Here is a 57,671-nt window from a genome sequence, read left to right as displayed (position 1 = left end):
GGCCGCGCCGGCCACCCCGCCCCCGCTCGGCGAACACCTCCGCTCACCGCGGCTGAGGTCCGCCATGCTCGTCCAGCAGGAAGTCCTCAGAGCCGCCCGCGACTTCCTGTACGGCGAGGGCTTCACCGAACTCCTGCCGCCGCTCGTCGGCCCCGTCACCGACCCCGGCGGCCGGGGTGCCAAGGCGCTGGACGTCGACTACTACGGACACCCCTACAAGCTGATGACCAGCGCCATCCTCTACAAGCAGGCGTCCCTGCACGGCTTCCCGAAGCTCTTCTACATCGCCCCCAACGTCCGCGTGGAGCCCGAGGAGACCGCCACCACCGGCCGCCACCTCGTCGAGTTCCACCAGATCGACGTGGAGGTCGCCGGCGCGAGCCGCGAGGACGTCCAGGAGATCGCCGCCGGCCTGCTCACCCGCGTCACCGAGCACGTCTGGACGGCCGTCCCCGAACTCCTCACCGGCCTCGGCCGGCGGGAGGAGGACTTCGCCGACGTCCGCGCGGGCAAGTACGACGTCCGCACCCACGAGGAGGCCGTGTCCCGCCTCCTCGCCTCCGGCCACCCGCAGAACCCCGACGGCGAGATCGACTGGACCGGCGAACGGCTCCTCTCCCTGGAGAGCGACCGCCCCTTCTTCGTCGACGACTACCCCAAGGGCTCCCGGGGCTTCTACGACCGCGAGGACCCCGAACGCCCCGGCGTCCTGCGCAACTTCGACCTGATCGCCCCGCACGGCTACGGCGAGCTGGTCTCCGGCAGCGAACGCGAGTCCGACTACGCCACCCTCGTCACCCGCATGCGGGAGAGCGGCGAGAATCCCGCCAAGTACGCCTGGTACCTCAAGGAGGCCCGCGAGGGCATCCCGGCCAGCGCCGGCTTCGGCATGGGGCTCCAGCGCCTGGTCCGCTTCCTCACCGGGCTCGACGCCCTCTGGCAGGTCAGCGCCTACCCGAAGCTCCCCGGGGCGGTGACCCCGTGACCGCCCTCGGCGCCCCCGGATTCCCCGAGGCGTCCGTACGCGCCCGGGCCCGGCGCGGCACCGCGGAGGTCTTCCCCGACCCCGCCGCGTACGGCACGCGGCTCTTCGGACCGGGCGGTACGGCAGACGGCACGGGCATCGGCCACGGGTCCGGCCACGGCCCCGGCGACGCCCTCGACCGGGCGCGCATCGTCCCGCCCGTCTTCATGCCCGAGCGCCTGGAGAAGCTCATCGACCTCGCCCGTGAACCGGAGTTCACCGACGTCGACCTCACCACGCGCACCGGGGGCTTCGCCGCCCGGCTGCCCCTCTACCTCTCCGCCTTCGGCTCCACCCGCGCCGGCAGCGGCGACCTCGCCGTCCACGCGAGCCGGCAGGCCGCCCGCCTCGGCATCCCCATGGTCATCGGGGAGAACATGGTCCCCGTCCACGGCTACCGCCGGGCCGGCGACGCCACCCGCTCCGCCCTGCTCACCCGCATCGAGGCGTACCTCGACGCCGCGCCCGACGGAACCGGCGGCATCGTCGTCCAGCAGTCCACCGAGGACGCCGACTCCGAGGTCTGGAACCTCCTCTACAGCGACCCCGCCCTCCGCCCCCTCCTGGACACCGGCCGCCTCGCCTTCGAACTGAAGACCGGCCAGGGCGCCAAACCCGGGCTCGGCGGCATGACCGTCGTCGGCCGCGCCGAGGCCGAACGGCTCGCCCACCGCTTCACCGTCCGCGAGGTCTTCGGCCCCGACGGGGAACACCGGCTCCGCTGCGCCACCCCCGGCACCTTCACCGACGAGATCCTCCGCCAGCAGCTCCGCTTCATGCGCAACAACTTCCCCAAGGCCCGTACCTGGGTGAAGTTCCACCCCGGCCGTGACATCGCCCACGCCGCCCGCACCGCCTGGGACGCCGGGGCGGACGCCGTCACCGTCGACGGGGCCGAGGGAGGCACCGGCTGGGCCCCGGGCGTCTTCCTCGACCAGGTCGGCCTGCCCCTCGGCGAATGCCTGCGCCGCGTCGGGCCCCCGGCCGGGTGCCTCCTCGCCGGCGGGGGGATGTGGGAGGGCGGGCGCGTCCTGCGCGCCCTCGCCCTCGGCGCCACCGCCGCCGGTCTCGGCCGGGCCGCCCTGCTCGCCGTCGACGAGGACCCCGAGCACGGCCTGGAACGCCTCGTCGAGAGCATCGCCCTCGAACTGCGCCTGCTGGTGAGCGCGCTGGGCAAGTACGCCGTCACCGCGCTCGGTCCGGAGGACCTGTGGTGGCCCGAGGGGCACCCGTACGGCTCCCGCCCCGGGCACACCACCGGCCCGTCCGAGCCAGCCGGCCCCGACCGCGCCGGGGCGACGCCGTGACCGTGCGGCGGCCGCGCGGCGGCGGCCGCACGGTCCACGCCCGCTTCTCCGTACGGGAACTCCCCGGCATCGCCGTGACCGTCCCCGGCGAGGGGCCCGGCGGCCCGGACGGTCTCGCCGCCGCGGCCCGGCGGACCGCGCAGCGCGCCCTCGCGGAGGCGGGCCGGGGCCACCTCGGCGGCCGGGTCGAACTCCGCGCCCCGCGCTCCGCCGCCCGGGGCCCGCGCCGGCGGCGCGCGGTCCGCCGGGCCGCCGACCGCGCCGTGGCCCTCGCCGTCGCCGCGGGCCTGCGCGGGGACACCGCGGGCGTCCACGTCGTCGTCCGGCCGCCCGCCGCTCCCCGTACCGCCCCGCCCCGAACGGCTTGCGGACCGCCCTGACCCGGGTCCGTCCCGGCCGCCCGGGTTCCCGGGCCGCTCCGGACCCGGACCGTCACCGGTCCCGGGCGGTCCCGCCCCGTCCTCCGACCGCGCCCGTCCCCGAGCCCCTTTGGCCGCCCCGTACGCCCGCCCGCTTCCGCGACCCCGACGCGCCCCCAACGACAGAAAGCCGACCCCATGGGAACGACGACCCCCGCACCTCCCGGCCCCCAGCCCCCCGTCGACTGGCCGCGCGTCAGCAGCCTCGTCGTCGGACAGGCCGCCGTCCAGGCGGGCGGCTTCGCCCTCCTGATCGCCATGAGCTGGACCGCGGTCCAGCTCGGCGGCCGCGGTGCCGTCACGGCGGTCACCCTCGCCGCCACCCTCCCGCGCGCCCTGCTGCTCCTCTTCGGCGGCGCCCTCACGGACGTGCTCGGCCCCCGCGCGGTCCTGCTCCGCGCGACCGGGGTCCGCGTCGCCGTCCTCGCGGCCGGGGCGTTCGTCACCGCCACCACCGAAAGCCTGTGGCCGCTGGTCGCCCTCGCCCTCGCCGACGGCGTCCTGCTCGGCCTCACGGGCCCGGCCTCCGGGGTCCTGCTGCCCCGCCTCGCCTCCCCCGAGGAGCTCGGCCGCGCCAACTCCCTCTTCTCGATGGTGCTGCGCCTGGCGCCCATCGCGGGATCGCCGCTCGGCGCATGGCTCGTCGTCGCCGGGGGCATCCCCGGAGCCGTCGCGGCCTCCGCCGTCGGCTGTGCCGTCTGGCTGGGGTGCGCCGCCCACGTGACCCGCGGCATGACCCGCCCCGAACGTCTCCCGCAGGGGCCCTCCCTGCTCTCCCGGAGCGGCGACGGGTTCCGCCTCCTGGCCGCCCACCCGCGCCTGCGGTGGATGTTCGCCGCCTGCTTCTGCATGGACCTGGCGTTCCTGTGGCCCGCCGAGGTCGCGCTGCCCCTGCGCGCCACCGACCGGGGCTGGGGCGTCGGCGCCGTGGCCATGGTCCTGGTCGCCTTCGGGGCCGGCGCGCTCGCCTCCGCCGCTCTCGGCGCGCTCCTCGCCCACCGCATCCCGGCCCACGCCAAACTGGTGGTGACCGGAACCGGCCTCGCGGCCGGCATGGCGGCCATGGCGCTCGTCCCCACCGCCCCCGTGCTCGCCGCCACGGCCGGCGCCGTCGGCCTCCTGTCCGGACTCAACGCCCCCGCCCTCGTCACCGCCTACCAACAGGCCGTCCCCGAAGGCCGGATGGGCGCCGCGATGTCCACCTTCACGCTCTCCGGCATCGGCGCGGCACCCCTCTCCCTGGCCCTCTTCACCCCCGTCTCGCTGCACCTCGGGGTGACCGGGACCTGGCTGCTCTGCGCGGGCCTCGCCCTCCTGTCCCCGATCGCCGCGGCCGTCGCCCTGCGCGGCGGCGGTACGGACCCGGCCGCTCCGCGCGCCGGAGCCCGTGCCCGTACCACGCCGGAGATCACCGCCACTTCCGTGTGAGGCAGACATGACCCGACCGGTTCTTCCGTCCCCGCCCGCCCTTCCCCCGCCCGCCCCTCCTCCGGCGGGTCCGCTGACCCCGGCCGCGCTGCCGCCCCTCACCGGGGTGCTCCCCCAACCGTCCGGGCTCCGGCCGGCGCGTCCGGAGCTGTGGCTGGTGGCCACCGAGGTCCACCAGGAGGCCGTCGGCCGGTACGGCTCCCTCGTCCTGGACGGGACGGAGCTGGCCCGTGCCGAGGAGTTCCGCCGGCCCGCCGACCGGGCCACCTACCTGTGCGCGCACGCGGGGCTGCGCCGCCTGCTCGGCGCCCGCCTGGGGATCGCGCCCCGGGCCGTGTCGGTGGCCCGCGCGCCCTGCCCCTGCTGCGGCGAGCCGCACGGCCGTCCCGTACTGCCCGGCGGGCGCCTGCACTTCTCGCTCTCGCACTGCGAGGGGCTGAGCCTGATCGCCCTCGCCTCCACCCCGGTCGGGGTGGACATCGAGCGGGTGCCGCCGCCGCACACGGCCGAGGAGGCCGAGGAGGTGCTCCACCCGGCGGAGTCGGCGGAGCTCGCCGTCCTCGCCCCGGCCCGCCGTCCCGGCGCGTTCACCCGGGTGTGGACGAGGAAGGAGGCGTACCTCAAGGGGCTCGGGACCGGACTCGGCGCCGACCCGTCGGCCGACTACGTGGGTGCCGGACCGGTCCCCGCCGCCCCGGCGGGATGGTTCCTCGCCGACGTGCTCGTCCCGGACGGCCACCGGGCGGCGGTGGCCGTGCGCCTGTGACGGCCGGGACCGTCCCGCCGCCCGGCGGGCGGGACGCCTTCGCACGCGGCGGCGGGGCCGCGTGCCGCGTGCGAAGGCGCCGGAGGGCCGTCAGTTGGCGCGGTTGTAGATCGCGGTGCCGGGGCAGGCGGTGTAGCCGAGACGGGCGCCGCAGCCGGAGTACTGGCCGGAGCCGTTCGACCACGTCCAGCCGCCGATGGTGCGGCCGTTCAGCCAGGTGTACTGGCCGACGTAGTTGGCGTCGTACGTGCGCAGGCTCCAGTGCACGTGGGCCCCGGTCGCGGAACCGCCGGCGCAGGTGTCGGTGCCGATGCTGCCGAGCAGGGCGCTGCGGGAGATCGCCGTCCCGTTGTAGTAGGTCGTGTTCCGCATGTGGTAGTAGTCCGTGGAGAAGCCGCCGGGGTGGATCACCCGGGTCCAACCGCCGCCGGCGCCGCACATCGAGGTCGCCGTGCCCTCGCGGGACGAACGGACCAGACCGCTGGCGTTGCCGCCGGCGAAGTCGAGGGCGCTCCAGTAGCCGGTCGCCCCGTCGTGCGCGTGCGGACCGCCGGTCAGGGTCATGTAGTAGTCGGGCATCCAGGGCAGCAGCAGTCCGTTGGTGTTGGCCTGGGCCCCGGCCGGCGACACCCGCGGCGTCGCCCCGCGCTCGGCGTACGCCGTCATGGTCCGTCGTTCCGCCGCGCCGACCAGCGGGGACCGGGCCACGTGGTCGGCGAACTCGCGGTCGCCCTCGAGCCCCGCGACCCAGCGTCCGTCCTCGCGGTGGGCGAGGTAGAGCCAGCCCTCGGGCGCGCCGTGCCGCGTGCGCGACGCCTCGACGTAGGCGACGCCGCGGGCCCAGTCGCCCGCGACGGCGCGCACGTCGACGACCACCTCGCGGCCCTCGGCGGCGAGCTTGCCGACGGCGGCGGCAGGGGCGAGGCCCCTGGCGTCGTGGGACCGGGAGAGGACGTCCGCGGAGACGGCGTCCACCAGAGGCCCGCGCTCGGTGCCGAGGCGGCCGGCGACGGAGGCCGGCATCTTCACGGTGACACCGGCGGACGGTGAACCGGCGGCGACGGCCGGGCGCGTGGGCGAACCTCCGGGGGTCGCCGGCGCCGACGGCGCGACGGCGAGCAGCCCGGTGACGGCGAGTGCGGTGACGGTGATTCTCGCGGAGAGACCGGAGAACATGGGTGGTACCCCTTTTCTTCGGGTTTCCTTCGGGTCTCGTGCTTCGTGCTTCGTGCTTCGTACGGGTCGCGTGCGGGCTTGCGGCGGAGTGCCCGCGGGGCGGGCGGTGGGGGCGGGTGTCCGGCGCGGACGCGGTCACCGTGGGCGGGCATCCGGCCGCTCCGTCCCGTGGCCCGGGGCGTCGGTGTCGGGGATCTCCGGGAAGGCGTCGTGGCCGGGAACGGCGGCCACCGGTCCGGGCGATTCCGGGGAGAGGGCGTGAAGCACGTCCGCGCGTCGACCCGCTCCCCTCTCTTTTGACATGTACCTGCGAGAGTGTGGCGTCCCTGGTCAACGCGCGTCAACCACGTCGGAGCGCCGTCATTTGTCGGCCCAATGACGCCGGGACGAAGGCCGTTCCGGAGGCGGCGGGGGGCGGGGCGTCCGGGGCCGGTCAGGGGCTGTCGCCGGGATGATGGACGCTCAGGTCGCCATGCGCCGCCAGGGCGGCGGCCGGGTCACCGGGTTCGTGCCGCAGCGTCGAGTCCAGGAAGGCGAGGGTGATCGCGGCGACGGCGCGCGGACTTCCGGCGCGGCCCAGGGAGCCGACCACCGAGGGCACGGGCGGCAGGTACAGGGGGCCGTCCATGAAGGTGAGGTGCGTGGTGCCGGGGACGGTGAGCCGGTAGCTCGTCGCGGTGCCGGCCGCGAGGGCCCGGGTGAGGCGGGGCAGGTAACGCGGGTCGGTTTCGGGCGTGATGGCCTGGGTGAGCGCGAGCACCGGCCGGCGCAGGGCGGGGGAGAGGGGTCCGTGGGGGTAGCCGTCCAGGTCGACGACGGCATCGAACCGGCCGTCCTGCCGGGCCGCCTGCAGGGCGGCGGCCCCGCCCATGGAGTGGCCGGTGACCGCGACCCGGCCGGTGTCCAGGCGCCCGGCCGGCGGACCGGCGGCCCCGTCGCGGTCCAGCCGTTCCAGCCGGGTGAGGACGAAGGAGAGGTCGGCGGCCCGGACGGCCGTCCAGCCGGCCGCGGCCCTGCCGTCCTCCTCCCGGTCCCCGGTGGAGGCGGTCCTGGAGCGGATCGTCCGGCCGTCGGCGAGGACGACGGCCGAGGAGTCGTACGGGTGGTCGAGGGCGGCGACCACGTAGCCGTGGCTGGCCAACTCCTCCGCCCAGGCGGTGTTCTGGGTGCGCACCCCGCCCGCCCCGGGGGAGAACAGCACGACCGGGAACCGTTCGTTCCCCCCGGCCGCCGGGGCGTCGAAGACCGAACGGGTGCGGGCGCGCGGGACGCCGTCGACCAGGAAGCCGGGCAGGCCGACCCCACGGGCCAGAGCCTCGGAAACGATGCGCGCCTCGTGCTCCGTGCGGCCGAGGTACGGGGCCCGCGGCGCGTTCGCGGGGCTCTTCCGCGCGGGGTACCAGAGCTGGACCACGACCGTGCGCCGGTCGTGCGGATCGGCGGTGAAGGTCTCGGGGCGGCCCGGGTCGGTCCACTGCAGCACACGGGTGCCGACCGCGAAACGGCCCGACGGCTCGGGGAACACGGGCACGGGAAAGGCCCACGCGGCGACCGGCCCCGCGGCGATCAGGGCGACGCAGGCCACCGATCCCGGCAACGCCACCCACCACCGGGCCCGCCGCACCGGCCGGCCGGCACGACGCCGCAGCAGGGGGAAGAGGGCGAACGGCAGCGCGACGGCGGCGCCCGCCAGAACGGGCAGCATCTGCCAGCGGATTCCCACCGCGCCCAGCACGAGCGCGGACGGCACGAGCACCGCCACCGCCGCGACCGTGACGCGCGGGCGGGCGGCGGGAGGGAGCCGGCCTGCCACCACCAGCGCGACGGCGGCCGACAGGACGAGGAGTTCCGGAGGGGACACGTACAGTCCCGCGATGATCTCGGTCACCCGGCCATCCTCCGGGCGGGACGCACGGCGCCGCATCGCCCCCGGGTCGCCACCGCGTACGACCGGAGTCGCCCTCCGGAGCGCGCCGCCGTACGACCGGAGTCGCATCCGGACTCCCGCCGGTGCGGCCGGAGCCGCCGCCGGACGCGCCGGGCGAACGGCCGCTCCGGCGCTTCCCCGGAGGCGGACGTCCGGGCGCGGCCGCTTCGCCCTTCGCAACCGGTGAGAATCGCATTCAAAAAAGCGTTTTATACCTTGCTACGGTTGCCTCCGTTCCGCCCGGACGAAGGAGGAAAACGTGTTCGCCGTGGAAGAAATACCGGAATTCCGCGTCGCCTTTCTGAGGCGCACGGGCCCGTACGGGAAAGCCAACGAAAAGCAGATGGAAAGCCTCAAGTCCTGGGCCGCCGCGAACGGCCTGCTGCGCGCCGACTCCGCCGTCCTGGGCATCGCCCGCGACGATCCCGCCCGCACCCCGCCCCGCGACTGCCGCTACGACGCCTGCCTCGTGCTGCCCGAGGACGCCGAGGTCCGTCACCCCGAGATCCTGGAGGCCCGCCTCACCGGCGGTCGCCACGCGGTCCTCACCGTCGCGCACACCCCGGAGGGCCTCGCACGCGCCTGGTCCGGCCTGTTCGACCGCCTCGCGGCCCAGGGCCTTACCCCCGACGCCACCCGCCCCGTCCTCGAACGGTACCGGCCCCGGCTGCTCGCCCAGCACCTGTGCGAACTCTGCGTCCCCGTCCTGTGACGCGGACCGCCGGCCGCGTCCACCGCTTCCGGCCCTGAAGGCACGTGTGCGCCGAAAGCGGAAAGCTGGACGCCCGCCGGAAAGGAATTCCGCCTCCCGGACCGCCACACTTGCGCATGCGAGCGCGTTCCGCCGGTTTCCGGGAGGGACGCGCGGTGACGGCCCCGTCCGCGGAGGCGGCGTCCCGTACCGTCACCCTGAAGACCGGCGACAGGGCTCCCGGCGGTACCGCCACCCTCGAGGTCGAATGGTGGGGCCACGGCGACGGCCGGTGGAGCCGGCGCGTCACCGGAACGGCGAAGGACGCCGGGGCCGACGGCCGGTGCGCCCGGGTCCGGGTGAAGTCCGACGACTATGTCCACCGCGTGGACCCCGTCGCCCGCCCCGAGGGGACCCGGAAGAACATGAGGATCCAAGGGACGCCCCCCCCGCGCGCCGTCGCGCGGCTGACGTTCGCCGTTGGCCACGGCCCCCCCGCACCGAACGCGCGCCCCCGGGGCGTCGCGACCGTCCCGTACGGGACCGGAACCCCGCGTAGGCACAGCGCGACACCCCCCCGTGTGCCGGACCGCACGCCGCCCCCGGGCGCGGCGCGAAAGTCAACGGTCCGGCGCCGTTGCCCTCGGGCCGAACGGACGGATAGCCTGCCCGATGGCATGTGACATTGCACTAGGGGGCGGGTGTGAAGGTCGTCGTCGTGGGCGCGGGCATCGTGGGAGCCGCGTGCGCCTTCCACGCCGCCTCCGCGGGGCTGGACGTCACGGTCGTCGACCGGGGACCCGTCGGCGCGGGCACGACCGGCCGGGGAGAGGGCAACGTCCTCCTGTCCGACAAGGAACCCGGGCCCGAGCTGGACCTGGCCCGGCTCAGCCGCGTCCTGTGGGACGAGGCGGGCGAGGAACTCGGCCCCGACACCCTCGAACTGGAGGCCAAGGGCGGCCTGGTCGTCGCCGGCACGCCCCGCGCGCTCACCGCCCTGCGGGCCTTCGCGGCACGCCAGACGGCCGCCGGCGTCCGCGCCGAGGACGTCGACCGCGTCGTCGCCCTCGAACCGCACCTCGCCCCCGGTCTCCCCGGCGGTGTCCACTACCCGCAGGACGCCCAGGTGCAGCCCGTCCTCGCGGCCGTCGCACTGCTGCGCGCGGCGGTCCGGCACGGAGCCCGCACCCGCACCGGCGAGGTCCTCGCGGGGACCACCGGACGGGACGGGCGGATCACCGGGGTCCGCACCGCCGACGGCACCGTGCTGCCCGCCGACGCCGTGGTGAACGCCGCGGGAACCTGGGGCGGCGAGGTCGGCCGCCGGCTCGGCGCGCCCCTGGAGATCCTGCCGAGACGCGGCTTCGTCCTCGTCACCGAACCGCTGCCGCCGATGGTCCGTCACAAGGTCTACTCCGCCGACTACGTGGCGAACGTCGCCTCCGACGGCGCGGGCCTGGAGACCTCGTGCGTGGTCGAGGGCACCCGCGGGGGCACGATCCTGATCGGCGCCAGCCGGGAGCGCGTCGGCTTCGACACCACCATGAACCCGGCCGTCGTCACCGCGCTCGCCGCCGGGGCCTGCCGCCTCTTCCCCTTCCTGCGCGACGTCCATCTGATCCGCGCCTACCGGGGGTTCCGCCCGTACTGTCCGGACCACCTGCCGGTCGTCGGCCCCGACCCCCGGGTCCCGGGAGTGCTGCACGCCTGCGGTCACGAGGGCGCGGGCGTCGGCCTCGCCCCCGCGACCGGCGCGCTCGTCACCGCCCACCTCCTCGGCCGGCCCTGGCGCGGAGCCGACCCGGCCGCCCACTTCGGGCTCCTGCCCGACCGACTCCTGACCACCGGAGGTGCGCCCGCGTGACCGAACTGACCGTGGACGGCGAACGGCTGCCGTTCGTACCGGGCCAGACACTGGCGGCGGCGTTCGTCGCGTCGGGCCGGACGGCCTGGAGGACGACCCGTACCGGAGGACGCCCCCGGGGGATCTTCTGCGGGATCGGCGTCTGCTTCGACTGTCTGGTGACCGTCGACGGACGGGGCGGGCAGCGCGCCTGCCTGGTGGAGGCCCGCGCGGGCATGACCGTGACGACCGGGGAGGGCGGCGATGGACGGGACCGGTGACCTCGTGGTCGTGGGCGCGGGCCCGGCCGGCATGGCGGCCGCCGCGACCGCCCTCGACGGGGGACTGCGCGTCGTGCTCGTCGACTCCGGGGCCGCGCCCGGAGGCCAGTTCTGGCGCCACCCCCCGCGGCACGCCCGGAAGACCCTCCCGGCCGCCGGCCCGTACCACGGGCTCGGCACCTACCGCGCGCTGTGCGCCACGCTCTCCGCCCACGCGCGCACCGGCCGGCTCTCCCTGCTGCTGCACCACCACGTGTGGACCGCCGCCCGCGACGGGGACGGGTTCACCGTCCACGCCGTGGACCGCGGCGGAGCGGCCGGGGAACGGGCCGTGGTGCTGCGCGCCCCGGCCCTGCTGGTGGCGACCGGCGCGTACGACCGCCAACTCCCCTTCCCCGGCTGGGACCTGCCCGGCGTGCTCACCGTCGGAGGACTCCAGGCCCTGCTCAAGGGCGGAGGGGTCGTCGCCGGAGGCCGGGTCGTCCTCGGCGGGACCGGCCCCTTCCTGCTGCCCGTCGCCGCCGCCCTGGCCGCGCGGGGCGCCGAGGTCGCCGCCGTGTGCGAGGCCGCCGCACCCTCGGCCTGGCTGCGCCACCCCTCGCCCCTGCTGCGCAATCCCGCCAAGTGGGCCGAGGGCGCCCGGTACGCGGGCACCCTCGCCCGGTACCGCGTACCGTTCCTGACCCGCACCGCGATCGTCGCCGCCGAGGGGGAGGGCCGGGTCGCCGCGGTGCGCGTCGCCTCCGTGGACGCCGACGGCACACCGCTGCGGGGCACCGAACGCCGGATCGAGGCCGACACCGTGGGCGTCGGCTGGGGCTTCGTGCCCCAGCTCGACCTGCTCGTGCCCCTCGGCTGCGACCTCGCCGACGCGGGCGACGGGACCGTGGCCGCGGCCGTCGACGGGGGACAGCGCACCACCGTGTCCGGGCTCTACGCGGCGGGCGAGACCTGCGGCGTGGGCGGGGCCGCGCTCGCGGTGGGCGAGGGGCGCGTCGCCGCCGTGTCCGTGCTCGCCGACCTCCGCGCGCCGGGAGCGCCCCACCGCCGGCGCCTGGCCGCCGAGCGCGCCGCCGTGGCCCGGCACCGCGCCTTCGCCCGCGCGACGGCCGAGGTGCACCCCCTCCCGCCGGCGTGGCCCTCGTGGCTGACCGACGACACCCCGGTCTGCCGGTGCGAGGAGGTCGCCGCGGGCACGGTGCGGTCGGTGTGCGCCGACGGCTCGGCGGCCGACCACCGGCAGGTCAAACAGCTGACGAGGGCGGGCATGGGCTGGTGCCAGGGCCGGATCTGCGGCCCCGCCGTGCACGGCCTCACGCGCGCCGGCGGACCCTACGTCCCCACGGAACGGCTGATCGCGACCCCCGTCACGCTCGGCGCGCTCGCCGGGCTCCCCGCACCCGTCCCCGGCCGGGGCGAACCCGCTCCCGACACCCACCGAGGAGATTCCATGGACCACCCCCGCATGCCCTGGCACGGCGTCCTCGTCGCGACGAGCCTCCCCTTCGACCAGAACCTCGCCGTGGACCACGGCGCCTTCGGGGAGAACGTCGCCCGGCTCGCCGAACAGGGCCTGCACGGCGTCGCCCCGAACGGCTCGCTGGGCGAGTACCAGACCCTGACCGACGCCGAACGCGACCGCGTCGTGGAGACCGCCGTGGCGAACGCTCCCGAGGGCTTCACGGTCATGCCGGGCGTGGGGGCGTACGGCGCGATCGAGGCCGGACGGCACGCGCGGTTCGCCAGGGACGCGGGCTGCGGGGCCGTCATGTGCCTTCCCCCCAACGGCTATCGGGCCGACGACCGGTCCGTCCTCGAACACTTCGAGACGGTGGCGGCGGCTGGCCTTCCGGTCGTCGCGTACAACAACCCCGTCGACACCAAGGTCGACCTGCGCCCGGACCTGCTGGCCAAGCTGTACGCCGAGGGGTTCATCGTGGGCGTGAAGGAGTTCTCCGGCGACGTCCGGCGCTGCTACGCCATCAGCGAGCTGGCACCCGGCCTCGATCTCCTGATCGGCACCGACGACACCGTCCTCGAGGTCGCCGTCGCCGGCGCCAAGGGCTGGGTCGCGGGCTATCCGCAGGTCTTCCCGCGCGCCTGCCTCGCCCTCTACGAGGCATCCGTGCGCGGCGACCTCGACACCGCGCTCCCGCTCTACCGCAAGCTCCACCCCGTGCTGCGCTGGGACAGCAGGACCGAGTTCGTCCAGGCGGTCAAGCTCGGTCAGGACATGACCGGCCGTCGCGGCGGCGCGTGCCGCCCGCCGCGACGGGCCCTGGACCCGGAGACCGAGGCCGTCGTGCGCGCCGCGACGCAGGCCCTCATCGACGCCGGGGTGAACTGACGTGCGCTCCCTCGTCTGCTACCACGCCGTGGACTCGCACACCGAGGGGATGCCGACCCGGGTCGTCACCGGCGGGGTGGGGGTGCTGCCCGGCGCGACGATGGCCGAGAGGCGGCTGCGGTTCGTGGCGGAACGCGACCGGCTGCGCACCCTGCTCATGTGCGAACCCCGTGGGCACGCCTCCATGTCGGGGGCCGTCCTCCAGCCGCCGACCCGGCCGGACGCCGACTTCGGCGTGCTGTTCATCGAGGTCTCCGGGTGCCTGCCCATGTGCGGGCACGGCACCATCGGCGTGGCGACGGTCCTGGTGGAGACCGGCATGGTCGAGGCGGTCGAGCCGGAGACCCTGATCCGCCTCGACACCCCCGCCGGGCTGGTCACGGCACGGGTCGCGGTGCGGGACGGGCGGGCCGAGTCGGTCACCCTGGAGAACGTCCCCTCCTACAGCCACGCGCTGGACCAGGCCGTGGAGGTCGAGGGGTACGGCGAGGTCCGCTACGACATCGCCTACGGCGGCAACTTCTACGCCTTCGTGCGCACCGAGGACCTCGGCATCCCCTTCGGCCGCGAGCACAAGCAGCGGCTGCTCGACGCCGGACTGGCGATCATGGAGGCGATCAACACGCGGAACCCGGTGGCGCATCCGGAGGACCCGGCCATCGACGTCTGCCACCACGTCTACCTGGAGGCTCCCGGCTCGACCCCGCAGCACTCGCGGCACGCCATGGCCATCCACCCGGGGTGGTTCGACCGCTCGCCGTGCGGGACGGGGACCAGCGCGCGGATGGCGCAGCTCCACGCGCGGGGACTGCTCGGGACCGGCCGGGACTTCGTCAACGAGTCCTTCATCGGATCGCGCTTCACCGGCCGCATCCTCGGCGAGACCACGGTCGGCGGCCGGCCCGCCGTGCTGCCGTCGGTCACCGGACGCGCCTGGATCACCGGGACCGCGCAGTACCTGCTCGATCCCACGGACCCCTACCCGGCGGGGTTCACCCTCTGAACGGCGACGGCGACGGCGACGGCGACGGCGGTCGCGGACGTACGGGCCGGCCTCCGGGCGGGAGACCGGCCCCGCGTCAGCGGACGCCCGCCCCGCGAGGGGCGGCGGCGTCCTCGGCCCGTTTCCTCCGCGTCGCCCACAGGGTGCGCACGTGCGCGAGGTGGCGCCGCATGTACTCCTCGGCGCCCTCCGCGTCCCCGGAGATCATGATGTCGAGAAGCGCGGTGTGCTCCTCCGCCGAACCCACCAGCGACCCCGAGTGGGACAGGTCGGCGAGCCCGTACAGCCGGGAGCGCTTGCGCAGTTCGGCCACGGTCTCCACGAGGCGGGCGTTGCCCGCCAGGGCGAGCAGGTCGAGGTGGAAGCGGCGGTCCGACTCGAGGTAGCCGATCAGGTCGCCGCGCCGGGCTGCGGCCACGATCTCCTCCGCCACGGGGCGCAGCGCCTCCAGCTGCTCCCGCGTGGCGGACCGGGTCACCCGGCCGATGGTGGGGATCTCGACGAGCGAACGGATCTCGGTGTACTCGTCCAGGTCGCGTTCGGAGAGTTCGGTGACGCGGAAGCCCTTGTTGCGCACCGCCTCGACCATGCCCTCGCGGACGAGGTCCAGCATGGCCTCGCGCACCGGTGTGGCGGAGACGCCGTACTCCGCGGCCAGGGCGGGGGCCGAGTAGACCGTGCCGGGCTTCAGGTCTCCCGATATCAGCGCCGCGCGAAGGGCGTTGGCCACCTGGTCGCGCAGGTGCTCCTGGACCGGGAGGAGTGTGCGGGGCTTCGTTCCACTCATGTGCTCCCCTTCGGCTCTTGGTGAACGGAGCATACAATGTCACGTTGCGCGGGGATGCCGCCGAGGACGGCGCGGAGGCCGCCGGTCGGACGCCCGTCCCGCCCGTTCGGAGGCGCCCCCGGTGGGGGAGAGGGGCGCGGCGGGCGGTCCGCGAAGGGCCCGCCGACGGCGCGGCAGGGGGGCGAAGGGCGCACCGCGGCGGATTCCGCCCCCGTGTGCCGCCTCGTCAGGTCTCGTTCCCCCGGCCGTTGTAACGAATTCGGCCGAACGCCTTCCATGTGACGTGTGAACTGTGCAATTTTACATGGCACAGGTTGTGAGCATGTCAATCGCACCCCGGGCCGCACCGTGCCCGCCGCCGGGCACGGACTCCCGGCCCACGACCTGTTCACCCCGTCGGGCACGCGATCGCGTGCCCCGATCCCCCCACGGGAGGAACACGTGAGAACCCCACTCGTCCGCAGAGGCATGGGCGCCGTGCTGCCCCTGGCCCTCGCCGGAATCCTGGGCGCCGGGCTGCTCGCGCAGCCGGCCCAGGCCCTGCCGGCCGCCACGGCACCGAACGCCTCGCAGCCCTCCCGCCCCGGCATACCGGCCGATCCCGCCCCCAGAGCGGGGTCGGCGTCCGACCCGGACGCCGGTCATGTGCGCGAAGGCCGGCTGACGGCGCCCCAACTCCCCCCGCTGAGCGCCGACAGAGCACCGCTCACCCAGGAGTACGACCGCCACGACGCCGCACCGGAGCCCGCCGCGTCGGCGAAGGCGCCCGCGCGGACAACCACCGCCGCCGGAGCGGCGTGCGACCCGGCCGACTTCACCGGCCGTACCGGAAGCGAACTGGTCCGGCGGATCAAGGCGTCCACCACCGAGTGCGTCAACACCCTGTTCAACCTGACCGGTGACAACGCCCGGCTGGCCTTCCGCGAACCCCAGATGGTGTCCGTCGCCCAGGCGCTCCGCGACGACTCCGCGCACTACCCGGGCGACGCGAGCACCGGGACCCCGCAGCTCGTGCTCTACCTGCGCGCCGGGTACTACGTGCAGTGGTACCACCCGGACGCCGTCGGCGATTACGGCAGCACCCTGAAGACCGCGATCCGCTCCGGTCTCGACGCCTTCTTCGCGAGCCCCCGCTCCCGTGACGTCACCGACGCCAACGGCGAGACGCTGGCCGAGGCGGTCACCCTGATCGACAGCGCCCAGGAGAACGCCCGGTACATCCCCGTCGTCGAGCGGCTCCTCACGGACTACGACTCCACCTGGAACGCGTCCTGGTACATGCTCAACGCGGTCAACAACGTGTACACGGTGACCTTCCGCGGCCACCAGGTGCCCGAGTTCGTCAGCGCGGTCCAGTCGGACCCGGGCCTCGTCGACACCCTGTACCGCTTCGCCGCCGACCACCTGGCCCTGCTGGGCACCGACCGGTCGTACCTGACCTCCAACGCCGGCCGCGAACTGGCCCGGTTCACCCAGCACACCGACCTGCGGAGCAAGGTCCGGCCGCTGGCCGCCGGCCTGCTCGGACAGAGCTCCATGACGGGACCCACCGCGCCCCTGTGGGTCGGCGTCGCGGAGATGGTCGACTACTACGACAGGGCGAACTGCTCCGCCTACGGCACCTGCGACCTCCAGGAACGCCTCAAGAGCGCGGTCCTGCCGACCCGTCACACCTGCGGTCCCGGCCTGCGCATCCTCGCCCAGCAGATGACCCCCGCCGAACTGGGCGCGAGCTGCGCCAGCCTCCTCAAGCAGGACGAGTACTTCCACGCGGTCGCACGGGACGCCGGTCCGGTCGCCGACGACAACAACACCACCCTCGAAGTGATCGTCTACGACTCCAGCACCGACTACCAGACCTACGCCGGCGCGATGTACGGGATCGACACCAACAACGGCGGCATGTACCTGGAGGGCGACCCCGCCGCCGCCGGCAACCAGCCCCGGTTCATCGCCTACGAGGCCGAGTGGCTGCGCCCGGAGTTCCAGATCTGGAACCTCAACCACGAGTACACCCACTACCTCGACGGCCGCTTCACCATGTACGGCGACTTCACCGCCAACATGAGCACCCCCACCGTCTGGTGGGTGGAGGGCTTCGCCGAGTACGTCTCCTACTCCTACCGCGGCCTGCCCTACACGGCGGCGATGACCGAGGCGGGCCTCGGCACGTACTCCCTGAGCACCCTCTTCTCCACCGACTACGACCACGGCACCACGCGGGTCTACCGCTGGGGCTACCTCGCCGTGCGGTACATGCTGGAGAAGCACCCCGGGGACATGGACACGGTGCTCGGCCACTACCGCGCCGGCCGGTGGAGCGCCGCCCGGACCCACCTGACCTCCACCGTGGGCACCCGGTACGACGCCGACTTCCGGACCTGGCTCGCGGGCTGCGCGGCCGGTGACTGCGGCGGCGGCACGACGCCCGGCAACAAGGCTCCCACCGCCGACTTCACCGCGACCGTCCGGGACCTGACGGTCACCCTCACCGACCGCTCCTCCGACCCCGACGGCACCATCGCCTCCCGCGTCTGGGACTTCGGCGACGGCACCACGTCCACCCAGGCCGGCCCCACCAGGACGTACACCGCCGCCGGCACCTACACCGTCCGGCTGACCGTGACCGACGACAAGGGCGCCACCGCCACCACCACGCGGACGGTCACCGTCGCCCCCGCGGTCGCCGAGTGCACCGGCCCGGACCCCCGCGCCCTGGGCAAGAACTGCCGGCGCGGCAACCTCTCCGCCGCCACCGGCGACTACGCCTACCTCTACCTGAACGTCCCGGCCGGAACCACCCAGCTGAAGATCACCGTCAGCGGAGGCACCGGCGACGCCGACCTCTACTACAGCGCCTACGGCTGGGCCACCACCTCCTCGTACGTCAGCCGCGCCACCGGCCCCGGCAACAGCCACACCCTGACGATCGCCAACCCGCGCGCGGGCGACCACTTCATCAGCCTCCACGCCGTCGCGGGCTTCACCGGAGCCGCCGTCACGACCACCTACTGATCCCGACCGCCCCCGGCCGCCCGGGACGGCACCGCCGGTGCCGTCCCGGGCGGCCGTCGTCCCGGCTCCCGGGCGGCCCGGCGCGCGCCACCGGTCAGGCGGAGTGGTTCCTGAGCTTCGCGAGGAGCGTGACGATGCGCCGCTGCGCCTCGGCCTCGGCCGAGGGGGAGAGGCGGGGGGCCGGGGGCGGGGGAACGGGGCGCGGGCGCACCGGGAGATCACCCACCGCCCGGGCGTGACGGGCCCGGACCGCCGCGCCGATGATCCAGGAACCGGCGACCGGGGCCGGTGCGGGACGCGGGACGGGCACCGGTACGGCCGCGGGACGCGGGACGGGCGCCGGTACCGGCGCGGGGCGCGGGTCCCGGGAGCGCACGGCGACCGCCGCGGCCGGCAGGACGGCGGGCGCGGGCGCGTGGGGGAGTTCGACGACGTGGGCGAGGCCGGTTCCGCCGGGCAGGGGCCGCGCGGTGAGGCGCCCGCCGTGCGCCTCGACGATTCCGCGCGCGATCAGCGTGTGGACGGGATCGTCCGCCGCGTGGAGGCCCCGGACCTCGACGCGCAGGGCGTCACCGTGCCGCCCCGCCGTGACGGTGACCGTGGTGCCGGGACGGACGCCGGGCCGGACCGGTCCCGACGAGGGGAATCCGGAGGCGTCGGCGATCAGGTGGGCCAGGGCGGTCGTCGCGCGTCCGGGGTCGAGCGGGACGGCGACGGGGGGAGCCTGCACGGCGAACCGGGTGTCGTGCGGGCCGGTGAGCACGGCGGCCTTGTGGACGGCGGCGGTCACGAGGGCGTCCAACGCCGTGGGGCGGAGGGCGAGGACGGCCGTGCCCGCCTCAAGCCGCTGGTGGTCCAGGAGGCTCTCGGTCAGCCGGCCCAGCTCGCCGCGCAGCGCCTTGGCCAGAACGGCGGTCAGCCGCGCGCTCCGGGCGGCGAGCGCCGCGTACCTCTCGGCCTGGGCCTCGCGCTCGGCGGCGTGCTGCGCGACCCGGTCGGTGAGCGCGCCGAGTTCGGCGGTGTACCGCCGGGTCAGCCGTTCGTGGGGCCTGCGGTCGGTGAACGTCATGACGGCCCCGACGAGCCGGTCGCCGTCGCGGATCGGGGCGGTCGTCAGGTCGACGGGTACGCGCTCGCCGCTCCTGGACCGCAGGACCTGGTCGCGGACCCGGTGTTTGCGGCCGGAGCGCAGGGTGTCGGCGAGCGGGGACTCCTCGTACGGGAAGGGCGTGCCGTCCGGCCGCTCGGGCAGGATCAGCGGGTGCAGCCCGACGCCGTCCAGCTCACCGGCGGGATGTCCGAGGATCTGTGTGAAGGCCGGATTGACGAGGGTGATCCGGCCGTCGGCGTCCGTGCAGACGATGCCTTCGGTGACGGCCCGCAGGATCGCCTCGGTCCGGGGCCGCGAGCGGAGCGGATCGGCTTCGCCGGAGGGCGCGGACACGCCGTGGAGGAGGGCACCGGCGGTGACGACCGTGCCGTCGCCGGGGCGGACGGGCACGAAGCCGTCGGGGAGGGCGTCGAGTACGGCCGCGAGACGGGCGGTGCCTCGGGGGAGGGACAGGACCACGGCGACGTTTCCTTTCCGGGCCTTGGGACGGGGCGGCGGCGGACGGGGGAGCGCTCCGCGGACGCGGGGGAAGGGGTGCGCGGTCCGCCCGCGGTGGGACCTCTCCGGCCCGCCGTCCGCAACCCAACCACCCGCCGGCCGCCGAACGGAGCCCGTAAGGGGTGCGGGACCGTTTCTTAAGCCTTCCTTGAGACCGTGATCAGGCGGGGATGAGGAGACGCGCCGGCGGGCCCGCCCCGTGAGGTGCCCGTCCCGGCCCCGGCCGGCTCCGTCAGCGGGACCCGGAAGAGCGCACCGGCCACTCGGCACCTCCCCCTCGCCCGTTGAACGGCCGATTCGCCGCCCGTTCGAACTTCTCTCTGAAACGATCGGCGGCACCCGCCCCGTCCGGCGGCCCCACTGCCGGACGGGGCGGCCGCCCACGACCATTCACGGAGGTATCCATGCACGAGCAGAGCACGATCTGGTTTCCGGGCGGAGCGGTCGGCGTGGTGGTGCTGGTCGTAGCCGTCGTCGCCGTCCTGGCGGGGATCGCCGTGGGCCGGTTCAAGCGGCGCCGGTAGAGCGCCGCGTACCGGTCGGCCGGCGCCACCCCCTCCGGCGCCGGCCGCGCCCGCGGGCCGGGACCGAGCGGGGCGAAGGCCCGCTCCACCGGCGGGGCGGGGAGCGGGGATCACGAGGCGCGCCGGTGCCGGGCCCGGCCGCGCAGCCGTACCACCGCGCAGGCCGTGACGGCGACGGCGACGACGCCCAGCACGACCTTCGACAGGACGCCGACGTAGGTCTCCACGACGTCCCACCGGTCGCCCAGCCAGTAACCGGCCAGCACGAGGACGCTGTTCCAGACCAGACTGCCGAGCGTGGTGAGCAGGACGAACACCGGCAGCGGCATCCGCTCGACACCGGCGGGCACCGAGACCAGGCTGCGGAAGACCGGCACCATCCTGCCGAAGAAGACGGCCTTGGTGCCGTGCTCGGCGAACCACTTCTCGGTGCGGGCCAGGTCGGAGTCCTTCACCAGGGGCAGCTTCCCCCAGATCGCGTGCATCCGCTCCCGGCCGAAGAGCGCCCCGATCCAGTAGAGCGCCACCGCGCCGGCCACCGAGCCGAGCGTCGTCCAGAACAGCGCGGAGGGCAGGCTCAGCACGCCCCGGCCCGCGGCGAAGCCGGTCAGCGGCAGGACGACCTCGCTGGGCAGCGGCGGGAAGAGGTTCTCCAGGGCGACGACGAGACCGGCTCCCGGGCCGCCCAACGTGTCGACGAGACCGGCGGCCCAGCCGGCGATGCCGCCCGTGGGCTCCTTGGCGAGCACCGTGGTCGTGAGGTTCATGAGGGGACTCCAAGCCGTCGGGGACGGGGCGGGTGTCCGGCTCTTCTTCCCGCCGACCCGGAAAGTCCTCCTCGGCACCGGCAGGAGGATCGCCGTCCGGGCCGGTGGCGTTCCCCGTACTTCCGCCCTGCGGGAAACCGCGGGGCCCCGGACGCCGGAACCCGCCGGGGAGGCACCGGACACCGCGCCGGCCGTCCGCCGGGGGCGGACCGTGTGTGAACGTTGTATGTCACGCTCCGCAGATCACTGGTCCACGCGGCGTGGCCGTGCTTACGTGGGCGCGTGATCCTCTCCGCACCCCTCCCGCTCGTTTCCCCTGGGTGTTCCCCGGCGCGCTCCACCGCCGCGTGGTGTCCCGCCGCGCGCTGAACCGGCAGCCTCCCGCCGGTCCGCCGGCCCCCGATTCCCGTTCGCCGCCCCGCCCCGGGCACGGCGCGAAGCCGTGCGCACCCGTACAAGGAGCACCACCATGAGCCAGCCCCTCGACTCCGTCACCGCCGGCCACACCCCCGAGGACGCGCCCGCCGGGCCCGACACCTCGGCCTGGTCCTTCGAGACCAAGCAGATCCACGCGGGCGCGACGCCCGACCCGGCGACCGGAGCGCGGGCGACGCCGATCTACCAGACGACGTCCTTCGTCTTCCGGGACACGCGGCACGCCGCCGACCTCTTCTCGCTGGCCGAGCCCGGCAACATCTACACCCGCATCCACAACCCCACCCAGGACGTCTTCGAGCAGCGGGTCGCCGCCCTGGAGGGCGGTGTCGCGGCCGTCGCGCTGTCCTCCGGGCAGGCCGCGGAGACCCTGGCGATCCTCACCCTGGCCGGCGCCGGCGACCACCTGGTGGCCGGCACCTCGCTGTACGGAGGCACGTACAACCTGTTCCGGCACACCCTGTCCAGGTTCGGCGTCGAGGTCTCCTTCGTGGACGACCCCGACGACGCCGAGGCGTGGCGGGCGGCGATCCGGCCGAACACCAAGGCGCTGTTCGCCGAGACGCTGGGCAACCCGCGCGGCGACGTCCTCGACGTGCGCGCGGTCGCCGACGTGGCGCACGCGGCCGGGATCCCGCTGATCGTGGACAACACCGTCCCCACGCCCTACCTGCTCCGGCCGCTCGAACACGGCGCCGACGTCGTCGTCCACTCGGCGACGAAGTTCCTCGGCGGGCACGGCACGACCGTCGCGGGCGTCGTCGTGGACGGCGGCACCTTCGACTTCGGGGCGCACCCCGACCGCTTCCCCGACTTCACCGAGCCCGACCCCAGCTACCACGGCCTCCGGTACTGGCCGGCGCTCGGCCCCGGAGCCTTCGCGGTCAAGCTGCGCGTGCAGCTGCTGCGCGACCTCGGCCCGGCCCTCTCCCCGCACTCCGCCTTCCTGCTGCTCCAGGGCGTGGAGACGCTGAGCCTGCGCGTCGAGCGGCACTCCGCCAACGCGCAGGCCCTCGCCGAGTGGCTGGAACAGCGCGACGAGGTCGCCGCCGTGCACTACCCGGGCCTGCCGTCCAGCCGTTGGTACGAGGCGGGCCGCCGCTACCTGCCGCGCGGCGCGGGCGCGGTGCTCTCCTTCGAGCTGCGGGACGGCGTGGAGGCGGGCAAGCGGTTCGTGGACGCCGTCGAGCTGTTCAGCCACCTGGCCAACATCGGAGACGTACGCAGTCTGATCATCCACCCGGCGTCCACCACCCACAGCCAGCTGGACGAAGCACAACTCGCGGCGACCGGCGCCTCGCCCGGCCTGGTGCGCCTGTCGGTGGGCCTGGAGAACCTCGCCGACCTCAAGGCGGACCTGGAGGCGGGCTTCCGGGCGGCCAAGGGCGCGGCCGGAGGCGCGTCCTGAGCACCGTCCTGCCGCCGTCCGAGGTCTCCCTCCCGCCGGTCTCCGGGGCCTGGCGGGAGGGAGACCCGGCCGGGCGGCGCCGCTGGTACGCGCGCGAGACGCCCCTGGACCTCGAGGCGGGCGGCGAACTGCCCGGCGTGCGGCTGGCGTTCGAGACCTGGGGGACGCTCGCGCCGGACCGCGCCAACGCGGTGCTCGTGCTGCACGCCCTCACCGGCGACAGCCACGCCGCCGGTCCGGCCGGTCCCGGACACCCCACTCCCGGCTGGTGGGACGGGCTCATCGGGCCGGGACGCGCGCTGGACACGGACCGCCTGTTCGTCGTGGCCCCCAACGTGCTGGGCGGCTGCCAGGGCAGCACCGGACCGTCCTCGCGCCGGGCGGACGGCCGCCGCTGGGGCGGCGACTTCCCCTTCCTGACCCCCCGCGACCAGGTGGCGGCCGAGGCGGGCCTCGCCGACGCGCTCGGCGTGGACCGCTGGGCGCTGGTGATCGGCGGTTCCATGGGCGGGATGCGGGCGCTGGAGTGGGCCGTGACCCACCCGGAACGCACCGGCGCGCTGCTGCTGCTCGCCACGACGGCCGCCGCGAGCGCCGAACAGATCGCCTGGACGTCGGTCCAGCTGCACGCGATCCGCGCCGATCCCCACTGGCGGAGCGGCCACTACCACGACACCGGCCGGGGCCCGCACGCCGGACTGGGCCTCGCCCGCCGCCTGGCCCAGGTCACCTACCGGAGCGAGCCCGAACTCGCCGCCCGCTTCGGCCGCGCCGCCCAGGACGCGGAGGACCCCTGGCGCGGTGGCCGCTACCGCGTCGAGTCCTACCTCGACCACCACGCGGCCAAGCTGGCCCACCGCTTCGACGCGGGCAGCTACGTCGTGCTGGCCGAGGCCATGAACGGCCACGACGTCGGCCGGGGCCGGGGCGGCACCCGGGCCGCACTGCGCCGGGTGACCGCACCGACGCTCGTCGCCGGCATCGACTCCGACCGCCTCTACCCGCCGTCCCAGCAGGCGGAACTGGCGGCCGGCATTCCCGGCGCCGACCGTCCGCGCGTCCTCGGATCGCCCTACGGCCACGACGGGTTCCTCATCGAGGTGGAACAGGTGGGCGGGTTGGTCGCCGAACTGCTCCGCTGACCGGCCCCGGTGCCCGGCATCCCCGGACACCACGACGGCGCGGGGTCCGGAGCCACCCGGAACCCGGGCCCGGGGACGGACCCCCGGAGGAGGGCGGCGTCAGCGCGGGGCCGTCTGCCTGCGGATGCCCGGCCCGGCCAGCAGCGCGTACAGCGCGGCCGAGACGAGCATGCCGACGGGCACGGAGAGGTCGAGCTGACCGAGGGCGGCGCCGAGCGGTCCGGTCCAGACGGTGGTCGAGAGGAACAGGGCGGTGGCGACCGCGCCGGCGACGACGGAGACCAGGCCGGGACCGCCGAAGCCGCCGGTGTACCAGAACTTCCCGCCGGGACGCTCGTCGAACAGGTCGCGTCCGTCGTAGCGGTTGCGGCGCAGCACGATGTCGGCCACGTACACGGCCATCGTGGGGGCGGAGATCACGAGCAGGAACTGGAGCATCAGGTTGATCGCGTCGATCAGGCTCGACGACAGCACGAGGAGGATCGTGAAGGCCCCGCCGAGCACGCCGATGAGGACCGCCGACGGTATCCGCCGGATCGGCACGCCGATGGACTGCAGCGCCATGCTGGCGGTGTACGTGGTCATGCCGTTGAGCGCGATCGTGTTCACGATGACCCCGAGGACGAAGACCGGGGCGAGCCAGGACGGCAGCTTCTCCAGCAGCGAGTACTCGATGCCGCTCTCGAGGCTCTCGGCTCCCACGGTGCCGCCGAGCACGATCCCGAACCCGGAGATGAGCATGCCCGGGAACAGGTTGCCCAGCGTCGTGGCCCAGACGATCCGCGACGGCTTGGTGTCACGCGGCAGGTAGCGGGCCATGTCGGCGCTGTTGCTGAACGAGAGCGGGGAGGAGGAGAACAGCGCGAAGGCGATCGTGAGGCTGGACCACAGCGGCAGGCCGCTCAGCGGCTCGGGCTGCGCGAAGCCCCAGTCGATCGAGGGGGCGATGAACCCCAGGACCGCGGCGAAGATCAGGGACAGGGCGATTGCGATGCCCATGTAGGCGCGCAGGATCAGGGCGTGCCCGTAGATGGCGACGAGCACGGTGATCGCGGCGGTGACGACGGAGACGAGGACGAGCGCGCCCGTGCGGTCGGGAAACCCCCACCGAGTGAGGAGTTCGGCGCCCACGAAGGAGGCGGCGACCCAGTTGAGGGCGAGGAACACGCAGGAGATGAACCACCCGTAGAAGGCGACCACGACCTTGTTGCCGCGGACGCCGTAGATCGCGCGCTGGATCACCGAGCCGGAGGTGCCGGCTGCGGGCCCGGAGATCGCCACGATGCCGGGCAGGACCGCCAGGACCGAGGAGGCGAGCAGCACGAGCAGCCCTTGCCAGACCTCGAGGCCGAGGACGATCGTCAACGACGCTCCCACGGTGAGGTTCAGCACGCTGACGTTGGGGGCCGACCAGACGAAGAAGAGGTCGCGCGCCCTGCCGCGGCGCTCGTCGTCCCCGACGATCTCGATGCCGCGGGTTTCGGGGGCGGTCGCCGCGTCGGGGAACTCGTGCCGCGGAGGGCGGGACTCCCGCTGCGGGTGGTCGGAAGTGGCGGATGTTTCGGACATGGTGGGCCTTCCAGCAAGCGTCTCCGGCCTGCGCCGACGCGGGTGGGCGAGGATGCGGTGGATCGGGTGTCGCGGGATCCCGGGTGAGGGCGGGAGCCTCAGCGGTCGCTCGCCGCGGGCGCGCGGTGGGCGGCGTCGCCGTGGACGAGGGTGAGGAGGACGGAGGCGGACAGCAGGTCCTCGGCCGGCCGGGAGAGCGGGTCGAGGTCGAGCACCGCGGCGTTGGCGTAGAACCCGGGGGCGATGCGTCCGTACGCGTCGTCGATCCGCCCGGCGAACGCCGCTCCGCCGGTGACGGCGGCGAGCGCCTGCGCGGCGGTGAACGCGCGCTCGGGGTGGTACGGCGCCAGCTCGGGGACGAGCGTCGAGCGGCCGGACACGGCGATGAACAGGTTGTGCAGTGCCTCGTGCGGCGCCGTGGGGGCATCCGTGCCGAGCGCGAGCGGCACCTCCGCGTCGCGGAACCAGTTCCACGGGAATCCGTTCTCGGCGCGCCGGTCGCCGAGCACGGCCTTCCAGTTGTCGAGGATCGCCGGATCGCAGTGCACCGGCTGCATCGAGGCGACGACGCCGTGCGCGCGCATCCGGGCGACCGTCTCCGGGGACACCGACTCGAGGTGCTCGATGCGGGGACGGCGCGACGCGTCCGCTCCGTTCGCCTGTTCGCACGCGACGACGACGTCGACCGCGAGCGCGCTCGCCGCGTCGCCGATCGCGTGCATCGCGAGCTGCAGACCCGCCCGGTCCGCGGCGACGGCGACCGGCATCACCGCTTCGCGGTTCCAGATGGGGTCCGCGTTCGTCCCGTCGGCGTAAGGGCGCACCATGGCCGCGGTGCACGCGTCGATCACGCCGTCGAGGATGAGCTTGACGCCGGCGATCCGCAGCCACGGGGTGCCTCCGGCGGCGAGTTCGTCGCGCAGCCGCACGGCCCGTTCCACCTGCGCGAGATCGGCGGCGGCGTCGCCGGTCGGACCGACCAGCCAGTGCGCGGACACGGGGAACGGCAGACGGCCGTCCCGGTCCAGCCGGCGGCGCAGTGCCGTCAGGGAGCGTTCGCCCATCGCCATGTCCACGGCTCCCGTCACCCCGGCCGCGAGATAGGCGTCGAACGCGCGCGCCAGGAACGCGTCCTGCTCCTCGTCCGTGGCGACGCTTTCGAGGTAGGGCAGCACGAGGTCCAGCGCGGCCGTCTCGAGGAGGAAACCGGTCGGCTCGCCGTGCTCGTCGCGCACCACCTCGCCGCCGATCGGATCGGCGGTGTCGCGGTCGATGCCCATCGCCCGCAGCGCCGCCGAGTTCACCCACGCCGAGTGCAGGTCGTTCGCGTCGAGGAACACCGGGATGCCGTCGATCACCGCGTCGATCATCGCCGCGGTCGGCTGCGGGACGCCCTCGGGCAGCGCGTCGAACAGCCAGCCCACCCCTTCGATCCGCGCGGCGTCCGGATTCTCGCGGCGGGCCTCCAGGAGCCGCCGCAGGATCTGCTCGACGGTCGCGCAGTCGCGCAGCTGCACCTTCCCCTGCGCGTGGCCGAACATCGACAGGTGCGCGTGCGCCTCGATCACCCCGGGCATCACGAACGCCCCGCCCAGGTCCACCTCGGTGGCGTCCGCACCCGCCGCCGCCCGCACCTCGTCCGCGGAGCCGACGGCGAGGAACCGTTCGCCACGCACCGCGAAGGCCTCGTGGCGCGGACCGTCGGCGAGCCCGTCGAAGACGACGGCGTTGACGTACACAGTGCTCTCGGACATGTGCGGATCCTCTTTGATCGAATGCGGGCTGTTCCGGTACGAGTCGGTCGGGCAGCGGTTCCCGGCCGTCGGAAGGAGTGAGGAGCGAGGGGCAGGCGCTCACCACGGGGTGCGGGCGTGTGGCGCTCTCCGCGGGGCCACCGCCGAGGACGTGGGCGCGGCGTGCGCCCGGATCGAACACGGCCGTCGCCGAGCTCGCCCAGCGCTGTCCCTCCGGGAGCGTCGTGTCAGGGGCGCAGGTGGCGGCCGACTCTCCGCACCCGTGACGACCGTTATTGATTGGCTGATCAACAGTTCGGCCGAAAGTAGTAGGGTGGCCGAACCATGTCAACAGTCGATCGACCGCGTGCCCGCAGAAAAGCCCCGCAGGAGCGCGCCGCCGACATCGTCGCCGCGGCGTACTCCCTCGCCCGCGAGGCCGGAATCGGCGCCTTGACGCTGCGCGCGGTGGCCACCCGCGCGGGGGTCGCCCCCGCACTCGTCGCGCACTACATCGACGGCATGGACCGCCTCGTCGCCGACACCTTCCAGCGGATCGTCGCCGACGAACGGCGGGAAGTGGCCGCCCTCGTCGCGGCCTCCGACAGCGCCGCGGCGAGCATGGACGCCCTTCTGGACACGATGATCGATCCGGGCCGGGACGACGTCACCCTGGTCTGGGTCGAAGCCTGGGCCCACGGCCTGCGCAACGAGGTCCTCGCGAACGCCGTCCGCGCGGAGATGGACGCCTGGCAGGAGCTGATCCTCGCCGTGATCCAGCGCGGCGCGGAAACCGGCGAGTTCCGGCCCTCCGACCCTGTCGCCGCCGCCTGGCAGATCCTGGGAATGGTCGACGGGCTGAACGCGCAGAGCCTCGTCCGCTGGGGCGACTCCCAGAGCCGCGGCTCCATGCTCCACGCCGCCGTCGCCGGAGTCCTCGGCACGAAGTGAGCTCCGGCCCGCGCCGGCCCGGGGCCGACGGCCGCACGGCGCGGAACGCGCTCCGCACCCCCGCCGGCGGGAGACCTGTGCCGGAGCGTCCCCGGAGCGTCCCTTCTCTCCGGTGCCGTGCGTCTTCGCCCCGGCCCCGCGTCGTGCGGCTCCGGCAACGGGCGGGCCCACCGGAGGCCCCGGGCCGGACTGTCGGTGGCGGCTGGGAGGCTGTCCGGTATGAACGGTGACGAGCAGCTGCTGCGCGGCCGGGTCTACGGCCACGACCACGACGACCCCGACCCGGGCCCCAGGCCGGGCCGTACCTACGCCGAGCTCGTCGGCGGCCCGCTGGACGGCCTCCTGCTGGACATCCACGACCGGCGGGCCGAGGAGGCCGGCGACGGCGTCGCCCTGACCACCGAACTCTCCCGGTGGCCCGGCGGCCGGGCGCTGTACGACCCGCGCCCGGACGAGCCGCGCGGGACGGGCCCGGGCGTCGCCTGCCGCTTCTACTACAGCGGGGACACCCCCTGACCGCCCCGGTGACGCACGAGAGGGCGACACCCCCGCGGACGTCCTCGCCGCCTCCCTCCACCGGCACAACGCGGTGGCCTGCTCCTGTGCCTCGGTTGTCCCGCAGAGCGGTCCGGGCCGTGTCGCGCGCCCCCGCCGGGGTCAGGCCGCGGGGGTGGTGCGGGAGCGGGGGCGCTCGGTGGACAGCACCGCCCACACGCGACGGCCGTCCTCGGAGGCGTCGGTGCCGCAGCTGGCGGTGCCGGGAACGGCGGCGAGGTCGGTGAGGATCGTCTCGTCGGGTTCGGAGCCGGTGTGGCTGAGGACGGCGATGAGGAGCATGCCGTCCTGGTCGGCGAGGTGGACGCTGATGCGCCGGCCGCGGTCGGCGGTGGCGGCGCCGACGAGGAGACGGACGGCCGCCGCGAGGTTCTCGTCGTCGGGGTGGACGTAGCCCCAGGCGCGGACGGTGCCGGTGACCTTGCCGAGGGTCTGGGTGGCGGTCCACGGGTAGGCCGTGAGCGCCCAGTTCGCGGCACGCCGGGCCCTCACGGTCATCCGGGGCCGACGGGTCTGTACGCGGGCCTTGCCGGGGCCGGGCAGCGGCAGGGAGGTGGCGACGGGCTTCGTCGACGGCTGCGGCCGAGGGGGCTCGACGGGCTTCTTCTGCGGGGGCGGGGTACGGGGAGGGTAGGTCGGCGGCAGCTTCGGGCCCTTGTCGTCCATGGGCAGCGGTTCGTTCACGACAGCCTCCTCGCGTTCCCGGCCATCTTGACAGCCGACGCCCGTTTGGCGGGGTCGATTCGCCGGGTTGCCCACGAGGTAAGGGCAGTATCGGCAGCCTCGGTTCCAGCCGGGGAGACAGGAACCGGCAGGCGTCCCCGGGGCACGGCCCGGGGAGCACCCCGTTCAACGACGCCGCGCCCCCACCGTCACGCGATGACCGGCCGCGGTTCCTCCAGCACCCCGGCCGCCTTCTGTGCCGGCGCCGCGAGGTGCGGGGGCGTGCGGCGGCGTCCGGCGGCGGACTCCAGCAGCGCCGGCCCCTCCCGGAACCCGCTCCCCGCCACCCTCGCCCTCCACCGCGTCAAGAACGAGCCCCCATCCTGCCCCCCGACACCGGGGCGGGCGCTCGCGGAGGCACGGAAGCCGGGAGGCGATCCTGCGTACGGCCGCCCGGCCCGCCGTCCGCGAGAGACCCGAGTGCCTGCTCCGGGTCCCCAGCCCGAACCGCTGCGTCCCGCTGCCTTTTCGACGCTTCCGGGCCGGGCCGCCGGCCCGCCGGGGGGTGCCTTCGACTGAACCCCGGTGCCGCCCTCACCTCGCACACGAACCGCACGGTGGCACGACGAAGGCCCGGCACGCCGGTGCAGGCGGCGAGGCACTTCAGTAGGCGACGGTGAAGCGTTCGCCGGTGTGCTTGGGCTGTTCGATCTCGTCCACCAGTGCTACCGCGTAGTCTTCGGCGGAGATCCGGCTCTGGCCGTCCGGGCCGATCAGCAGGTCCTCCAGACCCTCGCGGTAGGTCCCGGTGCGCGGGCCCGGGGCGATGGTGCCCGCGGGGGAGAGGTTGGTCCACCGGATGTCGGTGGCGGTGCGCAGGAAGTCCAGTGCGTCGCCGTGCGCGTGCATGATCTGCAGCAGGAACTCCGGCAGGCCCTCGGCGTCCCACACCTGCTTGCCGTCCGGGGTGCGCAGCGAGCCCGCGCCGCCCACCGTGACCAGCCGCGGCGCGTCCGCGCCCAGCGTGCGCAGGCCCGCCACCAGCGACTCGAAGGACGGCTTGATCAGCGCCTGGTGGCCGGGGCCGTCGCCGCCGCCGACCGCGCTGACCAGCACGTCCGCACCTTCGGCGTGCTCGGCCACCGAATCCGGGTCGAGCACGTCGCCGACCGCCACGGTCAGCGCCGGGTGCCGGGTCGTCACCTTCGCCGGGTCGCGGACCACCGCGGTCACGGTGTGACCACGGCGCAGTGCCTCGTCCAGCACGCGTGAACCGATGGTGCCGGTGGCGCCGTACAGGGTGATGGTGCTCATCGTGAACTGTCTCCCTCTGCCATGAGCCGTTCCGCACCCGACGGTAGGGCGGTGGGGATCGGGCGGGTGGGACACCGGGCCGGGGCGGCAGAGTGAAAACGGCTGCCTGTGCGGTCGGACGGTTGCTCCTGCCGCACTCCGCCACCCCGTTCCGCTTGAACGGCGGGGGCTTCGAGCCGCTGGTGCACAAGGGTGACCGGGTCGGGCGCGGCCAGCCCCTCGTCAAGGGGAACCCGGCCGCCGTCGAAGCCGCCGGGAAGTCGCCCGTCTCCTCCGTCGTGGTCCCGGAAGCCTCGGCGGAACGGCTCGGCGCAGTGGCCGAGTCCGGAGAAGTCACCGCCGGTGGCGAACTCTTCGTCTGGAACTGATCCGAGCACCCCGTCCGGCTCGCGCCGGGCGACGAAGGCCGCCGGCGGGCGTGGTCCCGCCGACGCCTGGAACGCGGGTTGTCGCACCGCCCGGCCGACCGGCCGATTTTCCGAGACGGCGGGAGTGTGGACGGCGAAGTCGGGGGCAGGCGGGGAGCGAGCGCGTGGGACCGCTCTCTCAAGGCAGGGCCTGCCGGTCTCCCCCCTCCGGCAGGTCCCTGGACACCGAACGGTCCGCACCACTGGGTGATGGTGCGGGCCGTTCGGCACGTACCGAAGACCGATGCCCACCGTTTTTCCGCCCGACTCGCCCGACTCGCCCGACTCGCCCGACTCGCCGGCACCCCCGCTCCCGCTCGCGGTTGCCACCACTCCGCGCCGCACACCGGTACGCGCCGCACACCGGTACGCTCCGCCTCGTCGTCCGACGGCCTCGTCCCACCGGCCCCCACCTCGCCATCCACCGTGTCCCGATGGATCCCGGCGTCCTGACCCCGATCGACCGGACCGCCGTGCAGCCGCGCCCCCGCCGGGGAAGTGCCGATGGGCCGCCCGGTCCGCCTCACGGCGTGCCGGAGGGCGGCACCGAGCCGCCGGCCGGGCTTCGCGAACGCGACCGCGAGGCCGAGTGCCTCCACGTCCGCCTTCCGGCAGGTTGAAGACAGCCGCTTCACGGTCTGCTTGCCGTCAGTTCACCGGGCGAAGACGGTCCAGCTCGTCCCCGATCGCCTCGCGCAGCGGGTCGTGCCGCGGTCCGAGTGCGTACTTCCTGTCGGTCCACCTGTCGCGGGGGTAGAGCCACACCGGCATGCGCGCCAACTCGGCCGGCTCCCATGCGAACCGGGGCCATACGTGGGCGTGCAGGAACCCGTCGGTGTTGCCCAGGATCTCCAGGTTGACCCGCCGGAAGGCCGCATCCATGCGCCGGGACGCCCGCTCGACCGCCTCTCCGAGCCGGTCCATGTCGGACAGGAAGGCCAACCGCTTCTCTCCGGGCAGGTCCGACAGCCTTTCCACCGTCGGATCGTCCGCCAGGAGCACCGAGTACCCCGGAAGGAACTGCACGTCGCCGATCGCTGCGAACCCCGCGCCCAAGTGCCGTAGAACCGTGGGGTTCTCGCCCCGCAGGGCACTCCCGATCCGATCCGTCCGCCAGTCATCAACCATGGCCAGAACCTACCGAGCCGCGACCACCCGCCCCGACGGGAGGGACGTGACGCCGTGTTCCCCTGGACCGGATACGGCCAAGTTGGGTGCCCGCACGCCGGCCGGACCGCTCCCGGGCGCGGAAACGCCGTGGAACCCGTCCCGGAGCGCGCCCTCGAGCGGCCCGTCCGGACCGCCGTCGCCCAGGCATCGCAGCGGTGTCGTCGTCCGGTCACACACCCGTCGTCGTCCCATCGCACTGCGGGAGCCGACGGTGTCCTGAAACCAACGCTTCCGGCCCGTCGCGCCCCGAGCGGCGTTGATCACGCGTCGCCGACCTCCCCATACTGCGCTGACCGGCGGCGGGCGCCATGACGCGCCGCGGCCGGAACCGACCACTCCACCCCATTCCCAAGCTCCTGGGGGAGACTTGCGCGCACATGTGCGGAAAGCACGCGCCTTCACCGTCGCAGCGGCCACATCGGTGGCCCTAACCGCAGGCATGACCGGCCCCGCGACAGCGATCGTCACGCACACGGCGGCCTCGTCGGACACCACGCGCCTCTCGGGCGACCAGCGCGTCCCGCTCGTCACCGGCGACCGCGTGGTGGTGAACGCCGAGGGCCGCATGGTGGGCTTCGAACCCGCCCCCGGCCGTGACCACATACCCGTCCAGGTGCAGCGCGTCGGGAACCGCACCCTCGTGGTCCCCAGCGACGCGCAGCAACTGATCTCCTCGGGCCGGCTGGACCAGCGGCTCTTCGACCTCGGTGTCCTCACCGACCCCCGGCTGCGCGAGAGCCACGGCTCCGGGATGAAGCTGATCGTCCGGTACGCGGGGGGCGCCGCCGCCCGGGCCGAGGTCCGTGCCGCCGGCGACACCGAAGTGCGGCGCACCTTCCCGACCCTCGGCGCCGACGCCATCAGCGCCTCCCAGGACGACCTGACCCGCCTCTGGGACGCCCTGACCGACCGCCGCGAGAGCGGCGCCCGCGCCGCCACCACCGGCATCGCCGCCGGCATCGCCACCGTCTGGCTGGACGGGGTGCGCGCCGCGCACCTCGACCGCAGCGTCCCGCAGATCGGCGCCGACAAGGCGTGGGCGTCCGGCTACGACGGCACCGGCGTCAAGATCGCCGTCCTCGACACGGGCGTCGACAAGACCCACGACGACCTGAGGACCCAGGTCGTGGGCGAGAAGAACTTCTCCTCCTCTCCCGACGCGGTGGACCGGGTCGGCCACGGCACGCACGTCGCGTCGATCGCCGTGGGCACCGGCGCCAAGTCCGGCGGCCTGTACAAGGGCGTGGCGCCCGGCGCCAGGGTGATCAGCGGGAAGGTCCTCGACGACGAGGGCTTCGGCGACGACTCCGCCGTCATCGCGGGCATGGAGTGGGCCGCCGCCGAGGGCGCGGACGTGATCAACCTCAGCCTGGGCAGCCCCGACAGCCCCGGCATCGACCCGCTGGAGGCGGCGGTCGACCGGCTCTCCGCCGAGAAGGGCATCCTGTTCGCCGTCGCGGCGGGCAACAACGGCACGTACGGTGCCTCGACGGTGGGCTCCCCCGGCACCGCGGACGCCGCCCTGACCGTCGGCGCCGTGGACAAGGACGACAGGCTGGCACCTTTCTCCAGCACCGGACCGCGCGCCGGCGACGGCGCCGTCAAACCGGACCTGACCGCGCCGGGCGTCGCCGTCACGGCCGCCGCCGCCCCCGGCAGCGCCATCGACACGAGCCCCGGCACGCCGCACCCCGCCCCGGGCTACCTCCAGATCGACGGCACCTCCATGGCGACCCCGCACGTCGCGGGCGCCGCCGCGATCCTGAAGCAGCGGCACCCCGACTGGAAGTCCGCCGAGCTGAAGGGCGCTCTGACCGGTTCCACCAAGGGCGGCGCGTACACCGCCTTCCAGCAGGGCTCGGGCCGCGTCCAGGTCGACAAGGCGCTCGGCCAGAGCGTGATCGCCGAACCGGTCTCGCTGAACTACGGCACGGCGCTCTGGCCGCACCAGGACGACAAGCCCGTCACCAAGAAGGTCACCTACCGCAACCTCGGGAAGACCGACGTCACCCTCGACCTGTCGGTGACCACCCTGGACCCGGCGGGCAGGCCCGCCCCGGCCGGCTTCTTCTCGCTCGGCGCCCCGCGGGTGACCGTGCCCGCCGGCGGCACGGCCGACGTCGACCTCGTCGCCGACACCCGGGTGGGTGACGAGGACGGCACGTACTCGGGCTACGTCACCGCCACGGCGGCGGGCCAGACGGTCCGGACGGCCGCGGTGGCCGTCCGCGAGGCGGAGTCGTACGACCTCACGGTCCGGGTGCTCGGCCGCGACGGCGCCGACGCCGCCTTCTTCGGCAGCGCCCTGACCGGCGTCTCCGGTCCCGCCGCGGGCTTCCAGACCCGCGTCGACAACGAGCCCGGCGCGCACACCCTCCGCGTGCCCAAGGGGTCGTACACCTTCGACACGGCCGTCTACACGGACCCGTCGGACTACTCCAAGGGCACCGACTGGATCGCGCAGCCGAAGCTGGAGGTCACCGGCGACGCCACGCTCGTCGCGGACGCGCGTACCACGAAGCCCGTCGACCTGACCGTGCCGGGCATCGACCGGGCGGACTACGGCGGCACGTACTACGAGCGCGCGACCGAGCTGGGCGGCGTCGGCAACGGCTGGGTCCTGCGGGGCTTCACCGGCTTCCGCACCGCGCACCGGGGCCCGGCCGTCACCGACGGTTCGCTCCTGCAGACCTGGGACGCGCACTTCGTCAAGGACGCCACCAGCCAGTACTCGGTGGCCTTCGGCGGGAGGACCGGCACCGTCTCGACCGGCTACACCAAGCACGTGAAGGCGAACGAACTGGCGACGCTCAAGGTCGCCGTCGGCGCCTCCGCGCCCGGCAAGTCCGCTCTCACCTCGCCGTTCGCGCACCTGCCGGGCGCGCCCGAGGGCAACGGCTACGGCGCGCCGCAGCCCGCGCCGGGCGTCCGCACCTTCTACGTCTCCACCGCGGACGACGTCACCTGGCTCACCAAGACCGAGCAGCTGGGCAAGTCCGCCGAGGGGGACCACCTCGTCCGGGAGGGCGGCCACGAGATGGCCAGGCCGAAGCGCTACGAGGCCGGCCGGACGTACCGGGAGACCTTCAACACCGGTGTCCTCGGTCCCCTCCTGAGCGAGAAGGCCGGTGTCTTCCGCACCGCTCCCGACCCGGAGACCGGCGTCGAGCGGATCGTCGGCTCCCTGCCGCTGCTCGCCGACGGCCAGGACCACCCGGGGCTCTCCGCGTACGCCTCGGTCACGACGACGTTGTACCGCGACGGCGTCAAGATCGGGGAGAACGCCGATCCGCTGACCGGTTGGGAGCCGTTCACGGTCGGCGCGGACGACGCCGAGTACCGGCTGACGTCCTCGGCGGAGCGCGCCGCGGGCACCGCCCAGGTCTCCACCCGGGTCGAGACCGGCTTCACGTTCCGGTCGAAGCGGGTGGCGGCCGACACGGCGCTGCCGGTGTCGACGGTGCGGTTCGCCGCCCCCGTCGACCTCGGCTCGCGGATCACGGCGGACATCCCGGTCCTGGTGCCGGTGACGGTGCAGGGATCGGCGGCCGGTGAAAATCTCAAGTCGCTCTCGCTTTCGGTGAGTTACGACGAGGGGAAGACCTGGAAGCCGGTTCGGGCGCAGAGCGGCCTGATCGCCGTGCGCAGCCCGGCGAAGGACAGCGGCATCTCCTTCTCCGCCAGGGTCACCGACAAGCAGGGCAACGTGTCGACGCTGACGATCCACAACGCGTGGCTCGGCAAGTGACGCCGTACCGCGACCGCTGAACCTTCTCGGCGGGCCCGGCTTCACCACCCGGAGCGGTGGAGCCGGGCCTTCCCCGTGCCACGACGGGCGCCGCACCGCCGGCCACGGGCCGTCCACCGCGGCGTCGCGGTGACGGAGACGGCCGCCCGTCCGGCCCCGCGCAACGGGACCGTCGCGCGCGGTGCCCCGCTCTCCTGGGATGCTTCGGGCGTCTTCGCGTGCCACGCTGGTGGTGAGCCGCACATGCCGGGCTGCCCCGGACGTGGCCGTCCCGGCTGCGCCGGCCCGCGCGGCGCGAAGGAGGCCGCCGAGATGTCCAGCACCGTCGAGGACATGCTCGCCACCCACCCCGCCGACCTCGGCGGCATCGACCGGGCCGGGCTGGCCCGCTGTATCGAGGAGTGCATGGCCTGCGCGCAGGCGTGTACCGCGTGCGCGGACGCCTGCCTCTCCGAGGACATGGCCGGCGACCTGGCCAAGTGCATCCGCACCGACATGGACTGCGCGGACGTGTGCCACGCCACCGCCGCGGTCCTCTCCCGCCGCACCGGTTACGACGCCGCCGTCACGGCCGCGATCCTCACCGCCTGCGCCGCGGCCTGCGAAGCCTGCGCGGAGGAGTGCTCCCGCCACGCCGGCACGCACGAGCACTGTCGCGTCTGCGCGGACGTCTGCCGCTCCTGCCGGCAGGCGTGCGAGGACCTTCTCGGCGCACTCGGCTGACCCCGACCGCCCGGGCCCGCCGACGGGCCGACGCCGTCCGCCACGCCCGCGCACAACGCGACCCCCGCGCGGGCAACGCCGCCCTCCTGATCACCCGCGTCACGCAGCCGAACCGCTGAGGAGAACCGCCCACAGGCACCCGCCCCGGCGCCGGCGCCTCGACGCAGTCGTCGAACTCGTCCTGGCCGTCGGCGACGGCGAGTTCGAGGAGCCCCGTACGGGCCGCGACGCCGAAACCCGAGGGTCCGGGGAAACTGTCCGGTAACAGAAGGCGGTCCGCCCCCACGGCCGATTGCGAGGACGCGGTTGGCCTCCTTTTCGCCTCGAGTGAGCTTGTGGGTACGGGTAGCGATGTAGCCGGTGACGATCACGGGGTCGAGGATGTCGTTGTCCAGGCCGCGAAAGCCGAGGTCGGCCAGCGCTCCGAGGCCGGTGGTGCGCAGGTGGGCCAGGATGTGGTCGCGGCGGGCGGCGGTGTTGTCGTGGGTGCGGCCGGGTCGGGCGGCGGATATCCGGATCAGACGCCCGTTCTCGTCGGTCAGGGCGAGGAAGTGCAGGCCGTGGCTGCGGTGCTTGCCGGAGTGGTTCCGCCGGTCGGCCTTGCCGGTGCGGCGCTGGGTGCGGATGAGGGTGCCGTCGATCAGGACCGCCTCCCCGCCATTCTTGGCGACCTTCTTCAGGGCGCGGTCCAAGCGCGGCGCCTGGGCGGCGAGCAGCCCGATCAACTCGTCGCGCCAGCGGCGGACGGTGGACTCGGACACATCGTTTCCGCCGGTCATGTCGGCCGGGCGCTGGTCGTGACGCAGCACGGCCAGGACGATCACCGCAATCCTCCCAGGCGGCAGGATGCGCCACCTGGAGCGAATCGCCTTCAGGTGGCGCCGTAGCAGATCGGCGAGGTGGCTGACGGTGCTCGTGGACAGCGGCAGACGGCACTGGTGGACAAGCGGACAGGTGTCCTCGGCGTCCTCTTTGGTATTCGTCACACAATTCCAACGGCCGCCGGAGTCACCCTGGTTACGCCCGTGCAAGCCGCTCCGAGTGGCGGTGCTCCTGGTCACAGGCGGGTGGTGAACCGGCCGTCGGGCAGTTTGCGCAGCCGGCCGCGATCGACGAGGTTGATCAGCTTGCCGCGCAGGGGTTCCAGCTTGACCTTCACGCTGACGTCCACGCCCACCACCTCGCCGACTTTACGAGCCATGACCGGTTCGGCGGCCTGCCGCACGGCCGCGATGATGCGCTGGTGGTCCCACGGCAGGACATCTTCCTCCACGCCAGGCTCGCGGTGCGGGATCAGCATCACCGCCCGTCCGCCCACCTGCCCCGGCACCGGCCGGGCTGAGAAACGCTCCTCGGCGAGCTGCCCGGTCACCCGCTCAAGGACGCGTTCGGCGACGGCGAGCTCGTCATGCTCGGCCCGCACTTCTGCCAGCTGCTTGGCCAGCCGTTCTTCGAGTTCGTCCAGCTTCGTACGGCGCGTGGTGATCCGTTCCAGCAGTTCGGGATCCAGCATGAGCAGAATCGTAGGGGCCATCGGGCCTCCGCGGTCAGGAACTGGAACGAGCCCGCACTCCGTGCTGGAGACGGTTTCAAGCAGCTCGTCGTCACTGCGCCCACGGCAGACGAACCGCCTCGATTTCACTGTCGTTCAGCAATGCGTTGATGAGGGCTGGAGGCCCGGCGACTTTGGTGGCCCACAGGTCGTAGTCGGTGCACAGGAGCCACGAGCGGTCCTCGGCCCAGAGGTTGGACGGGCTGAAGTCGGCCTCGGACTGGTCGTACAGGATCTCGGCGTCACCGATCCGTCCCGCGCGTACGTGGAGGTTGTCGAAGTCGATGGCCCCGAGCGTCATCGGGTTGTAGTAGGCCAGGCAGCGGGTGTCCGGGCCCGCAGGGCTGAACTGGGTGAGGATGGCGATCAGCCGGTTCCAGGTCTCACGGTCCAGGCTCCCCTCGGTCGGCGGGACCATGCCCAGCGGCCAACTGCCCTCCTTCTTGGCCGAGGGAAAGCAACGGTAGGAGGGCATCAGCCCGTCAGGCACGACAGGGTCGCCGCTCCGCCCGGCCAGCTCCGCCCAGCGCAGCCGCCGCCAACCGGGGCCCGGGTGCTGGGCGCGGCCCAGCCCTCCCCCGGTGGCGATGCCCACGGCGTCGAGGTCCATGCTTCCGACGACGTGCGGCTGGACACTCCCGTCCGCCAGCCGCGCCCGGTGGTACTCGTCGTACGACACATCGGCCGGCCCCAGGCTGTGCTCGTACATGGCGTTGAGCACCCACACGGCGTCAGGCATCGCCGGAGGCATGAACCCCGTGATGCCATCACCGCACAGCTCCACCAGCCAACCGGTGGCCTCGGAAGACACGAGCGGCCACAGGCTGGACATCGGGTTCGGTTCCTCGGACATCCGCTCATGATCCCAGGCGTGAATCCGCTCCTCTGTGAGGGGCCGACATGACGCCACCCCGACCCTCGTCCCCGAGGCCGCCGGCTGACGATCCACGCCTCAGACACCCGCCCGCGACCAGCGTGAGCAAACCGGGAGCCGGTCACACCGGCCCTTTGAGCTGCTACTTCAAGTTAGCGACAGCTCAGTGGAAGACGCTCACCGTGCGCCCCCTGTACGGAGGCGATGCGCCTCGGGCGGGGGCGGGCCTGACCGCGCTGTCCGAGGGCTTCGCTTCAGGTCACCACGGTCGGCCACGAGAATCCCGGCTGGTCGGGCACGCACGCGGGAGAACTCAATCCGATGCGGTGCTCGAGGAGATGAGGTGGTCGACGACGTCGGTGAGACGGCCTCGGCGTTGGTGAGCGGCGCGTTGCCGGTCGGCGCCGCTGCCGGCGGCGCGCAGGCGTGACCAGAGGGTGTTGATCAGTTCCGCGTCGCCGTGCTCCTTCAAAGCGGGTTGCAGCCATGACAGGAGCCGGCCGATCTGGTCGACGGCAGGGACCAGCCGACCGGTGGACAGGTCGATGCCCTGCCCGGCCAGGCCGTCACGGGCGGCCCGCCAGCAAGCCGCGCGCAGTGTCTCTGGCGCGGGCCGCATCACCGGGTCGTCGGCGGCAGCGTCCCGCAGGGCGGTGGCCGTCATCGCCCTGACGAGGCCGGCGAGGAGTACGGTCTCGCCCGGGGTGGCGGTCGCGTCGGCGACGCGGAATTCGAGGGTGGGTACGTGGTGGGAGGGCCGGATGTCCCAGTACAGGCCGCCGCGGTCCATGATGCTGCCGGTGGCGATGAAGCCGGCGACGAGATCCTCGAAATGGGAAGGGGACTCGAAGTACGGGGGAGGCCCGGCAACGGGCCAGCGTCCCCAGGTCGTCGTGCGCCAGCTGGCGTATCCGGTGTCCCGACCTGCCCAGAACGGTGAGTTTCCGGTGAGGGCGATCAGTGCCGGGATCCAGGAGCGCAGGCGGTTGCTGACCCGCAATGCCGTGGCGAGATCGGGAACCCCCACATGGACGTGGCAGGCGCAGGCGCACTGCTCGTCGTCCAGGGCACCGAACGCGGCGGCGCTCGCCGTGTAACGGGGGCCGGCGGTCAGCGGCGGCGGGGAAACCTCGCCGAGGACCGGGCTGCCGCTGGAAACCATCCGCAGCCCCTGGCGGGCGGCAGCCCGAACGACCGCCGCCCGGGTGGAACGGACCTGCTCCGCGAAGTCGGCAAGGCTGGAATGCGGATCGGTGCGCACCTCGACCTGGTAACGCGTCAGCTCCAGCCCCACGCGGTCACCGAGCTCACCCGCCGCCTCGGCCACCACCGCGCCCGCCTGCGCGCTCACCGCACGTGACACGGGGTCGACCAGGAGGAACTCCTCCTCCACTCCCACCGTCAACGCGGCCTGCCCGCCCGTGACCGTCCGCCTCCGGTCGTGGCCGGGGACCAGCCCTCGTGGACCCGTGGACATACGCCCTGCACTCGCCATGGTCATCATACTGACACGTACAGTGACCTCGAAGCAGGACGCAAAGGCGACATCCCTCGACGACGGTGAGCGGAACGTGCGCGAGCGGACACCGCCCTGATCACCGGGGGCGGCCCCGTAGGGACAGCGGCGGTCACCCGGCCGGCACAGCAGGGCTTCGACAACGGCACGGCTTGGTCCGCAGGAACAGCGCCCTCCGCAGCTGGGACGGCCAGGAGCGGTCCCCGCGTTTCGGGGAACCCGGCAGGTCGGCCACGCGTCGGGAGCGGTCCGCGCGGCCGGACAGACCATGTCCTGATCGCCGGTATTGACAGGCAGGTGTGGGGTGTCGGACGTCTGCGCCCACCCGCCGTTCCGGCCGCCCCGGTGCTCGGCGTGCGGGTTCCGCCGTCCGGGCCCATCCTGAAAACCGGGCTTGGTCCCGCCGCCGCGACCTGGAGAGATGCCGTGTCCCAGACCAGTCCTGTCATCGACGAACTGCTGGCCTCCGCGCACCAGGTGTCCGGGAAGTTGGTGACCTGGTTGCTGGAGAGCGACGACGCCCCTGCGGTCCGGCTCGGCAAGGCGATCCGGTCCGTACAGAACCTCCCGCCCGAACCTCCGGAGACCGGTGCCCACGGCGGGGCGGTCGTGGGGGACCCAGTGACCCATGACCCCGCGTGGTGAGTGCCCGCGGGGAGGGAGCGGCCGTCTCCAAGGTGCTGGTCACGGATCTGGACGGCACCCTGCTGGGCGGAAGCCCGCACGACCGGCAGCAGCTCCTTGACGTCCTGAACCGGGAACCGGACGTCACCCTCGTCTTCGCGACCGGCCGCAGCCTGACCTCCGTGCGGTCCCTTCTGCGCGAGGACCCGCTGCTGCCGCGTCCGCGCTGGATCATCGCTGACGTCGGCTCCAGCGTCATCGATGCCGAGCGCATGGCGCACGTCCATGCCCTGGAAGCACGGCTGCGCGCCGGATGGCCCGGTGACGCGCGGGTCAGAGCGGCGCTGGAACGGTTCCCGTACCTGCGCCACCAGGAGCGGGTGGCCCAGGAGGGCCGCTGCTCGTTCTGTCTGGCCCCCGAAAACCTGTCCGATGAGTTGATCAGGGCGGTGGGAACGCTGGGATGCTCCTGGTCCTACGCCTCCGATCAGTACTTCGACGTCCTGCCGCCCCGGGCGGACAAGGGAAATGCGCTGCGCCTGCTCGCCCGTACGCTCCACTGGCCCCGCCAGGCGGTACTGGTGGCCGGAGACTCCCTCAACGACCTTTCGCTGTTCCGCCTGGGCACGCACGCGGTCGTGGTCGCCAACGCGGAACCCGCCCTGATCCAGCAGGCTCCAGCCGATGCCCGCGTCCACCACTCGGCCCTGGACGGCGCGGCCGCCGTGCTCGACGGACTGGAGCGCCTCGGCTGGTCTACGAAACGGTCGGTGGTGATCGGCTATCACCGCCCACCACTACGCTGGGTCGACGGCGTCTGGCAGGCACCGTCCAGTCCCAACGGCATCCTGCCGACCCTGCGAGCAGCCCTGACCGACAAGCACCCGAGCGTCGTGTGGGCCGCCGCCCATGTCGGCGACGCACCGCCGCCGTCCCCGCCCCGGTCGGCCGCCGGCCCGGCCCTCTCCCTCCTGCCGCTGCCGTCCGACCGGTGGGCCGGTTACTTTCACCACACGTGCAAGGAGACCCTCTGGCCGGCCCTGATGTCCCAACCCGGCCTCATCCGGCACCGGCCCGCGCACTGGGCCGCCTACGAGGCCGTCAACACCGATTTCGCCCGCCACATCGCCTCCCTCGCGGGACAGGGCGCCACGGTTTGGCTCCATGATTACAACCTCTGGCTCGTACCCGCCTTCCTCAAGGCTGACCGCCCCGACCTGACCGTCGGGCTCTTCCACCACACACCCTTTCCCCACCCCGACGTCTTCCAGCGCATCCCGGCAGCCGACCAACTGCGCGACTCCCTCGCCCGCCTGGACTGGGCCGGCTTCCACACTCCGGACTGCGCCGACAATTTCCGCCTGCTCCTCGCCGGCACCGCGGTGCCCGCCCCGCACATCGGCGTGCACCCCCTGGGCATCGACCGCCGGGCCGTCGCCCGTCTCGCCCGCACCAGGGCCGCGGCCCTGCCACGCCGCCAGGACGACGGGCCCCAACTGGTGCTCTCCGTGGAACGCCTCGACTACGCCAAGGCCCCTGTCCACAAGATCCGCGCGCTGGACACGCTCCTCGCCGAAGAGCCCACCCTCCGGCGACAGGTCCGCTTCCGTCTGATCTGCCCTCCGCCCGAACCCGGCATCCACGCCTACGACGCGACCCGCACCGCACTGGAGAACGCCATCACCCGCGTCAACCGCCGATGGGGTGCGAAAGGCTGGAAGCCCGTCGAGTACATCCCCCACAGTCTCGACTTCCCCGAAGTCGTCGACCACTACCTCGCAGCTGACGTGTTCTGGGTGGCCTCGCTCGCCGACGGCATGAACCTCGCCGCCCAGGAATACGTCGCCACCCGCCACGCCGCCCGCCGCCCCGGTGTCCTGGTTCTCTCCCGCCACGCGGGAATCGCCCGGTGCCTGGGTACCGCGGCCCTGCTGACCGACCCCCTGCACCCGCACGACCTGGTGGACACCCTGCGGGCCGCACTGACCATGCCGGAGGTCGAACGTGCCACACACCTCACCCGTCTGGCGGCCCTGCTGGACCATCCCGCCCCCACCGACTGGGCGCGCACAGTCATCTCCGCCATCCGCGCCAGCGCCGCCCCGCGGACACGCACCCGCTGAAGGGGCGCCTCGGGGGAACGGCGAACACCGCCCCACCCTGCTGCGACCCCAGGACGCCCCGCCGCTCGCCGTCGGCCCCGAGCGGCACCGGCGCCGGACGGCCGCCTGACGCCGGCTGACGGCGGCAAGGACGGCTCACCGGACGCGCCGTTTCCTCGACCCGGCTCCCCGGGCTCGCCGTGCGCGTTCGGTCATTCGGGTTCATCCTGGGACCCGGGCCGTGAAGCCCACAGGCCGACCTGCCGGGAGGATCTGTGATTCTGCTCAGCCTGCTCCTGCCTGCTGTGACGGTGGCTTTCCTCTTCGCCACGGACGCGCTCGAAAAACTCCTCTTCCCGTGTCCGGAGGTTCCGGACGCTCTCACCCCTGAGAGTGACGGCGACGAACACCTCACGCTCTGACGGCTCCGAGACGACGAGGTGGGGGAAGTCGGCATCGACGCTCTTCTGGCGCCTCCTGGACTGGACGACCTACGTGCCGAACGTGACGCGCAGCGTGGGCACGAGGGTTTCGGCGCGCTCGCGGGCCGAAGCACCGTGCACGTGCGACGGCCGTGGTCTGGCCGGCGCCCGGCGGTGTGCTGGGGACGGACGAGCCGGTGCACGTCCCTGCGGGCTTTCCGGTGCGGGCCTACCGGGCGCTGACCGGGAGCGTGGTGGGCGGCCCGCCGTGTAGGCGTACGGATCGGGGCGTGCCCCGGCCGGAATCTGGGTCGAGGTGGTGTTGTCCCACAGGGGGAACTCGGCCCACACGTCCTTGGACGGGTCGGGGTGCCGGGCCGTCGCGGTGAGCGTCGGCGTGAGTGCGGCGGCGATGCCGAAGGCGTTCCCGTACAGGTCGCCGTGCTGGTGGCAGCCCTGGGAGTTCATGCCTTCGACGACGGGCATCGCGACGTTCTTGCCGGTCGGGGCCGTCATGGTCCCGGCGTACGAGGCGACCTGGTCGTCGCGCAGGGCGTAGGAGAAGGCCTCGGTCCGCTGGACGTGGCCCTTGATGCCGGCGTTGCGCACGCCGCTGACGAGGTCGCGGCCGACGACGAAGGGGCCGGTCGCGGACCACCTGGCGGTGTGCGTGGTCTCGGCCTTCTTCGTGCCGTCGACGAAGAGGCTCACCCTGCCGGTGGAGGCGTCGTAGACGCCGGTGAGCCTGGTCCACTGGCCCTTGACCGCGCCGGGCGCGACGGCCTGGTCGATGTTCCGGCCGTCGGCGTCGGCCCTCGGCAGGCCGAAGCGCCAGGAGTTGTCGCCCGCGTCGGCGTCGAGCCTGCAGTTCCTCTTGCCCAGGTGGCACTCCAGCTGGGTCGTGACCAGGTAGTCCGTGCGGTCGCCGAACTCCGTCCGCGAGTCGCAGCCGGTGAAGCCGCCGGTCCAGAAGAGGTAGTCGATCTTGGACGAGGTCATGGTGTACGACGTGTACTCTCCGTTGGCCGACGTGGCCTCGTCGGTCCGGGTGGACTTCGTGTGCTCGTTGACGGCGTCGCCGGGAAAGTGCGCTCGCTGGTCGCACTCCGCCATCAGGCCGTAGAGCGGCTTGAGCGTTGTCTGGTGGCTGGTGTCGAAGTCACCGCCCAGGACCACGGACGGGAACCGCTTCACGACCCGCTCGACGATGTCGAGCCGCTTCTGGTACGAGGCCGCGGCCGTCTCCGTCGAGATCGGGACCTCCCAGTGCGGCTCCTTCTTCGCCTTCGTCGTGTCGGAGTGGAAGGTGGAGATGTGCGTGCCGCACAGGTTGCTTTCCCAGCCCTCCACCTCGGCACAGAGGATGGTGCCGCTGTTCATGGAGAGGCCGGTGCCGACCGGAGTCCCGAAGTCGTCCTCCGACCGCCAGGTGATCTTTCCCTTGACGGCGATGACGTTGCTCAGCGTGCCGGTCAGGTAATCGCCACGGCAGTCCGAGCCCTCGGAGTCGAGGAGCTCGGGATCCCCCCGCTCGCCCCCGACGAGCAGGACGGCGGCCAGAGCGGGAGCCCACGCGCGCAGCCATCGGGCCGCGAATCTTCTCATGTCAACTCACAGACGGACGTATGGGTGTCCGCGTCCCCCGCCCTGGAGGCCAGGACGGACTCAGGACCATAAGGAACCCGCTCCTGGACGGATCCCTCCGCCCCGCGTCCGCGTCCACCGCCGTCGTGCGGGCCCAGCGGTGGTCGGCCTTGCCACGGGGGGAGCGCTGGATGCGGTCGGTCGGGACCGGTTGGCGCGGGACCTTGCAGCCGACAGGGCGTGGCCGGCAGTGGGCTCGGATCGCCTCCAGGCCCAGGGGCGGCGCGTCGGCACGAACCGGCTGCGTGTCGTCCCCGCACTGTCGGAGAAGGTCGGCGGACGGCTGCGGGAGGGCACCGCCCTGGCGGACGCCGCAGTACCCCGGACGGTCCCGCGTCCCCGGCCGCGGAACCGTATGGACTGGACGCACGGCTCGTACGCGTACCGGGCCGAGCGCACCGGGTTCATCACCACACCGGCGGTCGTCGCCGGCAGCCCCGTGCTCGACCGCGACCCCACCCCGCCGGACACCCGGTGGCGGGACCTGCGCGGCGCATCGCGTGCGCTTGCTGCGGTGCCGACCGGGCGTGAGGCCGTACGGCAGTCGTGGATCGACCGCGGTTTCCGCTCCTTCCCGGGCGTCGACCCGCCCCGGAAGGAGCAGTTCATGGACGCCTTGGCGCAGAATGATGACCCCGGCCAGTGACCACCGGCCGGCCGGCGCTCCGCCATCCCGGAGGTTGACGGATCGGGAGGGTCCGACGGGCCCGTTCGGCAGCCGAACCCCTTACCGCTCCCGCGGAACGATGAGTCGGTGGCTGAGCCACCGAGCACGAGGTCCACCCGCGCACTCAGGTCGCCCACCGATGAGTTTCCCGCACCGCGCCGGTCCGTACGTGTGAGACCGGGACCGACTCACGGAAGGCTGGAGCCATGCGGAAACTGATCTACGGCATGAACCTGTCCCTGGACGGCTACATCGCCGCGCCCGGCGACGACATCGGCTGGAGCGCGCCGAGCGACGAGCTGTTCCAGTTCTGGTCCGACCAGTTGCGGGCGACCGATCTGACCCTGTACGGGCGCAAGCTGTGGCAGACGATGAGCTCCTACTGGCCGACCGGCGACCAGCAGCCCGACGCCACCCCGGCGGAGATCGAGTTCGCGCGCCGCTGGCGGGACATGCCGAAGGTGGTGTTCTCCTCCACGATCGACGAGGTCGAGTGGAACACCCGTCTGGTCACGGGCGACGCGGTCGCCGAGATCAGCCGGCTCAAGGCCGAGGACGGCGGCCCGATGGACATCGGCGGCGCGACGCTCGCCGGGGCGGCCATGCGGGCCGGGTTGATCGACGAGTACGTGTTGGCCACCGCGCCGGTCCTGGTGGGCGGCGGCACGCCGTTCTTCACCGCATTGGACAGCTGGGTGAACCTCAACCTGGTGGAGACGCGGACGCTTCCCTGCGGCGCGATCCTGACCAGGTACGAGACGAGGCGCTGAGCGCCCGTCACGCGACTCGAACCTCCGTTCCGAAGAGGGCCCGACGGCGCGACGCGGTACGAGTGACGCTCCTGCCCACCGGCCGGAACCACCTGAACCTGACCGTCCGGTCGAACTCCGCCCTGCTCACCCGCAGGCGGACGGCGGCCTCGTCGGGGCCGAGGGCGACGTAGGGTGGTCGGACCGCCGAGTGGATGATCAGGGTGTGCGGGCGCGGCCTCCACGCGAACGCCGCTCCTGTGCGGTGGATGATACGAATCCCGGCCACCGCGGTCCGGACCATGTGACGGAGGCGAATGTGTTGATCACTGTTGCGGACGTGGAAGCCGCGGCCGAGCAGATCAGTGAACATGTCATACGGACCCCGACAGTGCCGAGCCCCGGGCTCGCCGCGCTCCTGGGCGTGGACGTCACCGTGAAACTGGAACTGCTGCAGCACACCGGCTCCTTCAAGGTACGCGGCGCAACGGCGAAGCTGCTCAAGCTCAGCGAGGTTGAGCGGGCCGCCGGGGTCGTCGCGGTAAGTGGCGGCAACCATGGCATCGGGGTCGCGGTCATGGCCGGCGCCCTGGGCATCAAAGCGACCGTCGTCATGCCACGGTCCGCCCCCGATCGTGCCGTGGGCATCGCCGAGTCCTCCGGAGCGGACGTCGTCCTCGCCGACACCATGGAAGGTGCGTTCGGCCTCGTGGACGAGTTCCGGGCCGAGGGGCTCACCCTGATCCACCCCTTCGACGATCCCCTCGTCATTGCTGCTCAGGGCACGGTGGGGCTGGAATTCGCGGAGGATGCCGGGGAACTCACCGACGTACTTGTCAGTGTCGGCGGCGGGGGGCTGATCGCCGGAGTCGCCACCGCGCTGCACGCGCGCCGTCCCGGTGTACGGATCTGGGGTGTGGAAACCGAGGGTGCGCGAGCGATGTCGGCGGCTCTGGCCTCCGGCGGTCCGGTGCCGGTCGAGCTGTCCTCGATCGTCTCGACGTTGAGCGCTCCCAGCGTTTCGCAGCTCACCTACGAGCATGTCTCGGCGCTGGTCACCGAGGTCCTCACGGTGACCGATGCCGAGGCGGTACAGGGCACCCTTGACCTGGCTGATCACGCGAAGGTGTGGGCCGAGCCCGCCGCCGGGTGTCTGCTGCCCGCAGCACGCCGGGTGCTGGAGCGTGTCGGTGAGGGCGCCGGACTCGGCCTGGTGGTCTGCGGTGGCAACGCGGTGACCACTGATGTGGCCGCCTGGTCCAAGCGCTTCGAACTGTGCTGACCGCACAGGTTCCAGCAGGCACCCGGCCTCCGGCGGGAGAACCTCATGCTCCCGGTGTCACGCGACAGTGCCCGGCCTCTGCCGCGACTGGTCAGTGGCAGGAGAGGCGGGGCCCTTGTCCGAGACGATCTCAGAACCGGGCGCAGACGGGGCCAGGCCGCGCCGCCGAATTAGCCCGCGGTCCCGGTCGGGACGTCGCCCTGGTCCTCGCCGTCCGGTGACCCGGTTCTGTCACACGACCTGTCACAAAAGCCGGCCTGTGCGGACACCCCTCCACCCTCACCCCGGGCCCGGCGTGTCAGACCCGTGTGACAGCGCCCGCCCGCCGACATGCCCCGTCTCGTTGCCTGTTGCCCGTTGCCCCTCCCCAGACGTAACGGGCAACTCCTCCCGCACCCCTGGCCGGGCCGGAATCGTGGTGGACACGAAGACCACGCACCTTCCCGGCCGCGGCCTGGTCGCCGCCGTCTTCTCCTCGATCGGCGTCCGCCACGACGGCGCCCACGACCTCGTCACCGACGGGCCCTACCTCGATCTCCGCTACGCCCTGCGCAACCCGGCCGACCACCCCGCGATGCGCTTCCGCACCTGCCTGGACGGCGACGTCTGCGCCCGCGTTCTGAAGACGCCCGTGCCCTCGTCCTGATCAACCGGACCGCCGTCCAGCTCCGCGTCCCGGCCCGCGAAGTCCCCGTGGGCCGCCTCGTCTGCCTCACGGTCGCCTGCTCCGGCGGCCGGCGCCGGGGTGCCGTCAGCCCGATGAGGTCACTTCGGGCTGTTGAGGATGTCTCCGGCTGTCGAGCGGAAGCTCTTCACGGCCTGGTGGAGGATGTGTTCTTTCTCGGTGGCGAGGGCAGTGTTCGCTGCCAGGTGAGAGGCGTCTCCCACGTGAGCGTCCTGCACCATCCGCCGCATGACGCCGGAAAGACCGCGGGATGCCTGGGCCACGTGGTCGGCTGCCTCCACCACCGACGCGGGTCCTTCGATGATGACCACTTCGGCCGCGCGGTGCACCTCGCGCGCCAGGGTGATGAACCGCTGAACCTTTTCGTCGACGTCCTGCAGGTCGGGGTCGTGTGCTTTGAGCGCGTCAAGGACGGCGTCCATGGCTATGTCGCGATCGTGCAGTGCACCGAGGTAGTTCGCATAGGCGTCCCTGCGGTGCTGCCTGCGCCACTGGTCGAACTGCGAGCGTGCCGCCACACGCCCACTGACGACTGCCGCGCCGAGAGTGGCGAGGGAGCCGACGACGGTACCGAGTACTGCGGCCAGTCCAGCATCCATGAGCGCATTCTGCCGTCATTTCGCCGTAGTCCGGTAAAACGGCGTCGGGGCTGCCGGGACGGCCGGCCGGCCGGTCTGGGGGCGGGGCGGTGGGCGCGGTGTGGAGATCGAGCATCACCGTGTCGGCCGACCCGTCCTGACTTCCTCCACTCCCGCACTCCCGCCTGATCCGCCCGGCACGCCAGGAGAGGCGGCCACCCGGGCCTGCCGGGCAGCCGCCCCTCGGGGAAGGAGTGCGGGGTGCGCATCGGACCGAAGACGCCGAGCACCTCGTGGCGGGTGATCAGAGGCACCGCCGGGCAGGAATGCGCCCCGGCTCGGGCGAAGGCGTCGGCGGCTTCCGGGTCGCGGGCGACGCCCGGCGGATCGCCCGGTCCCAAGACGATGGGGTGGCCACCGTCATTGCCCCGCGCCTCGGTGGCGTCGTCGGCCCAGGGCGTGCCGGAGGAACGGGGCAGGCGTGTACGGGCTCTGAGGGGCTCGGCCGGACCCGACCGGATCGCCCGATATGGGGGACGTCTGCCGGCGGCGGGCTTCCGGGCCGGCGGCCGAGGCCGTGACGGCGAGGACGGACAGGAGGACGAGGGCCGCGGCCGGGGCGAGCACGGTCCAGGGGGCGAGTTCGGCGTAGGGCTGGTTCTCGGAGAGCAGACGGCCCCATTCGGGGGTGGGGGGCTGCTCGCCGAGGCCGAGGAAGCCGAGTGAGGCCAGGACGAGGACGGTGGTGGGCAGCCGCAGCAGCGCGTTGCGCAGCAGGGGACGGGTGAGCGCGGGCAGCAGGTGGCGGCGGAGGAGGTGGAGCCTGCCCGCGCCGAGGGAGAGGGTGGCGGCGATGTGGCCGCTCGCCCGTTCCTGCTCGTACAGGGCGGCGCTCTGGGCCGCGTACGGGGTCCATCCGACGGCGCAGACGGCGCAGGCGGCTCCCCAGACCGAGGGGCCGGCGGCCGCCGTCACGAGGAGTCCCGCGAGGACGGCGGGGACCGTCGCGACCACCTCGGTCAGCCCCGCGCTCAGGCGTGGGAGAAAGCCCAGGAGCAGGCCGGTCAGGGCACTGGCCAGGGTCACGGCGAGGGCCACCCCCGCGGTCCGCAGCGCGCCGTGGCCGAGCCGGGCGAGCAGGTCGCGGCCCAGGGAGTCGGTACCCAGCGGATGGGCGGGGCCGGGCGGGAGCAGCCGTGCCGCCGTGTCGACGTGCGAAGGGTCGCGCAGCAGACCCGCTACCACGAGCGCGGCGAGTACCAGGGCGCATCCCGCGGCGATGAGGCCCCGGACGCGTCCGGTGGCCGCCTCGGGCGGCGGGGGCAGGGCGGGCAGGGCTCCGTCGTGCAGCGGGCGCCCGAGGAGGGCCCGGCGCAGTGCCTGAATGAGGAGACCGGCGGCGGTACCGAGCAGCACGAGCGTGAGGGTCGCCGTCTGGAGCGGCGGCAGGTCTTGCGCGAGGGCGGCGTCGAGGGCGAGCCGGCCGAGCCCGGGGACGTTGAAGATCTGCTCCACCGCGACCGCACCGCCCACCAGGGCGACGACGGTCGGCAGCAGTTGGGGCAGGACGCCGGGCAGGGCCCGGCGCAGCGCGTGCCGGGCGACGTGCCCGGGCGGGAAGCCGACGGCGTGCCAGGTCCTGGCCCAGGGTTCGCGGAAGGCGGCCGGCAGCGCCTGGTCGAGCAGCCCGCCGATCATCGCGCCGGACGGGATGCCCAGGGCGAGCGCGGGCAGCACCATCGACGCCGGGCCCTCCCACCCGCCCGACGGGAACCAGCCGAGCCACACCCCGCCGGCCAGGGCGAGCAGGGAGGCGAGGAGGAACTTGGGCAGCGCGGCCAGCACGGCCGCGGTCGTGCCCGACCGTTCCGCGCGGAGCTTTCGCCGGGCTCCGAGACGCAGGGTGCGGGCACAGATTCCGGCGGAGACCAGGACGGTGACGAGGAGCGCGCCCAGCATGAGGGTCAGCGAGACCCCGAACGCGGCGGTCACCTGCGGCAGCACCGGTTCCCCGGACACCCAGGAGGTGCCGGCGTCGCCGCCCGGCAAGCCGCCGAGCCACGCGGCGAAGTGGGCGAAGGGCCCCTCGTCCAGTCCGAGCTCGTCACGTACGGCGGCGAGTTCGGCCGGTGTGGGGTCCTGGTCGGCGGAGCGGGCCCGCAGCACGGTGAGGGCCGGATCGGTCCGCGACAGCCAGGGCAGCAGGGCCACGACGGCCAGGACCGCCACCCCGGCCGCCACCCGCCCGGCGCCCGCGCCCAGGCGTGGCCGACGAGCGGACGAGGCACCGTACACGCTTCCCATTCCCGTTACTTGCGGCGGGTGTCGAGGGTGATCAGGGCGCGCTCGCGGGGGTCGAGGGTCACGCCCTCGACGCCGGCGGCGATGCCCTGGACGACCTTCTCGTGGACGAGCGGCACGACCGCGTCCGTCCGCAGGATCGCCGCCTCGGCCTCCATGATCTTCCGTCGGCGCTTCGCCGTGTCGCTCTCCTCGGCGGCAGCGCGGACGGCCCGGTCGACCGCCGCGTCCTTCAGGCCGGCGATGTTGTAGACGCCGGTGCCGGTGAAGTCGCTGGCGAGGTAGGCGACGGCGTCACCGGTGTCGAGCAGGGTGACCCGGGAGAAGACGAGGGCGTCGTACTTCCCGGCGAGCAGGTCGGCCTCCATCTGCGTGTACTCGCGGACGTCCTGCTTCACCGTGAACCCGGCCTTCTCCAGCTGCTGCTGGAGCACGCTCGCCGCCTCGGGCAGCTCGGCGCGGTTGGTGTACGTGGCCAGGCGCAGCGTCCGGCCCGCGGCCTCGGCCCGCACCTGGTCCGGCGTCGCGGCCCGAGCGCGTCCGGTCACCGCGACGCGCCGGTCGGCGGCCCAGGGGACGGCGGGCCCGAACAGGCCCCGGGCCGGATCGGCGTAGCCGCCGAAGACGGAGCCGACGAGGGCGGAGCCGTCCACGGCCTCCCGGGCAGCCGCGCGCAGCGAGGAATCGGCGAAGAGACCGCCGCCGGTGTTCAGGACCAGGCTGTCGGTGCGTACGGAGGGCACCTCGTGCCGGGTCGCCTCGTCCAGGAGCTTCGCCTGGGCGGTGGGGATCCACTCCGCGATGTCCACGTCGCCGGACCGCAGGGCGTTGGCGCGGGCGGTGCCGTCGGCGATCCAGGTCACGTCGATGCCGGCGGACTTCGCCCTGCCGCCCCAGTAACCGTCGTACCGGTCGAGAGCGGCCTTGGTCTTGCCGGTGAGCCCGGTGATGCGGAACGGGCCGGTGCCGGTGCCGACCGGGGTCACGGTGCCGTCCGTCGCGTACGCCTTCGCCGACAGGATCGCGAGGGCCGGGCTGGCGAGGCGGAGCGGCAGGACGGGATCGGCGCTCTTCGTGGTCAGCGTCACGGTGTCGGCGTCGACGGCGCGGGCGGTCAGGTCCACATCACTGAGCACGCGGGGCCTGGGGGAGGCGTGACCGGCGTGGGCGAGGGCTTCGACCACGGCCTGCGCGGTGACCGGCGTGCCGTCGTGGAAGGTCGCCCGGCGCAGCTCGAAGGTCCAGACGGTGGCGGAGTCCCGCTTCCAGGACGTGGCGAGCGCGGGGGCGGCGGCGCCCTTGGCGTCCAGGGCGGTGAGGCCCTCGGCGACCGAGAGCTTGTTCAGCACGGTGGCGTCGTTGCTGTACGGGGAGAGGGCCTTGACCGGCGGCACGGCGAGGGCGACCCGCAGCCGGCTCGCCGCGGCCTCCTGCCCGCCGCCGTCGGCCCCGCCGGAATTCTGGCTCGGCGCGAAACAGCCGGTCAGCAGGGGAGCGAGGGCCAGGCCCACGAGGAGACCGCGGGTGGTGGTGCGCATGGAGAGGTCCTGTCGGATGAGCGGGGCGAAGCGCCCGGGGAGGGGGAGGGGCCCCGGGTGACAGCAGCCTATAAGGATAGGCTTACCGAACTTTACTCGGGTGGGTTAATTCTCAACCATGGGGACCACCCCTAGCGCCGCCTCCCCGACAACACCGCGGACAGCAGTCCGACCGCCCCCTCCCACAGCACCCCGAAGGCACCCACGCATGACCCCGCTCGCCCGGCTCCTCGTCGCCAGCCAGTTCGCCTTCAACGTGGGCTTCTTCGCCGTCCTCCCCTATCTGGCCGACCACCTGGGCGGCACCCTCGGACTCGGCGGCGCCCTCGTGGGGTTCGTCCTCGGCCTGCGGACCTTCAGCCAACAGGGCCTGTTCGTCGTCGGCGGCGCCCTCACCGACCGGTACGGCCCGCGCCCGGCCGTCCTCGTCGGCTGCGCCCTGCGCGTCGCCGGATTCGTCTGGCTCGCCTTCGCCGCCACCGCCTGGACCGTGATCGGAGCGGTGGTCACGGTCGGCTTCGCCGCCGCGCTCTTCTCGCCCGCCGTCGAGTCCGAGATCGCGCGCGAAGCGCTCCGGGCCGAACGCGACGGAGGCCCCCGCCGCACCCGCACCCTCGCCCGCTTCTCCGCCGGCGGCCAGGCCGGCGCCCTCCTCGGCCCCGTCCTCGGCACGCTCCTGCTGTACGGCGGCGGCTCCGGCCACTTCCGTACCGCCTGCCTGGCCGGCGCGGGCGTCTTCCTCGTCATCCTGGCCGCCCACGCCAGGTTCTTGCCGCGTCGTACCGCACGTGCGGCGGACGCGGGGCGGCGTGATCCCTGGCGGACGGTCCTGGGCAACCGCTCCTTCCTTCTCCTCGCCCTCGCCTACTCGACCTACCTCCTCGCCTACAACCAGCTCTACCTGGCGCTCCCCGCCGAACTCGACCGCGCGACCGGCTCCCAGGCCGCACTCGGCTGGCTCTTCGCTCTCTCCTCCGTGCTCGTGGTGTTCGGCTCCACCACGGTCGAACGGCTCACCGCGACCCGGCTCGGCCGCCCGGCCATGATCCGTGCCGGACTGCTGCTGATCGCCGCCGCCTTCGCCACCACCGGAGCCCTGCGGAGGCTCGACGGCCCGGCGGGGGCCATCGCCTTCACCGTGCTGCTCACCCTCGGCCAGATGCTGGTCCTGCCCGCCACCCGGGCGCTCCTCCCCGACCTCACCGGCGAGACGCGCATCGGCCTGGCCACCGGGGCGCTCTCCTCGCTCTCCGGTCTCGTCGTCCTTGCCGCGGGCGCCCCCGTCGGGGCGCTGCTCGACCACGACGGGCCCGCTCCCTGGCTCCTCCTCGCGACGATTCCCCTCCTGGGACTGGCCCTCGTACCCCGCCACCGGCCGGACGGACCCGGAGCGGTGACCGCGCCCGGCGGCGGTCGGCGGCGGCGGGCGGTTCTTCACCGGGGGTGAGTGCCGCGTCCGGCCCCGGGGCAGTGGTCCCCCCGGGGCCGGACGCGGAAGGGGTGGAGATCAGCGGTCGAGGGTCGGCCGCGGCGGTAAGGAAGTGTCCATGAGGCATTCCTGCCGGTACGGCGCCGGCCAGAGCATGGGCCGGTAAAGGAGTGTTGTGGTGGTTGGGGTGGTGGGTCGGCTGGTCCGGGAAGAGTGGGCGGCGCGTACGGCGTCGGCATCGAGCAGTACCACGTCGGCCACCCCGTCCTGACCTCCTCCACCCCGCCTGCTCCCGCCCGGCGCACCGGGAGGGGCGGCCGCCCGGGAGCCCCGGGTGGCCGCCCCCTCCTGCGCCGGTGCCGTCTTCGTCTTCGGGTGCAGTGCGGTGAGCAGTGAGCGCCGGCCCTTCCCGGCCCGGTGCAGTTCCTCCCAGCCGATACCGGGGTGCGCGGCGGGCAGGGCGTCGATGTCGGCGGTGCGGTGGAGCGGCACCCGGACCGCCACGGCCCTCGAGGTGCCGAACCGCGCCTCGGCCCACTCCGCGGCCCCCTCGCCGTCGGTGTGCGGGAGGGGGCCGCGCGGGCCGGCGTCCGGTTTCACCGGGTCCGGTGAATCCGGTCTCAGGGGGAGGGGCAGGGGCCCGGGGTCCGGGCGAGGGAGGCGCGGGTGCCGCCGACGACGATGTCGGTGCCGTCGGACAGCCGGATGTGCAGGGCGTTGACGACGAGGCCGCGCCCGGCGCCGTAGATCTGCTGCTCGTTGAGGGTGACCGTGCCGAGTTGGGGGAGGGTGATGACGGTGTTCGGTGCGGGGTGAGCGGCGAGCGTGGTGTTGCCCACGCGGGCCCCGGTCAGGGTGGTCGCGCCGGTGACGGTGATGGTGCCCAGTGCCGTGGGTGCGGTCGCGGTCGCCGTGGCGGTCGCCGTGCCCGCGCTGACCAGGCCGCCCAGGAGGTGCAGCCCGTTCACGGTGGCGGTGGAGGTGGCCGTACGAGCGCCGCCGGTGCCCGCGGTGCCCGCCGCGTGGGTCGTGGCGGAGTTGAACGAGCCGGTGGAGGAGCCGACATGGGTGCTGCCGAGCTGGGCGTCGTCGACGGCCGGATTCTCGGTGCAGGTGACGTCCGCAGGGGCCAGTGGCGCGGCCGGGGCAGCCGTGACGGCCTGTGCGTGCGCGTCCATGAGCAGCGCCACGAACGTCACCGAGGCGCAGCCGGGCGGGTCGATGCCGTGCCGGGCGGTTGTCGCCGCGGCGCACAAGGTGTAGGTGCCGCTGCGGGCCGAGGTCACCCGGATCGTGATCGTGCAGGACTCCTGCCCGGCGACGAGGTCGCCGCCGGAGGTGAGACCCTGCCCGTCGGGGTTGACGGCGACCGTGCCGGAGGGGCAGTCGGTGGTGGCGGAGCCGGGGACGGCGAGGAGTCCGGACGGCAGCTGCTCGGTGAAGGACCAGCCGCGCTTCGCCGCCTTTTCGGTGGTGTTGGTGACGGTGAAGGTCAGCGTGGTCGGGTCACCGACGCCCACCGGGTCGGGATCGAAGGCCGTGCTGAGCTGCGGAGTGGCGTCCAGGATCCGGAGATTGTCGATCGCGCCGTCGTTGCCGGTCCCGCTGGCCTGCGCGTTGACCATGCGTACGCCGGCCGAGGAACCGGAGAAGAGCACGGCGTCGTCACCCGCGTAGGTACCGACGTGCGTGCCGTTCCCGGTGACGGTACCGGCGTCGTCGCACGTGTCGACGGGATCGGTGAACGCCGGGACGACCCGCTGCCCGTCGAGGAGCGAGAACTCCAGCAGCGGGTGCGCGGCGAAGCAGTTGACGGCCGCCGCGTCCACCGAGAAGGTCAGGAAGCGGCCGGTCGCCGCCACCGGCACGGGCTGCACCGTCTCCAGCTGTGTCTTACCGGCTCCCGGATTCCCCGCGGTGTACGCGGTGACGGCGTGGTTGCCGGCCGGATCGCCGCCGGCCCATTCGGCCAATGCCGACGCCATGGCCTGCTGCGAGGGCCAGGACGACCCGCAGCCACTGCCCGCCGGGGCGGTGGCGGGGTCGGCCGCCGAGACCAGCCAGCCGTTACAGGCGGTCAGCCAGGCCGGGTCGGCGGTGTACGTCTCGGCGAGCGGCGGAGCCCCGGTGTATGCGGTCAGCGGGCGGGGAGCGCCCGGGTCGTTCTCGAACCCCTCCTCGAAGAGCACGGTCGCCGTACGCGGCGCGGGTGCGGACACGGCCGCGGTTTTGAGGGGCGCGGGTGCGTCCGGTGCGGCGGCCGCGGGCAGTGCGGGGGCCAGTGCCGCCGCACACGCCAGACCGGATGCCACGGCGGCACGCAAGAACGGTACGGTCCGGCGCGGCCGACCCGGTAAGTGTCTGTGCACCTCTTCCCCTCCTCGACTTGTCCCGCGGACCGCAACCGTGGCCTGCGGTACATCCGTCGCCGGGCGGCGCGGGCCCCCGACGGCCGCGGCCGGACCCGACAGGCGGTACCCGGCCGCGAAACGGTGGCCAGTCTGGTCGCCGCGCCCGCACCCGGCATCGGCGCACACAGGAGGGCAGGGTGGCGCACTCCGGGCGCATGCATCCTCAGATCCCCTCTGGCTACGCCAAAAAGCTGTAGTTCCGGGTACCTGGCCGCGACGGGTCTCCCGACGACCACCGCCCCGGCCACATCGACCCGAAAGGGGCTTTCCGTAGGTCTCGGGGCCATGGCCGAGGCTGGAACGGGTCGAATCCGTGTCAGCCCGCGCCGATATGGCGCACACAGGCGGGGCCCGGTCCCCGGACGCGCCCTGGGACGCAGTACCACCGGGCTGCCTCCACTGCTTCCTCGTTCGGCGTCATCTGCATCCTGCTGGATCCCGGATTCCGCCCTGTACCGGCTTCGGTTCACCGGCAGCCCTTTTCGCCTGCCCACGCCGGTGCCGGGGCTGCCGTCGGCTTCGGGTGCAGTGCGGCGAGCGGCGAGCGCCGGTCTTTCCCGACGCG

At 73.8% G+C, this 57,671-nt stretch carries 43 protein-coding genes and 4 pseudogenes (1 of these 47 running past the window's edge); 27 read left to right on the top strand and 20 right to left on the bottom strand.

The window, feature by feature from the left end; all coding sequences use genetic code 11:
• The 5 genes from ACZ6AQ_RS27945 to ACZ6AQ_RS27925 all read left to right on the top strand — a co-directional run.
• A protein-coding gene (locus tag ACZ6AQ_RS27945) for an asparagine synthetase A (protein WP_468763440.1) crosses the window boundary here: on the top strand, positions 1-985 show its 3' portion. Its footprint begins 29 nt before the window's first position; only the last 985 of its 1,014 coding nucleotides appear in the window; the start codon falls outside the window, past its left edge; its stop codon occupies positions 983-985.
• The gene (locus ACZ6AQ_RS27940; RefSeq protein ID WP_468763439.1) at positions 982-2,331 is read left to right on the top strand and encodes a glutamate synthase-related protein; all 1,350 of its coding nucleotides are present in this window, start codon (positions 982-984) and stop codon (positions 2,329-2,331) included. The genes ACZ6AQ_RS27945 and ACZ6AQ_RS27940 overlap by 4 nt, the downstream gene beginning before the upstream one ends.
• Positions 2,328-2,711: a hypothetical protein gene (locus ACZ6AQ_RS27935; protein ID WP_468763437.1), complete on the top strand. Its 384-nt coding sequence runs from the start codon at positions 2,328-2,330 to the stop codon at positions 2,709-2,711. The genes ACZ6AQ_RS27940 and ACZ6AQ_RS27935 overlap by 4 nt, the downstream gene beginning before the upstream one ends.
• A gap of 177 nt (positions 2,712-2,888) precedes the next feature.
• Positions 2,889-4,178: an MFS transporter gene (locus ACZ6AQ_RS27930; RefSeq protein ID WP_468763436.1), complete on the top strand. Its 1,290-nt coding sequence runs from the start codon at positions 2,889-2,891 to the stop codon at positions 4,176-4,178.
• Between the two features lie 7 nt (positions 4,179-4,185).
• Positions 4,186-4,944 carry a 4'-phosphopantetheinyl transferase family protein gene (locus ACZ6AQ_RS27925; RefSeq protein ID WP_468763434.1) on the top strand — a complete coding sequence of 253 codons (759 nt, stop codon included), beginning with the start codon at positions 4,186-4,188 and terminating at the stop codon, positions 4,942-4,944.
• A 90-nt stretch (positions 4,945-5,034) separates the two neighbouring features.
• On the opposite strand, the gene ACZ6AQ_RS27920 is transcribed toward ACZ6AQ_RS27925, so the two are convergent.
• Both ACZ6AQ_RS27920 and ACZ6AQ_RS27915 read right to left on the bottom strand, forming a co-directional pair.
• Positions 5,035-6,120, bottom strand: a complete 1,086-nt coding sequence (locus ACZ6AQ_RS27920; RefSeq protein WP_468763432.1) for a M23 family metallopeptidase — start codon at positions 6,118-6,120, stop codon at positions 5,035-5,037.
• Positions 6,121-6,553: 433 nt separating this feature from the next.
• A complete protein-coding gene (locus tag ACZ6AQ_RS27915) occupies positions 6,554-8,008 on the bottom strand; it encodes an alpha/beta hydrolase family protein (RefSeq protein WP_468763430.1) in 1,455 nt (484 codons plus the stop codon).
• Positions 8,009-8,306: 298 nt separating this feature from the next.
• Here ACZ6AQ_RS27915 and ACZ6AQ_RS27910 point away from each other — a divergent pair, with 298 nt between their 5' ends.
• The 6 genes and pseudogenes from ACZ6AQ_RS27910 to ACZ6AQ_RS27885 all read left to right on the top strand — a co-directional run bounded on the left by ACZ6AQ_RS27910 (position 8,307) and on the right by ACZ6AQ_RS27885 (position 14,212).
• The gene (locus ACZ6AQ_RS27910) at positions 8,307-8,759 is read left to right on the top strand and encodes an AraC family transcriptional regulator (RefSeq protein WP_468763428.1); all 453 of its coding nucleotides are present in this window, start codon (positions 8,307-8,309) and stop codon (positions 8,757-8,759) included.
• A gap of 682 nt (positions 8,760-9,441) precedes the next feature.
• Positions 9,442-10,602 (top strand): NAD(P)/FAD-dependent oxidoreductase, encoded by a 1,161-nt coding sequence (locus ACZ6AQ_RS27905; protein ID WP_468763427.1) that lies wholly within the window; start codon positions 9,442-9,444, stop codon positions 10,600-10,602.
• Positions 10,599-10,862, top strand: coding sequence for a (2Fe-2S)-binding protein (locus ACZ6AQ_RS27900; RefSeq protein ID WP_388699283.1), 264 nt, complete (start codon positions 10,599-10,601; stop codon positions 10,860-10,862). Before ACZ6AQ_RS27905 ends, ACZ6AQ_RS27900 begins: the two co-directional genes overlap by 4 nt.
• A pseudogene (locus ACZ6AQ_RS27895) lies at positions 10,846-12,114 on the top strand (FAD-dependent oxidoreductase); the annotation flags it as partial. The gene ACZ6AQ_RS27900 and the pseudogene ACZ6AQ_RS27895, both read left to right, overlap by 17 nt.
• Positions 12,115-12,312: 198 nt before the next feature.
• Positions 12,313-13,209 (top strand): dihydrodipicolinate synthase family protein, encoded by an 897-nt coding sequence (locus ACZ6AQ_RS27890; protein ID WP_468763461.1) that lies wholly within the window; start codon positions 12,313-12,315, stop codon positions 13,207-13,209.
• A 1-nt stretch (position 13,210) separates the two neighbouring features.
• Complete coding sequence (locus tag ACZ6AQ_RS27885; RefSeq protein WP_468763425.1) at positions 13,211-14,212, top strand: proline racemase family protein; 1,002 nt, start codon at positions 13,211-13,213, stop codon at positions 14,210-14,212.
• A 76-nt stretch (positions 14,213-14,288) separates the two neighbouring features.
• Here ACZ6AQ_RS27885 and ACZ6AQ_RS27880 read toward each other — a convergent pair whose 3' ends face one another.
• Positions 14,289-14,999, bottom strand: a complete 711-nt coding sequence (locus ACZ6AQ_RS27880; protein ID WP_468763423.1) for a GntR family transcriptional regulator — start codon at positions 14,997-14,999, stop codon at positions 14,289-14,291.
• A gap of 468 nt (positions 15,000-15,467) precedes the next feature.
• On the opposite strand from ACZ6AQ_RS27880, the gene ACZ6AQ_RS27875 reads away from it, so the two are divergent.
• A complete protein-coding gene (locus ACZ6AQ_RS27875; RefSeq protein ID WP_468763459.1) occupies positions 15,468-18,014 on the top strand; it encodes a collagenase in 2,547 nt (848 codons plus the stop codon).
• A gap of 946 nt (positions 18,015-18,960) precedes the next feature.
• On the opposite strand, the pseudogene ACZ6AQ_RS27870 reads toward ACZ6AQ_RS27875, so the two are convergent.
• Both ACZ6AQ_RS27870 and ACZ6AQ_RS27865 read right to left on the bottom strand, forming a co-directional pair.
• Positions 18,961-19,440: pseudogene (locus tag ACZ6AQ_RS27870) on the bottom strand (PAS domain-containing protein); the annotation flags it as partial.
• A gap of 817 nt (positions 19,441-20,257) precedes the next feature.
• Positions 20,258-20,914, bottom strand: a complete 657-nt coding sequence (locus tag ACZ6AQ_RS27865; protein WP_468763421.1) for a DedA family protein — start codon at positions 20,912-20,914, stop codon at positions 20,258-20,260.
• Between the two features lie 469 nt (positions 20,915-21,383).
• Here ACZ6AQ_RS27865 and ACZ6AQ_RS27860 point away from each other — a divergent pair, with 469 nt between their 5' ends.
• Both ACZ6AQ_RS27860 and metX read left to right on the top strand, forming a co-directional pair.
• Entirely contained in the window at positions 21,384-22,757 is a 1,374-nt protein-coding gene (locus tag ACZ6AQ_RS27860; RefSeq protein ID WP_468763419.1) for a bifunctional o-acetylhomoserine/o-acetylserine sulfhydrylase, read from the top strand.
• A complete protein-coding gene (gene metX / locus ACZ6AQ_RS27855; RefSeq protein ID WP_468763458.1) occupies positions 22,754-23,899 on the top strand; it encodes a homoserine O-acetyltransferase MetX in 1,146 nt (381 codons plus the stop codon). Before ACZ6AQ_RS27860 ends, metX begins: the two co-directional genes overlap by 4 nt.
• A 99-nt stretch (positions 23,900-23,998) precedes the next feature.
• Here metX and ACZ6AQ_RS27850 read toward each other — a convergent pair whose 3' ends face one another.
• Together ACZ6AQ_RS27850 and ACZ6AQ_RS27845 are read right to left on the bottom strand one after the other, a co-directional pair.
• Positions 23,999-25,468, bottom strand: a complete 1,470-nt coding sequence (locus tag ACZ6AQ_RS27850; protein WP_468763417.1) for a purine-cytosine permease family protein — start codon at positions 25,466-25,468, stop codon at positions 23,999-24,001.
• A 98-nt stretch (positions 25,469-25,566) separates the two neighbouring features.
• Entirely contained in the window at positions 25,567-27,222 is a 1,656-nt protein-coding gene (locus tag ACZ6AQ_RS27845) for an amidohydrolase (RefSeq protein ID WP_468763415.1), read from the bottom strand.
• Positions 27,223-27,546: 324 nt separating this feature from the next.
• Between ACZ6AQ_RS27845 and ACZ6AQ_RS27840 the strand changes: the two genes are divergently transcribed.
• Both ACZ6AQ_RS27840 and ACZ6AQ_RS27835 read left to right on the top strand, forming a co-directional pair.
• The gene (locus ACZ6AQ_RS27840) at positions 27,547-28,152 is read left to right on the top strand and encodes a TetR/AcrR family transcriptional regulator (protein WP_468763413.1); all 606 of its coding nucleotides are present in this window, start codon (positions 27,547-27,549) and stop codon (positions 28,150-28,152) included.
• Positions 28,153-28,371: 219 nt separating this feature from the next.
• A complete protein-coding gene (locus tag ACZ6AQ_RS27835; protein ID WP_468763411.1) occupies positions 28,372-28,668 on the top strand; it encodes a hypothetical protein in 297 nt (98 codons plus the stop codon).
• A gap of 141 nt (positions 28,669-28,809) precedes the next feature.
• Here ACZ6AQ_RS27835 and ACZ6AQ_RS27830 read toward each other — a convergent pair whose 3' ends face one another.
• The 3 genes from ACZ6AQ_RS27830 to ACZ6AQ_RS27820 form a co-directional block, all read right to left on the bottom strand.
• Positions 28,810-29,391 (bottom strand): hypothetical protein, encoded by a 582-nt coding sequence (locus tag ACZ6AQ_RS27830; RefSeq protein WP_468763409.1) that lies wholly within the window; start codon positions 29,389-29,391, stop codon positions 28,810-28,812.
• 188 nt (positions 29,392-29,579) lie between these two features.
• Positions 29,580-29,717, bottom strand: coding sequence for a hypothetical protein (locus ACZ6AQ_RS27825; RefSeq protein WP_468763408.1), 138 nt, complete (start codon positions 29,715-29,717; stop codon positions 29,580-29,582).
• A 316-nt stretch (positions 29,718-30,033) separates the two neighbouring features.
• Entirely contained in the window at positions 30,034-30,684 is a 651-nt protein-coding gene (locus tag ACZ6AQ_RS27820; RefSeq protein WP_468763406.1) for an NAD(P)-dependent oxidoreductase, read from the bottom strand.
• A gap of 152 nt (positions 30,685-30,836) precedes the next feature.
• On the opposite strand from ACZ6AQ_RS27820, the pseudogene ACZ6AQ_RS27815 reads away from it, so the two are divergent.
• Positions 30,837-31,052, top strand: a pseudogene (locus ACZ6AQ_RS27815) (PTS glucose transporter subunit IIA); the annotation flags it as partial.
• 687 nt (positions 31,053-31,739) lie between these two features.
• On the opposite strand, the gene ACZ6AQ_RS27810 reads toward ACZ6AQ_RS27815, so the two are convergent.
• Entirely contained in the window at positions 31,740-32,219 is a 480-nt protein-coding gene (locus ACZ6AQ_RS27810) for a diadenosine tetraphosphate hydrolase (RefSeq protein WP_468763404.1), read from the bottom strand.
• A gap of 481 nt (positions 32,220-32,700) precedes the next feature.
• Between ACZ6AQ_RS27810 and ACZ6AQ_RS27805 the strand changes: the two genes are divergently transcribed.
• Together ACZ6AQ_RS27805 and ACZ6AQ_RS27800 are read left to right on the top strand one after the other, a co-directional pair.
• A complete protein-coding gene (locus tag ACZ6AQ_RS27805; RefSeq protein ID WP_468763402.1) occupies positions 32,701-36,009 on the top strand; it encodes a S8 family peptidase in 3,309 nt (1,102 codons plus the stop codon).
• A 312-nt stretch (positions 36,010-36,321) separates the two neighbouring features.
• A complete protein-coding gene (locus ACZ6AQ_RS27800) occupies positions 36,322-36,732 on the top strand; it encodes a four-helix bundle copper-binding protein (protein ID WP_468763456.1) in 411 nt (136 codons plus the stop codon).
• Between the two features lie 353 nt (positions 36,733-37,085).
• On the opposite strand, the pseudogene ACZ6AQ_RS27795 reads toward ACZ6AQ_RS27800, so the two are convergent.
• From ACZ6AQ_RS27795 to ACZ6AQ_RS27780, 4 genes and pseudogenes are all read right to left on the bottom strand, one after another.
• A pseudogene (locus ACZ6AQ_RS27795) lies at positions 37,086-37,511 on the bottom strand (transposase family protein); the annotation flags it as partial.
• 278 nt (positions 37,512-37,789) lie between these two features.
• The gene (locus ACZ6AQ_RS27790; protein ID WP_468763400.1) at positions 37,790-38,245 is read right to left on the bottom strand and encodes a hypothetical protein; all 456 of its coding nucleotides are present in this window, start codon (positions 38,243-38,245) and stop codon (positions 37,790-37,792) included.
• 91 nt (positions 38,246-38,336) lie between these two features.
• Entirely contained in the window at positions 38,337-39,023 is a 687-nt protein-coding gene (locus tag ACZ6AQ_RS27785; protein ID WP_468763398.1) for a hypothetical protein, read from the bottom strand.
• Between the two features lie 448 nt (positions 39,024-39,471).
• Entirely contained in the window at positions 39,472-40,551 is a 1,080-nt protein-coding gene (locus ACZ6AQ_RS27780; RefSeq protein WP_468763396.1) for a carboxylate-amine ligase, read from the bottom strand.
• A 549-nt stretch (positions 40,552-41,100) separates the two neighbouring features.
• Here ACZ6AQ_RS27780 and ACZ6AQ_RS27775 point away from each other — a divergent pair.
• The 3 genes from ACZ6AQ_RS27775 to ACZ6AQ_RS27765 all read left to right on the top strand — a co-directional run bounded on the left by ACZ6AQ_RS27775 (position 41,101) and on the right by ACZ6AQ_RS27765 (position 43,822).
• Positions 41,101-41,319, top strand: coding sequence for a hypothetical protein (locus ACZ6AQ_RS27775; protein ID WP_468763394.1), 219 nt, complete (start codon positions 41,101-41,103; stop codon positions 41,317-41,319).
• The gene (locus tag ACZ6AQ_RS27770; protein WP_468763393.1) at positions 41,313-43,421 is read left to right on the top strand and encodes an HAD-IIB family hydrolase; all 2,109 of its coding nucleotides are present in this window, start codon (positions 41,313-41,315) and stop codon (positions 43,419-43,421) included. The genes ACZ6AQ_RS27775 and ACZ6AQ_RS27770 overlap by 7 nt, the downstream gene beginning before the upstream one ends.
• A 254-nt stretch (positions 43,422-43,675) precedes the next feature.
• On the top strand, positions 43,676-43,822 hold the full coding sequence (locus ACZ6AQ_RS27765) for a hypothetical protein (RefSeq protein ID WP_468763391.1): 147 nt from the start codon (positions 43,676-43,678) through the stop codon (positions 43,820-43,822).
• Positions 43,823-43,891: 69 nt separating this feature from the next.
• On the opposite strand, the gene ACZ6AQ_RS27760 is transcribed toward ACZ6AQ_RS27765, so the two are convergent.
• Positions 43,892-45,427: a LamG-like jellyroll fold domain-containing protein gene (locus ACZ6AQ_RS27760; RefSeq protein WP_468763389.1), complete on the bottom strand. Its 1,536-nt coding sequence runs from the start codon at positions 45,425-45,427 to the stop codon at positions 43,892-43,894.
• A 394-nt stretch (positions 45,428-45,821) separates the two neighbouring features.
• Between ACZ6AQ_RS27760 and ACZ6AQ_RS27755 the strand changes: the two genes are divergently transcribed.
• The 4 genes from ACZ6AQ_RS27755 (at position 45,822) to ACZ6AQ_RS27740 (ending at position 48,810) form a co-directional block, all read left to right on the top strand.
• On the top strand, positions 45,822-46,112 hold the full coding sequence (locus ACZ6AQ_RS27755) for a hypothetical protein (protein ID WP_468763386.1): 291 nt from the start codon (positions 45,822-45,824) through the stop codon (positions 46,110-46,112).
• A gap of 227 nt (positions 46,113-46,339) precedes the next feature.
• Complete coding sequence (locus ACZ6AQ_RS27750; protein ID WP_468763384.1) at positions 46,340-46,903, top strand: dihydrofolate reductase family protein; 564 nt, start codon at positions 46,340-46,342, stop codon at positions 46,901-46,903.
• Positions 46,904-47,204: 301 nt separating this feature from the next.
• On the top strand, positions 47,205-48,164 hold the full coding sequence (locus tag ACZ6AQ_RS27745; RefSeq protein WP_468763454.1) for a threonine/serine dehydratase: 960 nt from the start codon (positions 47,205-47,207) through the stop codon (positions 48,162-48,164).
• 418 nt (positions 48,165-48,582) lie between these two features.
• Positions 48,583-48,810, top strand: coding sequence for a hypothetical protein (locus tag ACZ6AQ_RS27740; protein ID WP_468763382.1), 228 nt, complete (start codon positions 48,583-48,585; stop codon positions 48,808-48,810).
• A 119-nt stretch (positions 48,811-48,929) separates the two neighbouring features.
• Here ACZ6AQ_RS27740 and ACZ6AQ_RS27735 read toward each other — a convergent pair whose 3' ends face one another.
• The 3 genes from ACZ6AQ_RS27735 to ACZ6AQ_RS27725 all read right to left on the bottom strand — a co-directional run bounded on the left by ACZ6AQ_RS27735 (position 48,930) and on the right by ACZ6AQ_RS27725 (position 53,266).
• Complete coding sequence (locus ACZ6AQ_RS27735; protein WP_468763380.1) at positions 48,930-49,448, bottom strand: proline dehydrogenase; 519 nt, start codon at positions 49,446-49,448, stop codon at positions 48,930-48,932.
• Between the two features lie 399 nt (positions 49,449-49,847).
• Positions 49,848-51,731 (bottom strand): ABC transporter permease subunit, encoded by a 1,884-nt coding sequence (locus ACZ6AQ_RS27730; protein ID WP_468763379.1) that lies wholly within the window; start codon positions 51,729-51,731, stop codon positions 49,848-49,850.
• A gap of 5 nt (positions 51,732-51,736) precedes the next feature.
• Positions 51,737-53,266, bottom strand: a complete 1,530-nt coding sequence (locus ACZ6AQ_RS27725; RefSeq protein WP_468763377.1) for an ABC transporter substrate-binding protein — start codon at positions 53,264-53,266, stop codon at positions 51,737-51,739.
• A gap of 118 nt (positions 53,267-53,384) precedes the next feature.
• On the opposite strand from ACZ6AQ_RS27725, the gene ACZ6AQ_RS27720 reads away from it, so the two are divergent.
• The gene (locus ACZ6AQ_RS27720; protein ID WP_468763375.1) at positions 53,385-54,713 is read left to right on the top strand and encodes an MFS transporter; all 1,329 of its coding nucleotides are present in this window, start codon (positions 53,385-53,387) and stop codon (positions 54,711-54,713) included.
• Between the two features lie 602 nt (positions 54,714-55,315).
• On the opposite strand, the gene ACZ6AQ_RS27715 is transcribed toward ACZ6AQ_RS27720, so the two are convergent.
• Positions 55,316-56,914 (bottom strand): choice-of-anchor P family protein, encoded by a 1,599-nt coding sequence (locus ACZ6AQ_RS27715; protein WP_468763373.1) that lies wholly within the window; start codon positions 56,912-56,914, stop codon positions 55,316-55,318.
• Between the last annotated feature and the right edge of the window lie 757 nt (positions 56,915-57,671).

It is taken from the genome of Streptomyces sp. NPDC041191, from assembly GCF_055591945.1.
Note: the sequence above shows the minus strand (reverse complement) of the source record. Positions and strands in the feature narration are given on the sequence as shown.

Excerpts from the sequence above, each read along its gene's own strand:
- ACZ6AQ_RS27725 (WP_468763377.1), bottom strand. The coding sequence starts at position 53,266 with ATGCGCACCACCACCCGCGGTCTCCTCGTGGGCCTGGCCCTCGCTCCC.
- ACZ6AQ_RS27790 (WP_468763400.1), bottom strand. The coding sequence starts at position 38,245 with ATGCTGGATCCCGAACTGCTGGAACGGATCACCACGCGCCGTACGAAG.
- ACZ6AQ_RS27875 (WP_468763459.1), top strand. The coding sequence starts at position 15,468 with ATGGGCGCCGTGCTGCCCCTGGCCCTCGCCGGAATCCTGGGCGCCGGG.
- ACZ6AQ_RS27920 (WP_468763432.1), bottom strand. The coding sequence starts at position 6,120 with ATGTTCTCCGGTCTCTCCGCGAGAATCACCGTCACCGCACTCGCCGTC.
- ACZ6AQ_RS27800 (WP_468763456.1), top strand. The coding sequence starts at position 36,322 with ATGTCCAGCACCGTCGAGGACATGCTCGCCACCCACCCCGCCGACCTC.
- ACZ6AQ_RS27850 (WP_468763417.1), bottom strand. The coding sequence starts at position 25,468 with ATGTCCGAAACATCCGCCACTTCCGACCACCCGCAGCGGGAGTCCCGC.
- ACZ6AQ_RS27820 (WP_468763406.1), bottom strand. The coding sequence starts at position 30,684 with ATGAGCACCATCACCCTGTACGGCGCCACCGGCACCATCGGTTCACGC.
- ACZ6AQ_RS27750 (WP_468763384.1), top strand. The coding sequence starts at position 46,340 with ATGCGGAAACTGATCTACGGCATGAACCTGTCCCTGGACGGCTACATC.
- ACZ6AQ_RS27730 (WP_468763379.1), bottom strand. The coding sequence starts at position 51,731 with ATGGGAAGCGTGTACGGTGCCTCGTCCGCTCGTCGGCCACGCCTGGGC.
- ACZ6AQ_RS27720 (WP_468763375.1), top strand. The coding sequence starts at position 53,385 with ATGGGGACCACCCCTAGCGCCGCCTCCCCGACAACACCGCGGACAGCA.
- ACZ6AQ_RS27840 (WP_468763413.1), top strand. The coding sequence starts at position 27,547 with ATGTCAACAGTCGATCGACCGCGTGCCCGCAGAAAAGCCCCGCAGGAG.
- ACZ6AQ_RS27760 (WP_468763389.1), bottom strand. The coding sequence starts at position 45,427 with ATGAGAAGATTCGCGGCCCGATGGCTGCGCGCGTGGGCTCCCGCTCTG.
- ACZ6AQ_RS27735 (WP_468763380.1), bottom strand. The coding sequence starts at position 49,448 with ATGGATGCTGGACTGGCCGCAGTACTCGGTACCGTCGTCGGCTCCCTC.
- ACZ6AQ_RS27865 (WP_468763421.1), bottom strand. The coding sequence starts at position 20,914 with ATGAACCTCACGACCACGGTGCTCGCCAAGGAGCCCACGGGCGGCATC.
- ACZ6AQ_RS27810 (WP_468763404.1), bottom strand. The coding sequence starts at position 32,219 with ATGGTTGATGACTGGCGGACGGATCGGATCGGGAGTGCCCTGCGGGGC.
- ACZ6AQ_RS27890 (WP_468763461.1), top strand. The coding sequence starts at position 12,313 with ATGGACCACCCCCGCATGCCCTGGCACGGCGTCCTCGTCGCGACGAGC.
- ACZ6AQ_RS27845 (WP_468763415.1), bottom strand. The coding sequence starts at position 27,222 with ATGTCCGAGAGCACTGTGTACGTCAACGCCGTCGTCTTCGACGGGCTC.
- ACZ6AQ_RS27925 (WP_468763434.1), top strand. The coding sequence starts at position 4,186 with ATGACCCGACCGGTTCTTCCGTCCCCGCCCGCCCTTCCCCCGCCCGCC.
- ACZ6AQ_RS27860 (WP_468763419.1), top strand. The coding sequence starts at position 21,384 with ATGAGCCAGCCCCTCGACTCCGTCACCGCCGGCCACACCCCCGAGGAC.
- ACZ6AQ_RS27930 (WP_468763436.1), top strand. The coding sequence starts at position 2,889 with ATGGGAACGACGACCCCCGCACCTCCCGGCCCCCAGCCCCCCGTCGAC.
- ACZ6AQ_RS27880 (WP_468763423.1), bottom strand. The coding sequence starts at position 14,999 with ATGAGTGGAACGAAGCCCCGCACACTCCTCCCGGTCCAGGAGCACCTG.
- ACZ6AQ_RS27755 (WP_468763386.1), top strand. The coding sequence starts at position 45,822 with ATGGACTGGACGCACGGCTCGTACGCGTACCGGGCCGAGCGCACCGGG.
- ACZ6AQ_RS27835 (WP_468763411.1), top strand. The coding sequence starts at position 28,372 with ATGAACGGTGACGAGCAGCTGCTGCGCGGCCGGGTCTACGGCCACGAC.
- ACZ6AQ_RS27805 (WP_468763402.1), top strand. The coding sequence starts at position 32,701 with ATGACCGGCCCCGCGACAGCGATCGTCACGCACACGGCGGCCTCGTCG.
- ACZ6AQ_RS27785 (WP_468763398.1), bottom strand. The coding sequence starts at position 39,023 with ATGCCTGACGCCGTGTGGGTGCTCAACGCCATGTACGAGCACAGCCTG.